The organism is Dactylosporangium sp. NPDC000244 (genome assembly GCF_040300725.1).
Classification (GTDB): domain Bacteria; phylum Actinomycetota; class Actinomycetes; order Mycobacteriales; family Micromonosporaceae; genus Dactylosporangium.
This window is the reverse complement of record NZ_JBEPEH010000029.1, coordinates 1-45254: the sequence shown is the minus strand read 5'-3', so window position 1 is coordinate 45254 and position 45254 is coordinate 1. Positions and strand designations below refer to the sequence as shown.

At 69.7% G+C, this 45254-nt stretch carries 45 protein-coding genes; 24 read left to right on the top strand and 21 right to left on the bottom strand.

The features are described 5' to 3' along the window. Positions 1-130: 130 nt before the first annotated feature. Positions 131-745 carry a TetR/AcrR family transcriptional regulator C-terminal domain-containing protein gene (locus ABT369_RS35910; RefSeq protein ID WP_350618908.1) on the bottom strand — a complete coding sequence of 205 codons (615 nt, stop codon included), beginning with the start codon at positions 743-745 and terminating at the stop codon, positions 131-133. Between the two features lie 89 nt (positions 746-834). Between ABT369_RS35910 and ABT369_RS35905 the strand changes: the two genes are divergently transcribed. Further along, positions 835-1257, top strand: a complete 423-nt coding sequence (locus ABT369_RS35905) for an ester cyclase (protein WP_350618906.1) — start codon at positions 835-837, stop codon at positions 1255-1257. A 3-nt stretch (positions 1258-1260) separates the two neighbouring features. Here the strand turns inward: ABT369_RS35905 and ABT369_RS35900 are convergent, their stop codons facing one another. The 5 genes from ABT369_RS35900 to ABT369_RS35880 form a co-directional block, all read right to left on the bottom strand. Continuing rightward, entirely contained in the window at positions 1261-1587 is a 327-nt protein-coding gene (locus ABT369_RS35900; RefSeq protein ID WP_350618904.1) for a DUF5808 domain-containing protein, read from the bottom strand. Positions 1588-1634: 47 nt separating this feature from the next. Continuing rightward, on the bottom strand, positions 1635-2849 hold the full coding sequence (locus ABT369_RS35895; protein WP_350618902.1) for an RNA polymerase sigma factor: 1215 nt from the start codon (positions 2847-2849) through the stop codon (positions 1635-1637). Next, positions 2843-3187 (bottom strand): YciI family protein, encoded by a 345-nt coding sequence (locus ABT369_RS35890; protein ID WP_350618900.1) that lies wholly within the window; start codon positions 3185-3187, stop codon positions 2843-2845. The genes ABT369_RS35895 and ABT369_RS35890 overlap by 7 nt, the downstream gene beginning before the upstream one ends. A 67-nt stretch (positions 3188-3254) precedes the next feature. Further along, positions 3255-4286, bottom strand: a complete 1032-nt coding sequence (gene mgrA, locus ABT369_RS35885) for an L-glyceraldehyde 3-phosphate reductase (RefSeq protein ID WP_350618898.1) — start codon at positions 4284-4286, stop codon at positions 3255-3257. 15 nt (positions 4287-4301) lie between these two features. Next, the gene (locus ABT369_RS35880; protein WP_350618896.1) at positions 4302-5345 is read right to left on the bottom strand and encodes a suppressor of fused domain protein; all 1044 of its coding nucleotides are present in this window, start codon (positions 5343-5345) and stop codon (positions 4302-4304) included. A 117-nt stretch (positions 5346-5462) separates the two neighbouring features. Here ABT369_RS35880 and ABT369_RS35875 point away from each other — a divergent pair, with 117 nt between their 5' ends. Next, positions 5463-7034 carry a methyl-accepting chemotaxis protein gene (locus ABT369_RS35875; RefSeq protein ID WP_350618894.1) on the top strand — a complete coding sequence of 524 codons (1572 nt, stop codon included), beginning with the start codon at positions 5463-5465 and terminating at the stop codon, positions 7032-7034. Between the two features lie 222 nt (positions 7035-7256). Here ABT369_RS35875 and ABT369_RS35870 read toward each other — a convergent pair whose 3' ends face one another. The 3 genes from ABT369_RS35870 to argS form a co-directional block, all read right to left on the bottom strand. Further along, entirely contained in the window at positions 7257-9890 is a 2634-nt protein-coding gene (locus tag ABT369_RS35870) for a tetratricopeptide repeat protein (protein ID WP_350618892.1), read from the bottom strand. Positions 9891-9987: 97 nt separating this feature from the next. Next, positions 9988-10494, bottom strand: a complete 507-nt coding sequence (locus ABT369_RS35865) for a hypothetical protein (protein WP_350618890.1) — start codon at positions 10492-10494, stop codon at positions 9988-9990. Between the two features lie 118 nt (positions 10495-10612). Next, positions 10613-12217, bottom strand: coding sequence for an arginine--tRNA ligase (argS, locus tag ABT369_RS35860; protein WP_350618888.1), 1605 nt, complete (start codon positions 12215-12217; stop codon positions 10613-10615). A 19-nt stretch (positions 12218-12236) separates the two neighbouring features. Here argS and ABT369_RS35855 point away from each other — a divergent pair, with 19 nt between their 5' ends. After that, positions 12237-12917 (top strand): class I SAM-dependent methyltransferase, encoded by a 681-nt coding sequence (locus tag ABT369_RS35855; protein ID WP_350618886.1) that lies wholly within the window; start codon positions 12237-12239, stop codon positions 12915-12917. Here the strand turns inward: ABT369_RS35855 and ABT369_RS35850 are convergent. Further along, positions 12837-13220, bottom strand: a complete 384-nt coding sequence (locus ABT369_RS35850) for a hypothetical protein (RefSeq protein WP_350618884.1) — start codon at positions 13218-13220, stop codon at positions 12837-12839. The genes ABT369_RS35855 and ABT369_RS35850 overlap by 81 nt on opposite strands. Positions 13221-13317: 97 nt before the next feature. Between ABT369_RS35850 and ABT369_RS35845 the strand changes: the two genes are divergently transcribed. Continuing rightward, the gene (locus tag ABT369_RS35845; protein WP_350618882.1) at positions 13318-14256 is read left to right on the top strand and encodes an STM4015 family protein; all 939 of its coding nucleotides are present in this window, start codon (positions 13318-13320) and stop codon (positions 14254-14256) included. A gap of 3 nt (positions 14257-14259) precedes the next feature. Here ABT369_RS35845 and ABT369_RS35840 read toward each other — a convergent pair whose 3' ends face one another. Next, positions 14260-14721 carry a carboxymuconolactone decarboxylase family protein gene (locus ABT369_RS35840; protein WP_350618880.1) on the bottom strand — a complete coding sequence of 154 codons (462 nt, stop codon included), beginning with the start codon at positions 14719-14721 and terminating at the stop codon, positions 14260-14262. A 102-nt stretch (positions 14722-14823) separates the two neighbouring features. Here ABT369_RS35840 and ABT369_RS35835 point away from each other — a divergent pair, with 102 nt between their 5' ends. From ABT369_RS35835 to ABT369_RS35825, 3 genes are read left to right on the top strand one after another with little or no spacing between them, the layout of a single operon-like run. Further along, positions 14824-15666: a sigma-70 family RNA polymerase sigma factor gene (locus ABT369_RS35835; protein WP_350618878.1), complete on the top strand. Its 843-nt coding sequence runs from the start codon at positions 14824-14826 to the stop codon at positions 15664-15666. 10 nt (positions 15667-15676) lie between these two features. Then, positions 15677-16150: a hypothetical protein gene (locus ABT369_RS35830; protein WP_350618876.1), complete on the top strand. Its 474-nt coding sequence runs from the start codon at positions 15677-15679 to the stop codon at positions 16148-16150. 56 nt (positions 16151-16206) lie between these two features. Next, positions 16207-18186: an AbfB domain-containing protein gene (locus tag ABT369_RS35825; protein WP_350618874.1), complete on the top strand. Its 1980-nt coding sequence runs from the start codon at positions 16207-16209 to the stop codon at positions 18184-18186. On the opposite strand, the gene ABT369_RS35820 is transcribed toward ABT369_RS35825, so the two are convergent. From ABT369_RS35820 to ABT369_RS35780, 9 genes are all read right to left on the bottom strand, one after another. After that, positions 18183-18962: a class I SAM-dependent methyltransferase gene (locus ABT369_RS35820; RefSeq protein ID WP_350618872.1), complete on the bottom strand. Its 780-nt coding sequence runs from the start codon at positions 18960-18962 to the stop codon at positions 18183-18185. The two genes, ABT369_RS35825 and ABT369_RS35820, sit on opposite strands and share 4 nt — an antisense overlap. A gap of 24 nt (positions 18963-18986) precedes the next feature. Then, entirely contained in the window at positions 18987-20528 is a 1542-nt protein-coding gene (locus ABT369_RS35815) for a methyl-accepting chemotaxis protein (protein WP_350619110.1), read from the bottom strand. A gap of 51 nt (positions 20529-20579) precedes the next feature. Next, entirely contained in the window at positions 20580-21341 is a 762-nt protein-coding gene (locus ABT369_RS35810; RefSeq protein WP_350618870.1) for an SDR family NAD(P)-dependent oxidoreductase, read from the bottom strand. 37 nt (positions 21342-21378) lie between these two features. Further along, complete coding sequence (locus ABT369_RS35805) at positions 21379-21507, bottom strand: hypothetical protein (protein ID WP_350618868.1); 129 nt, start codon at positions 21505-21507, stop codon at positions 21379-21381. Next, entirely contained in the window at positions 21504-21836 is a 333-nt protein-coding gene (locus ABT369_RS35800) for a hypothetical protein (RefSeq protein WP_350618866.1), read from the bottom strand. The genes ABT369_RS35805 and ABT369_RS35800 overlap by 4 nt, the downstream gene beginning before the upstream one ends. A 256-nt stretch (positions 21837-22092) precedes the next feature. Continuing rightward, positions 22093-23493 carry a GH1 family beta-glucosidase gene (locus ABT369_RS35795; protein WP_350619108.1) on the bottom strand — a complete coding sequence of 467 codons (1401 nt, stop codon included), beginning with the start codon at positions 23491-23493 and terminating at the stop codon, positions 22093-22095. Positions 23494-23530: 37 nt separating this feature from the next. After that, complete coding sequence (locus tag ABT369_RS35790) at positions 23531-24319, bottom strand: ABC transporter permease (RefSeq protein ID WP_350618864.1); 789 nt, start codon at positions 24317-24319, stop codon at positions 23531-23533. A gap of 3 nt (positions 24320-24322) precedes the next feature. Continuing rightward, complete coding sequence (locus ABT369_RS35785; protein ID WP_350618862.1) at positions 24323-25108, bottom strand: ABC transporter permease; 786 nt, start codon at positions 25106-25108, stop codon at positions 24323-24325. Further along, entirely contained in the window at positions 25105-26124 is a 1020-nt protein-coding gene (locus ABT369_RS35780) for an ABC transporter ATP-binding protein (RefSeq protein ID WP_350618860.1), read from the bottom strand. Before ABT369_RS35780 ends, ABT369_RS35785 begins: the two co-directional genes overlap by 4 nt. 830 nt (positions 26125-26954) lie before the next feature. Between ABT369_RS35780 and ABT369_RS35775 the strand changes: the two genes are divergently transcribed. The 16 genes from ABT369_RS35775 to ABT369_RS35700 all read left to right on the top strand — a co-directional run bounded on the left by ABT369_RS35775 (position 26955) and on the right by ABT369_RS35700 (position 41152). After that, entirely contained in the window at positions 26955-27695 is a 741-nt protein-coding gene (locus ABT369_RS35775) for a hypothetical protein (RefSeq protein ID WP_350618858.1), read from the top strand. Then, on the top strand, positions 27688-28431 hold the full coding sequence (locus tag ABT369_RS35770; RefSeq protein ID WP_350618856.1) for an alpha-1,2-fucosyltransferase: 744 nt from the start codon (positions 27688-27690) through the stop codon (positions 28429-28431). Before ABT369_RS35775 ends, ABT369_RS35770 begins: the two co-directional genes overlap by 8 nt. A 68-nt stretch (positions 28432-28499) precedes the next feature. Beyond that, positions 28500-29489, top strand: a complete 990-nt coding sequence (gene gmd / locus ABT369_RS35765; RefSeq protein ID WP_350618854.1) for a GDP-mannose 4,6-dehydratase — start codon at positions 28500-28502, stop codon at positions 29487-29489. A 52-nt stretch (positions 29490-29541) separates the two neighbouring features. Further along, entirely contained in the window at positions 29542-29793 is a 252-nt protein-coding gene (locus ABT369_RS35760) for a phosphopantetheine-binding protein (RefSeq protein ID WP_350618852.1), read from the top strand. A 37-nt stretch (positions 29794-29830) separates the two neighbouring features. Beyond that, positions 29831-30067 carry an acyl carrier protein gene (locus ABT369_RS35755; RefSeq protein WP_350618850.1) on the top strand — a complete coding sequence of 79 codons (237 nt, stop codon included), beginning with the start codon at positions 29831-29833 and terminating at the stop codon, positions 30065-30067. Beyond that, entirely contained in the window at positions 30064-30951 is an 888-nt protein-coding gene (locus ABT369_RS35750; RefSeq protein ID WP_350618848.1) for a class-II aminoacyl-tRNA synthetase family protein, read from the top strand. The genes ABT369_RS35755 and ABT369_RS35750 overlap by 4 nt, the downstream gene beginning before the upstream one ends. Before the next feature lie 31 nt (positions 30952-30982). Continuing rightward, a complete protein-coding gene (locus ABT369_RS35745; RefSeq protein WP_350618847.1) occupies positions 30983-31981 on the top strand; it encodes a hypothetical protein in 999 nt (332 codons plus the stop codon). Next, entirely contained in the window at positions 31978-32769 is a 792-nt protein-coding gene (locus tag ABT369_RS35740) for an LLM class flavin-dependent oxidoreductase (protein ID WP_350618846.1), read from the top strand. The genes ABT369_RS35745 and ABT369_RS35740 overlap by 4 nt, the downstream gene beginning before the upstream one ends. Before the next feature lie 76 nt (positions 32770-32845). Continuing rightward, positions 32846-33697 (top strand): transglutaminase-like domain-containing protein, encoded by an 852-nt coding sequence (locus ABT369_RS35735; RefSeq protein ID WP_350618845.1) that lies wholly within the window; start codon positions 32846-32848, stop codon positions 33695-33697. A 10-nt stretch (positions 33698-33707) separates the two neighbouring features. After that, on the top strand, positions 33708-34553 hold the full coding sequence (locus ABT369_RS35730) for a hypothetical protein (protein WP_350618844.1): 846 nt from the start codon (positions 33708-33710) through the stop codon (positions 34551-34553). Next, positions 34550-35740: a beta-ketoacyl synthase N-terminal-like domain-containing protein gene (locus ABT369_RS35725; protein ID WP_350618843.1), complete on the top strand. Its 1191-nt coding sequence runs from the start codon at positions 34550-34552 to the stop codon at positions 35738-35740. The genes ABT369_RS35730 and ABT369_RS35725 overlap by 4 nt, the downstream gene beginning before the upstream one ends. Then, the gene (locus tag ABT369_RS35720) at positions 35737-36579 is read left to right on the top strand and encodes an enoyl-CoA hydratase/isomerase family protein (protein ID WP_350618842.1); all 843 of its coding nucleotides are present in this window, start codon (positions 35737-35739) and stop codon (positions 36577-36579) included. Before ABT369_RS35725 ends, ABT369_RS35720 begins: the two co-directional genes overlap by 4 nt. A gap of 56 nt (positions 36580-36635) precedes the next feature. Further along, positions 36636-37598 carry an LLM class flavin-dependent oxidoreductase gene (locus ABT369_RS35715; protein WP_350618841.1) on the top strand — a complete coding sequence of 321 codons (963 nt, stop codon included), beginning with the start codon at positions 36636-36638 and terminating at the stop codon, positions 37596-37598. Further along, positions 37595-39016, top strand: coding sequence for a condensation domain-containing protein (locus tag ABT369_RS35710; protein WP_350618840.1), 1422 nt, complete (start codon positions 37595-37597; stop codon positions 39014-39016). Before ABT369_RS35715 ends, ABT369_RS35710 begins: the two co-directional genes overlap by 4 nt. Positions 39017-39027: 11 nt before the next feature. Then, positions 39028-40038, top strand: a complete 1011-nt coding sequence (locus ABT369_RS35705) for a GDP-L-fucose synthase family protein (protein ID WP_350618839.1) — start codon at positions 39028-39030, stop codon at positions 40036-40038. After that, complete coding sequence (locus ABT369_RS35700) at positions 40028-41152, top strand: DegT/DnrJ/EryC1/StrS family aminotransferase (RefSeq protein WP_350618837.1); 1125 nt, start codon at positions 40028-40030, stop codon at positions 41150-41152. Before ABT369_RS35705 ends, ABT369_RS35700 begins: the two co-directional genes overlap by 11 nt. A gap of 52 nt (positions 41153-41204) precedes the next feature. On the opposite strand, the gene ABT369_RS35695 is transcribed toward ABT369_RS35700, so the two are convergent. Further along, positions 41205-42035 carry a hypothetical protein gene (locus ABT369_RS35695; RefSeq protein ID WP_350618835.1) on the bottom strand — a complete coding sequence of 277 codons (831 nt, stop codon included), beginning with the start codon at positions 42033-42035 and terminating at the stop codon, positions 41205-41207. Between the two features lie 880 nt (positions 42036-42915). On the opposite strand from ABT369_RS35695, the gene ABT369_RS35690 reads away from it, so the two are divergent. Next, positions 42916-45045 (top strand): DUF8189 domain-containing protein, encoded by a 2130-nt coding sequence (locus tag ABT369_RS35690; RefSeq protein WP_350618833.1) that lies wholly within the window; start codon positions 42916-42918, stop codon positions 45043-45045. Positions 45046-45254 lie beyond the last annotated feature (209 nt).

Below are 45254 nucleotides of genomic sequence, written 5' to 3'. Positions count from 1 at the left end.
AGGGCGGCCAGGCTCCGATACTCCCGCCAGCGTGGGACCGGCCGTCCCGCGGCGTCCCGGCGGTCCTCCCCCGCCGGTGTTCGGCCCGCCGGTCCGTTCGGTGCTCGTGTTCTTGTCGGAGCGCGTCTTCTTATCGGAGCGCGTCGAACCCGGCCAGCAGCGCGTCCACCGCGAACGTGAACCGGGCGGCGTCGTCGATGCCGGCGCCGCTCTCGACGGCCTCGACCAGCAGCGGGTGACGCTCGGTGTCGACGGGCAGCGGGCCGTCGGGCCCGATCGCGACCTCGGCCGCGGTGTGCCCGAGCACGAACAGCGTCAGCGCGTTCAGCGCGTCCAGCGCGTCGCCGCCCGAGAAGCCGGCCCCGGTCAGCGTGCGCAGGCCCGCCTCGGCCGCGTCCAGGGCCGCCGGGGTGACCGCGGGCCGGTTCACCGCGGGCAGCACGCCCGGGTGGCGCAGGAGCGCGGCCCGCAGGTCGTGCGCGTAGCCGCGCAGGTGTGCCTGCCAGTCGTCGCCCGCCCCGGCCGGGTAGGCGGCGGTGAACAGGCGCTCGACCATGCCGTCGATCAGCGCTTCCTTGTTCGGGACGTAGTGGTAGAGGGTCATCGCCTCGACCCCCAGCTCGGCCCCGAGCGCGCGCATGGTGAGCCCGTTGAGCCCGACCCGGTCGACGAGCGCCAGGGCCGCGTCGAGCACCTGTTCGCGGGTCAGGCCCGCGCGTTCGCCGCGCTGACGCTTCGCTGCCACGGGCGGATCTCCTCGGGGTTGCGGATTCTTACGTCGTAAGTCTACACTCGGCCGCAGCAAACTTACGACGTAAGAATGGAGCTGGCGCGATGGACGCGAACAAGCAGGTGGTGGCGGACTTCTTTCAGGCCGTGAGCGAGCGGCGGGTCGCCGACTGGGGGCGATACATGGCGGCCGACGTCATCGACCACAACAAGGTCATCTTCGGCGAGGAGGACGCGCCCGGGGCCGCGTTCGAGGGGTTCCGACAGCAGCTGGACGCGTTCGGCGAGGGCGGGATGTATCCACAGCAGCTCGTCGCCGAGGGTGACACGGTGGTGGCCCGGCTGGTCGTGCGCGGCACACACACGGGATTTCACCCGCGGATGCCGGAGCCCACGGGGCGCTCGTGCGAAGTGGAACAGATCTGGATCATGACCATGCGGGATGGCCGGATCGCCGAGATTCGGGCGGTCAGCGACCGGCTGGGCATGTTCCTGCAGCTGGGGTGGGACTGGCCCACCGTGGACTGATCGTCAGCGGCCCTGGTGGCCGGCGACGGTGCCGATGACGATGCTCAGCGCAATGAAGGCGAGCAGCCCGAAGACAGCCTGCCAGGCGCGGCGGTGGCCGAAGTTGATCGTCCAGCCCAGGCCGAGCCGCTTGGGGACGACCAGGTTCGGGTCGTCGGGGTTGGCGTAGATGAAGCCATACCAGCCGCGCTCATCGTCGCGACGGCCCGGCCGGGTGCGGGCGCTGATGGGAGCGCCCCGGCGGTTGATCGGGATGACGACGACGGCCAGCGCACAGATCGCGACGATCAACGCGACCGCGAGCAACTGGGCGAGCACCGGATGGGTCATCTTTCGAGCATCCCACTCGCCGGCAAGATGGTCGAGCGCTGACGCGGTCAGCCGGTAGCAGAAGGGAGGCTCGAGCGTTGCGTCATCAGAAAATCACGCTCCGCGGTGTTGCCCGCCAGCTCGGCCGCCTTCTCGTAGGCACTCTGCGCCTCGGACGAACGACCGGCCCGCCGCAGCAGGTCGGCCCGCACCGCGTGGAACACGTGGTAGCCGGCCAGGTCGAGACCCTCGATCAGCCGCAGGCCGGCGTCGGGGCCCTCCACCTCGGCCACCGCGACGGCGCGGTTGAGCGCGACGACCGGCGACGGCGCGACCGCCAGGAGCTGGTCGTAGAGCTGGACGATCTGACCCCAGTCGGTCGCCTCGGCATCGGATGCGTCGGTGTGCACCGCGTTGATCGCCGCCTGGAGCTGATAGGGCCCCGGCCGATCGCGCCGCAGGCACTCCCGCACCAGGCGGTGCCCCTCGGCGATCGCCGCCCGGTCCCACCGCGAGCGATCCTGGCGTGGCAGCGGCACCAGGGCGCCGGCCTCGTCGACGCGCGCCGGGCGCCGGGCCGCGGCCAGGATCATGAGCGCCAGCAGCCCGGCGACCTCGGGCTCGTCCGGCATCAGGCGGCGCAGCATCCGCCCGAGCCGGATCGCCTCGGCGCACAGGTCGTCGCGGACGAGCCCGTCGCCCGAGCTGGCCGCATAGCCCTCGTTGAAGATCAGGTAGATCACCGCGAGGACCGCGGCCAGCCGGTCGGGCAGATCGGCCTCGCGCGGCACCCGATAGGGGATGCCGGCGTCGCGGATCTTGTTCTTGGCGCGCACGATGCGCTGGGCCAGGGTCGCCTCCGGCACCAGCAGCGCCCGGGCGATCTCGGGCGTGGTGAGGCCGCCGAGCAGCCGCAGCGTGAGCGCCACCTGCGCGTGCCGGGCCAGCGCCGGGTGGCAGCAGGTGAAGACGAGCCGGAGGCGGTCGTCGGGCTCGTCCGGCGGGAGGTTGTAGATCAAGTCGGCCTCGGCGTGCTTCTCGGCGCGTCGCGCCTCGCGGCGGAGCCGGTCGATCGCGTGGTTGCGCGCGGTCGTGATGATCCAGCCGGCCGGGCTCGGGGGCACCCCCGCCGACCAGCGCTGCACCGCCGCCGCGAAGGCCTCCTGGACCGCCTCCTCGGCGAGGTCGATGTCGCCGAAGCTGCGGACCAGCACCGACACGGCACGGCCGTATTCCTCCCGGAAGACCCGCTCGATGGTCGGCGGGGTTGCCCCGCTCACCATCGGAAGGGCCGCACCTCGATCGGGAGCGTGGTGGCCTCGGCGCAGCGGCGCCCCCACTCGAGGGCCGCGTCCAGGTCCTCGCACTGCACGATCGTGAAGCCGCCGAGGTGCTCCTTGCCCTCGACGAAGGGGCCGTCGGTGACGAGCACGTCGTCGCCCTTGGGCCGCAGCGTGGTCGCGCTCGACGGCGGGTGCAGACCACCGCTGAACACCCAGACCCCGGCCTCCTTGGCGCTGCGCTCGAACTCGGCGACCCGCTCCATGATCTTCTGCATCTCCGCAGGCGCCGGGGGCTCGCCGACGCTCGGCTCGATGACGGCCAGCAGGTACTGCTTCATGGTCTCCTCCAGACGGAACGAAGCGACTTCCACCGGCTGTACGAATCGGGCCGGCCCGGAATCGACATCAGTGGGCGCTGGATTTCGCCCAGAGGTTGATGCCCGACTCGGTGGCGTGCCGGTCGATCGCGGCGAGCTCCTCGGCGGAGAAGTCGAGGTTGGCCAGCGCCGCGACGTTGTCCTCCAGCTGGGCGATGCTGCTCACGCCGATGAGCGTCGAGGTGACCCGCGGATCACGCAGCGTCCAGGCGAGCGCCATCTGGGCCAGGCTCTGGCCGCGCGCCGCGGCGATGTCGTGCAGGGCCCGGACCTTGGCCAGGTTCTCCTCGGTGAGGAGGTCGGTCGACAGCGAGCTGTTCTCGCTCGCCCTGGAGCCCGCCGGCACGCCGTTGAGGTAGCGGTCGGTGAGCATGCCCTGGGCCAGCGGGGAGAAGGTGATGCAGCCCATGCCCTCGCGGTTGAGCACGTCGAGCAGGCCGTCCTCGATCCAGCGGTTGAGCATCGAGTAGGACGGCTGGTGGATGAGGGCCGGAGTGCCGAGCCCGCGCAGGATCTCCGCCGCCTGCGCCGTCTTCTCCGGGGAGTAGGAGGAGACGCCGACGTAGAGGGCCTTGCCGGCGCGCACCGCGGCGTCGAGCGCGCCCATGGTCTCTTCCAGCGGCGTCTCGGGGTCGAAGCGGTGGGAGTAGAAGATGTCGACGTAGTCCAGGCCCAGGCGCTTGAGGCTCTGGTCGAGGCTCGCGGTCAGATACTTGCGGGAGCCCCAGTCGCCGTAGGGGCCCGGCCACATGTCGTAGCCGGCCTTCGAGGAGATGACGAGCTCGTCGCGGTAGGGACGCAGGTCGGTGGCCATGATCCGGCCGAAGTTCTCCTCGGCCGAGCCGTAGGGCGGGCCGTAGTTGTTGGCCAGGTCGAAGTGGGTGATGCCGAGGTCGAAGGCGCGCCGGGCCAGCGCCCGGTGCCCGTCGAGCGGCCGGTCGTGGCCGAAGTTGTGCCAGAGCCCGAGCGAGACGGCCGGCAGCTTCAGCCCGCTGCGGCCGGTCCGGCGGTATTGCATCTGCTCGTAGCGCGAACCATCTGCGGTATACGTCACGACCATCACAGTAGGACGGGGCTAGCCGATCGTCCGGACGATGTTGCCCTCCGGGTCGCGAATCGCCGAGGGTACGATCTCGACGACCAGCGGCTCCGCGCCGGGGGCCGCGCGGACGCCGGCCACGGGCACCAGCGCCTGCAGCAGCCCGTCGAGCGCCTCGCCGGTGAGCACGACCTCGAGCTGGTCCTCGGTGCCGGGCGCGGTGCCGACGAAGAAGCTGCCGGAGGCGAACTCGGCGCTGCTCTCGGGCCCGTCCACGCGCAGCGTGCGGCCGAACGGGAGGCGGCCGAGCAGCGTCTCGGCGACCACCGGGGCCACGTGTGCGCCCAGGACCAGGCGGATCAGGTCACCGTCGGGGCGCCAGCCGAACTCGGCGAGCGCGAGGGTCGCGGTGGCGGAGCCGTCGAGGCGGCGGCCCTCCTCGACCGTCTCGGCCACCTCCGGGTCGGCGGCCACGGACCCTCGGGTGAGGTCGGTGATCAGCAACGGGATGCGCCGGGCGAGCAGCTCGAGGAAGTCGAGCACGCTCCAGGCCTGGGTCGCGGCGTATTCGTCGGCGGTGATCCCCACGACCTGCAGGAACTGCACGGCGCCGTTGGGCGAGTCGATCGCGCCCAGCTCCGGGTCCTCGGTGAACACGACGGCTCGGATGAGCGTCTCGCGGTCCAGCGCGATTGGGCCGTTGAGGTCCATGTGGTGGTTGGGCTCGAACCAGTTGCCGGTCCGGAAGACGTAACGGGCCAGGTTCTGCAGGAAGTTCGCGGCCCAGATCGGCGGCTCGGTCTCGTCCCGGTCGCGGGCGATGCGGAAGGTGAACTCGAAGCCCCAGCCGGACTCGTCGGGGTTGTCGGACTGCTTGCCGTAGAGCTCGCTCATCCCGTAGGAGACCGCGTGCCAGTGCGGCACCGGATCGAGCCGGGGATAGAAGCTGATGCCGTCGAGCGGATCCGGGCCGCCGAGCGCCCACTTGCGGACCGTGCCGAAGTGGCGGGGCTCGACGCCGGGGTAGATCCGCTCCAGCGCCGCGTTGATCGCGTCCCAGCCGGGCGTTTCGGAGGTCATGCGGTGATTAAACCCGTTCGATGGCCGTCCGGCATGCCCCGCGAAAATCCTTCACCTCCGCACCATCGGGTCGATCAGGATCGGGGGGAGGCTGATCCCGTCGGAAGGGCACCGTGGATGAGCTGGTTCGCCGATCGGCCGGTAGCCGTGAAGATCTTCATGATCAGCGGCCTGTTCACCGTAGCCGCGATCGTCGCCGGCTTCGTGGGCGTGGCCAGCCTCAGCGCGGTCTACACGCATGGTGAGGCGATCGAGCGCGAGAACCTGCAACGGTCGCTGCAGCTGGCCGAGCTGCGCGCGCAGGCGCTCACGGCCCGCATCGCGATCCGCGACGTGGCCCTGTCGCCGGACAAGTCGGCCGCGACGACGAAGTTGGCGGCGGCGGACGCGGCCGTCGACGACGGGATCGCCGCCTATGCCGCCGCGGCCGTCGATCAGGATGCGATCCAGGCGTTCCGGGCGGTCTGGACCGAGTACAAGCAGGTTCGCGACGGCGAGCAGCTGTCGGCCGCGCAGAGCGGTGACGTGGCGAAGTTCGAGCAGATCGCGACCGACAAGGCCAACCCGCTGATCAACAAGGCGATGGCGGCGCTGGATCAGGCCGCGAACAGCGAGGCGAGCCAGGCCAGGTATCGGGCCGCGGTCGCCCGCACGGACTACCACCGGGCCCGCATCCTGCTGATCGGGGTGCTGGGCGCGGGCGTGCTGCTCGGCGGCGCGGTGGCGCTCTACACCGTCCGGCGGATCGTCGGTCCGCTGCGGCGGGTCGGCACCGTGCTCGCCGGGATGGCCGAGGGCGACCTGACCGGAGTGGCGGGCTCGGACAGCCGCGACGAGATCGGGCGCATGTCGGCCGCGCTCGACTCGGCCACGGCCCGCACGCGGGAGACGGTCCGCGAAGTCGCCCACACCGCGACCGGGGTCGCCGGCGCGGCCGGGCGGCTCGCCTCGAACAGCGAGGAGATCGCCCGCACCGCGGAATCGGCGTCGACCCGCTCCGGATCGGTGGCGTCGGCGGCCACGCATGTCGCGGGCAACGTGCACAGCGTGGTGGCCGGGGCCGAGGAGATGTCGGTGTCGATCCGCGAGATCGCCCAGTCGGCGTCGCAGGCGGCCGGGGTGGCCGCGGCCGCGGTGCAGGCCGCCGAGGCCGCGTCCGGCACGGTCGCCAAGCTCGACACCTCCTCGACCGAGATCGGCAACGTCCTGAAGCTCATCACCTCGATCGCCGAGCAGACGAACCTCCTCGCGCTCAACGCCACCATCGAGGCGGCCCGCGCGGGTGAGGCGGGCAAGGGCTTCGCGGTCGTCGCCAGCGAGGTCAAGGATCTCGCCCAGGAGACGGCGAAGGCGACCGAGGACATCGCGGGACGCGTGGGCGCGATCCAGAGCGACGCCCGGGCCGCGGCGGCCTCGATCGGGGAGATCAGCTCGGTGATCTCGGAGATCAGCCAGTATCAGACCACGATCGCCGCGGCGGTGGAGGAGCAGACGGCGACGACGGGCGAGATCAGCCGCAACGTGACGCAGGCGGCGGCCGGGACCGACGAGATCGCGTCGACCATCTCGGGGGTGGCGGACGCCTCGCGCGCGACGAGCGCGGGCATGGGCGAGTCACGCACGGCCTCGGCGGAGCTGGCGACGATGGCGGACCGCTTGCAGCAGCTCGTGGGGCGCTTCCGCTACTGAACCGGGCCGCTTCGCCGCTGAGCGTGAGCACCGCACGGACCGCTAGGGCTCGTCGGCGGCACGGACCGCTAGCGCACGTCGGCCGCACGGGCCGCTAGGGCACCTCCGCCTCGCGCACCGCCAACGCATTGTGGCGGGCCGTTGCGCATCTCGCGCGGGGGTCGGTGTCGCACCGTGCGTCCTGCCGATGGGCCGTCAGGCGTCCTGGCAGAGCGCAGCGGGCTAGATGCCCAGGCGGGCGGCCACCGTCTCGGCGGACGGGTGGCCCAGGCGCTCGTAGATGGCGTGGGCCCGTCGCCACAGGCCGATTGCCGGGGCGCCGTCCAAGGCGTCGCCCAGGCGGGTCGCGGTGTCGGCCTCGTCCAGGCGGTCGCCCAGCTCGGTGTAGCGGTCCAAGGCCGCTCGCAGGTGTTCCAGGGAGCGGTCGCGTTCGCCCAGGGCTGCGTGTACCCGGCCCAGGTGGGCCAGGGCCGCCGCCACCTCGTGCGGGTCGTCCAGGTCGGCGCGCAGCGACAGGGCCGCCTCGCCGTGGGCCACCGCCTCGGTGGCGCGGCCGGCCTGGGCGTAGTGCCAGGCCGCGGCGGCGTGGGCGGCGGCCTGGCCGTGGCGGTCGGCGGCTCGGCGGAAGAGAGCCAGCGCCAGTTCGTCGTGGACGATCGCCTCGGCGAAGCGGGCCATCGACTCCAGGAGTGCCGCGAGGTCCTGGCGGCAGCGGGCGGCCGCGGCCGGTTCGCCCTGGGCCAGGAAGCAGTCGGCGGCCTCGCGCAGGCGGCGGAGGGCGGACTCGTGCTGGCCGGTGTGCAGGTACGCGGCGGACTGGGCGCGCTGGGCCCTCGCCAGCAGGGCCAGGTCGCCCAGGCGCTCAGCCGCGCGGATGGCGATCTCCTGGGCGGCGATCCGGTCGTCCCAGCGGCCCGCGGCGTCCAGGTCGGCGTCGACGGCGTCGGCGATGCGCCAGGCATCCCGGTACCGGCCGCGGCGCATGGCCAGGCTCAGCACCGCGAACTCGGCGCCGTGCTCGACGAGCCGGTCCTGCATCGCGCCGCGCTCGGCGTCGGAGGTGCGGGCGGCCGCGTGCTCACGGAGCAGGGCGTGCATCGCGTATCGGCCGGGGCGCGCCTCGGTGATGAGCTGCGCCCGCGCCAACTCGGCGAGCGCATCCGCCGCGAGCCGTCCACTGAGGACACTCGCGGAAGACGTGGACGACGTGGACGCGGAGGACGTGGAAACGGCGGAGACGGGGGCGGACGAGGCGGCCGCGCCTGAGGCGGAAGCGGGAGAGGCGGACGCGGAAGAGGCGGACGCGCCTGAGGCGGACGCGGAAGAGGCGGACGCGGGAGAGGCGGACGCGGCGGAGATGGGGGCGGGAGAGGTGGACGCGGCGGGAGCGGGAGACGTGGATGCGGCGGAGGCGGGAGCGGTCGCGATCAGGACGGCGGCGTCGGCTGGTGCGAGGTCCGGGCCCGGGTGGGCGCCGAAGCCGCGGAAGAGGCGGCGGGCATCCGGGGTCAACCGGTCGTAGGCCCACGAGAACGCCGTCGCCTCGGCCAGGGCGTCGGCCACTGCGGTCAGCCGAAGCTCCGGGTGCAGCGCCACGCGTGCCGAGACCACCGACAGGGCCATGGGCAGCCGGCCGCACGACGTGATGATGAGGTCCACCGCGTCCGGCTCCGCCGCTACCCGGTCGGCGCCGATGCGCGCCGCCAGCACGGCCCGCGCCTCGGTGCGGTCGATGGCGTCCAGCACCACCGTGGCCACACCGTCCATTTTGGACAGCTTCGCCAGGCCGACGCCGGCGCTGCCGACGACATCGTCCTCGCCCGCGGCGGGGCGCCCGGGCCACGCCTGAACCGCGCTCGCGATGGGGCTTCCGGGCCGCACCGGAGTCGCGCTCGCGAAGGAGCTTCCGGGCCGCGCCGGAGTCGCGTCGGCATCGTCCTCGCCCGCGGCGGGGCGCCCGGGCCACGCCTGAACCGCGCTCGCGAAGGAGCTTCCGGGCCGCGCCGGAGTCGCGTCGACATCGTCCTCGCCCGCGGCGGGGCGCCCGGGCCGTGTCGGAGTCGCGGCGAGACCGAACAGGCCGCTGCGGCCGGTGATGATGGCGACGCTGTCGCCCGCGGCGGGAAGGAGCGGGCGCACCTGGGCCGCGTCGGCGGCGTCGTCGAGCACGAAGAGCACGCCGCGGCGGGCGGTCAGGCTGCGGAACAGGCCCGTGCGGGCGGCCACCCCGAGCGGCAGGTCGGCCGGGGCCACGCCGAGCGCGTCGAGCAGGATGCGCAGCGCCTCGGCCGGCGGGAGGGGCGGGCCGGACGGGTCGGAGCCGCGCAGGTCCAGGAACACGGCGCCGGCCGGGAAGCGGTCGGCGATTCGGTGTCCATAGTGGATGGCCAGGGCGGTCTTGCCGACGCCGGCCGCGCCGCCGATGACCACGGCTCGCGCGCCGGGCAGGAGGCGGTCCAGGCGCGCGACGACCCCGGCTCGGCCGGCGAAACCGGGCGGCGCCGGCGGGAGTGCCCGCGAACCGGTGCCGGGGGCCGAGCCCCCGAGCGTCGACGAGCCTCCGGCGGCCGGGAAACCGGGCCGGACCGTCTCGATGCGGGAGCGAGCGGACGCGAAGGCGAAGCACTCGGCCGGCGAGGCGCCGAGCAGGCGGAGCAGCGCTTCCAGGCGCTCGGCGGGCGGCAGGGCGCGGCCGTCGAAGTACGTGCCGATGACGGCGTGCGGCCAGCCCGTGCGGGCGGCCATCTCGCCGAAGGTCAACGGGGACGACCGGACCCGCCGCGCCTGCCTTCGCCGCAGGTCACGCAGGAGCCCGGAGAGCTCGTCCAGGGTGGAGACACCCGACGGATCTACCACGTCGGGAAGCCTGCCACAGCGGTACAACTTCGGCTTGAGAAAAACGGCGATGCCCCGCCCCGTGATGACACAGAGCGGGGCACCACCACACGCAGCGTCAGGCGCAGATCGCCTCGAGGTCCTTGCCGGCGGCGTCGATGTCGCTCGTCAGCTTGTCCATGTCACCGAGCGAGTTGATCTTCGCCAGGTACTCGGGCGAACCGAACAGCTTGAGGCCGTCGGCGCCCTTGTCCAGCGCCGCCTGCAGCTTCGGGTCCAGGGCCTCGGTCTTGAGGGCGCGCAGCTTCTCGGCCAGCGCGTCGGCGAGCTCCTTGGCCTTGGCCGCCGCGGCGGTCTCGGCCTGCTTGTTCTTCGAGCCCTTCGCCGCGATCATGATGCCGATCTGCTCACCGATGGGCTTGATGTTGTCCTCGGTGATGAGGGCCTCGGCCTTGGTGCAGACCTGCTTCGTGTTCGCCTTCACGTCGGGCGTGGGACTCGACGTGGCGGCGGCGGTGGCCCCGGTGGAGGACGAGGCCGAGGTGCCGCTTTCGGAGGTGTCACCGCAAGCGGCGGCGGTGCCGACGAGCGCGGTGAGGATGGCTACGGTCAAAAGCCGTCGCACGTGGGAGTCTCCTCAATCTGTGGGTTGCGTCACGCCTTGGCGTAGCTCCGGGCATTCCGGGGCCCTGGGGAGCAGGCGGACGCCGGAGCGTAGCAGCCGGGGATGGCGTCGCGCTGTCTCACATCTTGCTCGGCGCCGCCATGCCGAGCAGGTCGAGCCCGGCGCGGAGGGTGCGCGCGGTCAACGCGCACAGGGCCAGCCGGCTCGCGCGCACCGGCTCCGGCGCCTCCAGCACGCGACACTGCTCGAAGAACGCGCTGAAGCTCACGGCGACCGCGTGCAGGTGCGTGGTGAGCTTGTGGAACTCGAGCGTCTCGCCGACCCGGGCCACGACGCCGGGGAACTCGAGCAGCTCCAGCGCGAGCGCGCGTTCGGCCGGATGCGTGATCGCGAAGTCGTTGCCGACCGCGTCGACGTCACCCCGGCGGAAGATCGAACACACCCGGACGTGGGCGTACTGCAGATAAGGCCCGGTGTCCCCGGTGGTCGCGAGCATCCGATCGAAGTCGAACGTGTAGTCCTTGACCCGGTCGCTGGACAGGTCCGCGTACTTCAACGCGTCGATCCCGATCGCCCCGGCGCGCGTGTCCGCCTCGTCGAGCAGCTCCGTGAGCTTGATCGCGGCGCCCAGCCGGCTGCGCAGCATCTTGCCGTCAGTGCCGAGGACGGAACCGAACGCGATGTGCTCGGCGCGAACCGAGGCGGGGAGCCAGCCCGCGGCCCGGGCGAGCGCGAAGACCATCTCGAGGTGCTGCCGCTGCGGCGCGCCGACGACATACAGCAGGCGCGTCGCCTTCAGGACGTCGACGCGGTACCGCACCGCGGCGAGATCGGTCGCGGCGTACCCGTAGCCGCCGTCCCGCTTGCGAACGATCAGCGGGGCGTTGAAGCCGTCCAGAAACGCGCACAGCGCACCGTCGCTCTCGCGCAGCAGGCCCTTCGCCAGCAGGTCGTCGACCACACCGTCGAGTGCCGCGTTGTACCGGCTCTCCCCGGCGAAGTCACTCTCCCGCAGGCGTACGCCGAGGCGGTCGTAGACGCTCAGGAGGTACACCTGCGATGTCGAAACGATCGTGCGCCACTGCGCGATCGTGTCCGGGTCACCGGCCTGCAGCCGCACGACCCGCCGGCGCGAGCGCTCCTGAAAGTCCGGGTCCGCCTCGAACCGGCGCCGGGCGGCGGCGTAGAACGCGCTCATGTCGGCGGGGTCGAGCTCGGCCCCGCCGGCCTGGTGCTCGACCAGCATCCCGAAGTTGGTGCCCCAGTCGCCGAGGTGGTTCTGCCTGATCACGGCGTGCCCGAGGTGCTCGAGCACCCGCACCGCCGCGTCCCCGATGACCGTCGAGCGCAGGTGCCCGACGTGCATCTCCTTGGCGGCGTTCGGCCCCGAGTAGTCCACCACGACGGTCTCGGGCTCCACAGTGGACACTCCGAGGCGCGGGTCGGCCGCGGCCGCGGCGAGCCGGTCGGCCAGTGCGCGTTCGGACAGCGTGAGGTTGACGAATCCGGGCCCGGCGACGCTCACGTCGGAACACAGATCGTCGAGCTCGACCGTCGCGACGACCGCAGCCGCGACCGCCCGCCCGTCGGGCCGGCCCACGGCCCCGTCGGCCTGAAAATCACCGAACCGGGATCGGCGCAGGGCGGGGTCGACGGTCGATCCGGTCACGGTCTCGAACGCGGCCGCGAGTCTGTCCCGCAGCACCTTGCCGATGTCAGCCATGCTCCTGAAGGCTAACGAGGTGCCCGAAACTACGCGCCTGGATTTTGAGCCGGCGACCGCCCGCTCCTACGACGCGCTCTCCGCCAACCATCTCGACATCATCAGCTCGGACCCGTCCGATCGCGCGCACTTGGAGCTGTTCGCGGCGGCGGTACTGCACGAGCCCGGCCCGGTCGCCGACATCGGCTGCGGCGCGGGCCGCCTCACCGGGGTCCTCGCGGAGCTGGGGCTGGACGCGTTCGGCGTGGACCTGTCCCCCGCCCTGATCGCGATCGCCCGCGCGGCCCATCCGCACCTGCGCTTCGAGGTCGGCTCGATGCTCGACCTGGACATCCCCGACGGCTCCCTCGCGGGCCTGCTCGCCTGCTACTCGATCATCCACGTGCCGTGGGAGCTGCGCCCGGCCGTGTTCGCGGAGTTCCATCGCGTCCTGCGCCCCGGTGGCGTGCTGATGCTGGCGTACCAGGTCGGCTCCGACGCCAAGCACCGCGACTCCCACGACGGGCTCGAGCTCGACGTGACCTGGTACCGCCAGCAGCCCGGCGAGCTCGCCGGGCTGCTGCGGGAAGCCGGATTCGAGGTGTCCCACGAGGCCGTGCGCCCCGCGCGGGAGGGCGAGCTAACGCCCCAGGGCCACCTGCTCGCGACGGCCGGCGGGCGCCCACAGGAACACGATCGCGGCGACCTCGCAGACGAGTGACAGCGCCTGGAGCGTGACGATCGGCACCGCGTAGCCGGGCATCTGCGCGAGCACGCTCGGCAGCGCGGCGTGGGCGAGCATCTGGATGCCGAGCACGAGCGTGAGCACGCGGCGCGTCTTGGGCCGCCCGCCGCGCAGCTTGTACGCGCGCAGCGGCAGCAGCACGGCGAGCACGAGGTGCGGCACGACGGCCCCGATCCCGGCTGACCCGAGCGCCACGAGCGTCACCCCGATCGCGAGCACGTGCAGCGCGGCGATGGCGAGAACGGCGGCGAGGGTGCGGTTCATGTTCTTCTCGGTCATGTCTACGACGGTATGAGCGAGCGGGCCGCCGCACTCCTGCCCGTCGTCATCGCCGCACCATGACCGATGTCATGGGGCCGCCTGTTAGGTTCGGGCCGTGACGTTTCACGCGAGTACCGAGACGTTTGCCGGGCGTCCCGTGGTGGACGTGGAGCCGGGCGAGCCGCTGCCCGATGTCGACGGGCCGGTCGCCTGGCGGTTCGGGTTCTTCGAGGAAGACATCGACGACATGGAGGGGCCGAACCCGGCCTACAACGCGGCGTTCGACGAACTGCTCGACGGGATCGACACCGAGGCGGTGCACGCGCTGGTGCTCGGCTCGTGGGGATACGCCGCGTTCGCCGACGCGCCCATCGACAAGCTCGTCCAGGCCGCGCACCGGCTGCCGCATCTCGAGGCGCTCTTCCTCGGCGACATCACCGGCGACGAGTGCGAGGTGTCGTGGATTCGGCAGGGGGACCTCGACCCGCTGCTGGCGGCGTACCCGAAGCTGCGCGTCCTGCGCGTGCGCGGCTCCGAGAACCTCCGGCTGTCCCCGCTGCACCACCCGCACCTCGAGGAGCTCGTGTTCGAGTCCGGCGGGCTGCCCTCCGAGGTCGTCACCGCCGTGCTCGACAGCGAGCTGCCGGCGCTCGAGCACCTCGAGTTCTGGCTCGGGGTGCGCAACTACGGCGGCAGCGTCGCCGTGCGGCACCTCGAGCCGCTGCTCGGCGGCGGGCGGTTCCCGGCGCTGCGCCGCCTGGGGCTGCGCAACGCCGAGATCGCCGACCGGATCACGGCCGCGCTCGCCGGGGCCCCGGTCGTCGGGCGCCTCGAGGAGCTGGACCTCTCGATGGGGGTGCTCGACGACGCGGGGGCCGAGGCGCTGCTGGCCGGGCAGCCGCTCACCCACCTGCGCCGGCTCGACCTGCACCGCAACTTCCTGTCGCCCGAGTTCGCCGCGCGGATCGTGGCGGAGCTGCCGGGCGTGGACGTCGACGTGACCGATCAGCAGGTCGAGGGGCGCCGGGGGCGGTACACCGCGGTCTCCGAGTGAGACTCAGCCCCACATCTGCGGTGCCTGGGTGCGGGTCGCCGCGTTGATGCGGTTGAAGAAGTTCGTGGTCGCGATCCACAGCACGATCGCGCCCAGCTCCTCGTCCTTGAAGTGCTCCGCGGCCGCGTTCCACACCGGGTCGGGCACCGCGTCGCCCTTGTCGGCGAGGCGGGTGGCGTGCTCGGCCAGGTCCAGGGCGGCGCGCTCGGCGTCGGTGAAGTACGGCGTCTCGCGCCAGGCCGCGATCGAGAACAGCCGCTCGTCGGTCTCGCCGGCCTTGCGCATGGACCGCGCCCCCGAGTCCACGCACGGGCTGCAGCCGTTGATCTGGCTCGCCCGCAGGTGCACGAGCTCCAGCGTGCTCTGCGGCACGCCGGCCGAGTGCGCGGCCTTGTACAGCAGGTTGATGGCCTTGACCACGTCCGGGCTGGCCGTGGTGGTCGTGTCGATTCGAGCCTTCGACATCGTCGTCTCCTGTCACATCGCGGCGGTTTGCTTCGTCGCCCGGTTGACGACCGCACTCGGGATAACGTGACAAATGTGGCGCAGGCCACAAAAGGGGTGGACATGACCGGCGACGAGGGCCTGGCCCGGCAGTTCGAGGAGCTCCGGCCGCGGCTGCGGGCGGTGGCGCAGCGCATGCTCGGCTCGGCGAGCGAGGCCGACGACGCGGTGCAGGAGGCCTGGCTGCGGCTGGCCCGCGACGACCAGGACAAGCACAACCTGGCCGCCTGGCTGACCACCGTGGTGGGCCGCATCTGCCTCGACATGCTGCGGGCCCGCACCAACCGCCGCGAGGACCCGCTGCCGGTGGCCGAGCGGCTCGAGGCCGCGGACGTGGACCCCGAGCAGGAGGCGGTGCTCGCCGACTCGGTGGGGCTGGCGCTGCTCGTGGTGCTGGAGACGCTCAGCCCGACCGAGCGGCTGGCGTTCGTCCTGCACGACATGTTCGCGGTGTCGTTCGACGACATCGCCGTCGTGGTCGGCAAGAGCCCGGCCGCCGCCCGCCAGCTCGCGAGCCGGGCGCGGCGCCGCGTCCAGGCCGGCCCGGCCGACCCCGGCGAGAGCGACCGGAAACAGGAGGTCGTGGCCGCGTTCCTGGCCGCGTCCCGGGGCGGCGACCTCGGCACCCTCCTGACGCTGCTCGACCCCGACGTGGTCATGCGCGCCGACGAGACCGCGGCGCGGATGGGCGGCCACGGCGAGACACGCGGCGCGGAGGTCGTCGCGGCCTTCTTCAACGGCCGCGCGACGGGCGCCCGCCTGGCCGACATCGAGGGCCTGCCGGGTGCGTTCGTCGCCGCCGTGAACCTGGCCCTGGCATTCACGGTCATCAACGGAAGGATCACCGCCATCGAGGCCGTCGCCAACCCCGAAGACCTGGACGAAATGGCCATCCAACTCATCTAGACTCGCGCGAATGGAAGACGTCAACGAGATCTTCAACGACTTCGCCGCGCTGTTCACCGGGCACCTGCGGGACCCGGACGGCGAGGACGTCGTGCACGCGGACCGGCTCGACCGGGCCGCGCTGGACGGCACGCTGGAGAGCCTGAAGGTCGTGGACGCCTACCTGGAGCACCTCCACCAGCACCGCCCCGAGCGCATGGGCCCGGACTGGGCCCGCACCGTCCTGCGCGCGGGCGCCTACACCGGCGAGATCATCCGGCACACCGCCGCCCGCCGCTACGACTGGATCGACTACGACGTCTTCACCGCGGAGTACCCCGGCATCCGGCGGCTGCTCGGCGACCGCGGGCTCCCGGTGGCGTCGGTGCTGTCGACCGGCGACGGCGGGTTCACGCTGCCGCTGAACAAGGTGGTCAAGTATCTGGCGAACGGCTCCGAGGACAGCGTGTGGTACTACGCGTCCGTCGAGATCCGGAGCTCATGAAAGCTTCATTTCGAAAGCGATGGATTTGATTACGTGAGTGTCACAGCCTCGCGGCTGTGAGAAAAAAGCTAGCCGTGGCACTCGCCGCCGCCCTGGTCCTGCTGCCCCAGTTCGCGGCCGAGGCGGCCACCGGCCGCAACGTGTCCGCCGACGCGGCGATGTATCCGCGTGCGATCCGCCTCGCGCACTCCGGCTCGGCCAACGGGCGCGTGATCGCGACGATGACGCAGTTCCCCGCGGGCGGGCCGGCGGGCGGGATCTACGAGAGCGTCAGCGACGGGGGCGGCTTCCAGCGCGTCGGTACCGTCGCCGACCCGGACGCCCGCCAGGGCCTCTGCTGCACCTCGCTGTTCGAGCTGCCGCAGGCGGTCGGCGGGCTCGGCGCGGGCACGCTGCTGTGGGCCGGCGCGGTCGGGCAGGACGGCGGCGACGGCCGGCGGATGAGCATCAAGCTCTGGGCCAGCACCGATGTGGGGCGAAGCTGGCGGTCCCTCGCGACCGTCGCACGGTCCGGCAACTCGGGCGGGTTGTGGGAGCCGGAGTTGTACGTCGACAGCGCCGGACGCCTCGTCACGCTCTTCGCGGACGAGAGCCAGCCGGGGCGCAGCCAGGTGCTGGTGCAGTCGACCTCGGCCGACGGCGTGAACTGGTCGGCCCGCACGCCGATCGTCACCGGCCCGCAGTCCGGCAACCGGCCCGGCATGCCCGCGGTGGAGCGGCTCGCCGACGGGCGCTGGCTGCTCGCCTACGAGGTGTGCGGCTTCGGCGGGCAGTACGACTGCGCCGTTCGCTCCCGCACCTCGACCGACGGCACGAGCTGGGGCGACCCGGCGCGCCTCGACCCTGTGGTCACCGCGGGCGACGGGCGCTACCTCACCGCCACCCCGACCCTGGCCACCACCGCGACCGGGCGCGTGCTCCTGATCGGCCAGCGGGTGCGCAACGCCGACGGCACCGACTCGGCGGTCAACGAACGGGCCATGCTCGCCTCCGCGGACAACGGGCGCTCCTGGACCGTTACGGCGACCCCGGTCGCGGTGCCGGGCGCGCGCTCGGCGGTGTGCCCGAACTACAGCCCGGTCGTGGTGCCCACGGCGGACGGCACCGGCGTGCTCCAGGTGACCACGGACGACACGGGCTCGGGCTGCCACGCGGTCTACGCCGAGGGGCTCCTGGCGCCGGCCGCCGCGGTCGCCGGCCGGTTCACCACGGGCGGCGGGGCCTGCGTCGACGTCGCGGCCGGCGGCGGGGCCAACGGTGCCGCCGTGCAGACCTGGCAGTGCAACGACGCGCCGGTACAACGGTGGACGCTGCGCCCCGACGGCTCCGTCGCGGCCCAGAACCGGTGCCTGGACGTGCCCGGGGCGGCCACCGCCGCGGGGACCCCGCTGCAGATCTGGGACTGCAACGGCGGCCCGGCCCAGCAGTGGCTGCGGCGCGTCGACGGGGCCCTGCTCAACCCGAACTCGGGCCGGTGCGTGGACGCGCCGAACGGGCAGACCGCCAACGGCACCCGGCTGCGGCTGTGGGACTGCAACGGGGCGGCCGCGCAGCGCTTCCCCTTCACCACCAGCACCGGGCTTTCCGTCGGGAGCACCGTGACGCTGCGGGTGACGACCGCGGGCTTCACCGATCGGTACCTCCGCCGCCAGAACGACCTCGCGGTCACCTCGGTGCTCACGTCGGCGAGCGCGGAGCCGGATCGCCAGGACGCCGCGTTCGTGGTGCGGGCCGGCCTGGCGAACGCGAGTTGCCTGTCGCTGCAGTCCGTGGCGACGAACGGATTCCTGCGGCACCGGAACTACGCGCTGCGACTGGACGCCGCGGACGGGTCGGCACTGTTCAATGCCGATGCGACCTTCTGCCCGGAGACGGTCGCGAACGGGGTCAAGCTGCGGTCGTACAACTTTCCGGACCGGTACGTGCGGCACTACAACGCGACCGGGTACATCGCCTCGCCCTCGGGGCCGAACGCCTTCGACGCGCCCGGGAACTTCGACGCGGACGTGACCTGGCGGGTGGAGGGGGCGCTCTAGGGCTTCGTGCCCCACGCGGAGATCATCGGGGACGTCGACACGTCCAGCTCACCGGCGTCGAGGTTGGCGAGGTGCTCGTCGATCTCGGCGGCGGTGGCCAGGCCCGCGTCCAGCAGCCGGCCGCGGATCTGCTCCACCGTGGCCCGCTCCAGCCGGGCGCACGCGGGGCCGGTGACCGGGAAGTACGCGTCCGCGGCGACCTCGGTCAGGCCGGCCTCGCGCAGGAGCCGGGGCAGGGTGCGCCCGTAGGCGAGGTCGACCGCCCGGCCGGCCATCAGGGTGCGGAAGTCGCGCTTGAGCTTGTTGGCCAGCGCCTGGGCCGGCCCGGACTCGTCGAGACAGGCCAGCGGCTGCAGCGCCGGGTCGGCCTCCTCCAGCAGCAGCCGCCCGCCCGGGCGCAGGGCCGCGACCATGGCCCCCAGCGCCTCGGTGCGGTTGGGCACATGCACCAGGAGCAGCCGCGCGTGTACGACATCAAAGCCCTCGCCGGGCGGAGGCTCCGCGCCCACGTCGTGCCGGCGCACCTCGAACCCGGCCCCGGCCGGCAGCCAGGAGACGTCGAGGTCGGTGGCGAGCACCTGCCCGTCCGGCCCGACGCGCGCGGCGAGCCACGCCGGCACCGTCGGCCCGCCCGCGCCCACCTCCCAGACCCGCTGCCCCGGCCCGATCCCGAGCGCGTCGAGGTGCCGGAAGGTGGAGGCGTCGAACAGCTCCGCGAGCGCCCCGAAGCGGGCGCCGGCCTCGGGCTGGGCATTGTCGAGCAGGTACTGACCCATGCCCGTCACCGTATCGCCGAGCGGTCAGACCTGGTACGCGGCGACGGTCGAGCGCAGCTCGGCGGCCATCCGGGCCAGCTCGGCCGCGGTCGCCTGGGTCTCGGTGGCGCTGCTGGAGACCGTGGCCGCGCTACTCGCCACGTGGGTGATCGTGCCCGCGATGCCCGACGAGCCGTCCGCGGCCTGGGCCACGCGGCGAGCGATCTCGGCGGTGACCGCGGTCTGCTCCTCGACCGCGGACGCGATGGTCGCCGCGTAGTCGTTGATGGTGCCGATCACGCTCCCGACCTCGCCGATGGCCGCGATCGTCCCGCTCGTCTCCTGCTGCATCGAGCCGACCTGGGCCGCGATCTGCTCGGTCGCCTCCGCGGTCTGCCGGGCCAGGTCCTTGACCTCGCCGGCGACGATCGCGAAGCCCTTGCCGGCCTCGCCCGCGCGGGCGGCCTCGATGGTGGCGTTGAGCGCGAGCAGGTTGGTCTGCTCGGCGATCGCGGTGATGAGCGCGATGACGGTGGTGATCTGCGCCGACGCGTCGCCGAGGCGACCCACGCTCGAGCTCGTCTGGGCGGCGGTGCGGGCCGCGGACTGGGCGACGCCCGCGGCCTCGGCGGCGTTGCCCGCGATCTCGCGGATCGCCTGGGTCATCTCGTCGGTGGCCGCGGCGACCGCCTGCACGTGGTGGGAGACGTCGTCGGCGCCGGTGGAGACGTCGCCGACCTGGGCCGTGGTGCCCTCCGCGGCCCGGGCGAGCTGGTCGGAGACGGCCGAGAGCTCGCCCGAGGCCATGGCGACCTGGTCGGAGGCCTGGCCGATGCGGCGCACCATGGCCGCGACCGATTCGGCCGTGGTGTTCAGGGCCGTCGCCACCTGGCCGATCTCGTCGCGGTGCTGCGGCGGGACGCGCGCGGTGAGGTCGCCGGCGCCGATGCGGTCCAGGGCCCCGACGCACGCCCGCAGCGGCCGCGTGATCATCCGGCTGATGACGAGCGCGATCGCCACGCCCAGCACGAAGCTGACCGCGAGCATGATGGCGACGGTCCGGCGCGTGTTGTGGAACAGACGCTCGGCGGTGTCGTCCTCGCGGGTCGAACGCGCGACGGTCGCGGTCTCCAGCGCGCCGAGCGCGGCTCGCACGTCGGGCACCGCGGCCTCGCGCGCCTGGCTGTCGCCGATGCTGCCGAGGTACCGCTGCCAGGTCTTCTGGAACGCGTCGAGCGCGCTGCTCTGATCGCCGTCCAGCCCGAGCGCCCGGCAGGCCTCGACGGCCGCGGTGACCTGGCGTTCGAGGCCGTCGAGGGCCTGCGTGGCGGAGGCGCGCCCGGGCGCGTCGGTCGCGAGCGCGTAGTCGTCCGCGGCGACGATGGCCTGCCCGGCGAGATCGCGGAGGGTGCCCGTGACCTGGAGCTGGCGGTTGTACCCCGCCATGGAGCCGACCTGGTCGTTGATCGAGCCGAGACTCTCCAGCCCGACGATGCCGTCACCGATGCTGAACAGCGCCACGACGAGCACCGCGAGCAGGATCTTCGTGCCGACCGACCGGTCCGCGACGACGCCGGAAACACGCATCAGCACCGGCCTTCCGCAAACTGCACATATGGGGCTGATACGACAGTACGACTAGTTCTGTTGCTGTGTGGGCCGGACCAGCATCTCGTTCACGGCCACGTGCCGCGGCCGGGTGACGATATAGGCGATGGTGTCCGCGATGTCCGGGGCCTGGAGCCGCTCGACGCCCTCGAACCGCTGCTCGATCGTCTCGCGGATCGCCGGCCGGTTGTGCCCGGCCAGCTCGGTGGCGACGGCGCCGGGCTCGACCAGCGAGATGCGCACGAACCGCCCGGTGACCTCCTGGCGCAGGGCCTCGCTGAACGCCCCGACCGCGTGCTTGGTGGCGTTGTAGACGCCGCTGCCGTTGCGCGCGACGCGTCCGGCGACCGAGCTGACGTTGACCATGTCGGCCACCCGGCGCGGCTCCTGCCCGGCGCTGTCGAGCAGGTGGGGCAGGGCGGCGCGGGCGCAGTACAGCAGCCCCATCACGTTGATGGAGACCATCCGCTCCCACTCCTCGACCGGCGCATCGACCACGGGCCCGAGCAGCATCACGCCGGCGTTGTTGACGAGCGTGTCGAGCCGCCCGAGCCCGTCGACGGCGCGCCGCACGGCCGCCTCGGCCTGCTCCCGCTCGGTGATGTCGGCCTCGATGACCAGCGCCCGCCCGCCGTTGCCCTCGATCTGCGCGGCGAGCGCGGCGAGCCGATCCCCCCGCCGCGCCGCGAGCGCCACCGCGGCTCCCCGCTCAGCCAGCGCCAGCGCGGCGGCCTCACCGATGCCGCTGGAGGCCCCGGTGACGAGCGCGACAGTTCCGTCCAAAGTTCCCATGCCCGGGAAGCTACCCCCGGGCATGGGAACCGAAGCGTCAGCCCTGCACGATCTGGAACTTCGCCGTAGTGATGGTCCGCTTGTCCGGGAAGGTGGCGCCCTTGTCGTCCTGCGCGCCGACCCAGATGTCGCCCTGGGACTGGTTCGACTCGATCGGCGCGATCACCTTGACGGTGTAGACCTTGCTGCCGCCCGCCGGGATGCTGCCGCCAAGGCAGGGCACCGGCGCCATGTCGCCTGGACCGCCCAGATCGTCTCGATGTCGGCACCCTGCTTGCCCTCGCTGCCGGCGCTGCCGACCACCTGCCCCAGGGTGACGATCTTGCCGGTGGCGTCGCGGTCGAAGGCGAGCACCTTGTAGTCCGACCCCTGCGGGCTGCAGGACAGGAGCATGATCGTCTCCTGCGCCCCGTCGTGGTCGACGTCGACGTACGCCGGGTCGCCCTCCAGCTTCAAGGGCGGGTGGGCGCCGCCGTTGCCGCCGCTGAACTTCACCGCGCCCTTGCCGCAGCCCTCGTCGAAGCCCTTGGGCCAGGCGGGAATGGTGAGGGTCGCGTTGCCGAGGTCGGTCTTGCTGATCCGCCCGTCCGGCGCGGTGGCGGTGACGCTCGGCTCCTCCCCATCGACGACCGGCTCTCCGGTCTCACGGCGACAACACGCCGCAGTGGGAAAAGTGGTTGCAGTCGATCCTCCGTCATCCAGGCGACAGATAACGGGAGGCGGTCACACGTCTGCTACCTGCGGGACCTCTTCACCGCTCACGGATCCGGCGAATGGTGTCGCGGAACCACAGTGCGCTCATCTTCGGTGTCCGCGCCTGGGTGTCGTAGTCGACCCGGACGATGCCGAAGCGCTGGGTGTAGCCGTATCCCCACTCGAAGTTGTCCATCAGGGACCAGGCGAAGAACCCGCGGATGTCGGCGCCCTGTTGCCGGGCGAGCGCCACGGCGCCGATGTGGTCGACCAGGTACTCGGTGCGCCCCTCGTCGCGGACGAACCCGGCGCTGTCCGCGGTGTCGTCGAATGCCGCACCGTTCTCGGTGATGACGATCGGCAGATCCGGATAGTCCTGGCTGAGTCGCAGCAGCAGCTCGGTGAAGCGGTCCGGGGTGATCGGCCAGCCCATCGCGGTGTGCGGCACGTCCTGCGGCACGTCGCGAACCACCGGCATGCCGTCCGGCCCTGTGGTGTTGCCGGCCTCATCGGTACCGGAGAAGAGCTGTCCGAAGTAGAAGTTCACGCCGAGCACGTCGATCGGGGCGGAAATGGTTTCCAGGTCGCCGTCGTGCACCGGGATGGTGACGTCGCGATCGGCGAGATCGGCGAGCACGTCGTCCGGATAGCGGCCGTAGCGCAACGCGTCGAGATAGATCCGTACGCTGAAACCGTCCGCCCGCCGCGCCGCCGCCCGATCGAGGTCGGTGTCGGTGACCGGGCGTGCCGCGGCCAGGTTCAGAGCGATACCGAACTGCAGGTCACGGGCGGCGGCCGCGCGCATCCGCCGGGTGGCGAGCCCATGCCCGAGCAACAGGTGGTGCTTCGCGGCCATGCCCGCCGCGAAGTCCTTGCGGCCCGGCGCGTGGTCGCCCGACACATAGCCCAGCCAGGCAGAGCACCACGGCTCGTTGAGCGTGAACCAGGTGTCCACCCGATCGCTCAGCGCGTCGAACACCATCATCGAGTAGTCGGCGAACCGGTAGGCGGTGTCGCGCACCGGCCAGCCGCCGGCGTCCTCCAGTTCCTGCGGGAGGTCCCAGTGGTACAGCGTCACCCATGGGTCGATGCCGGAGGCGAGCAGTTCGTCGACGAGCCTGTCGTAGAACGCCATGCCGCGGGGGTTCACCGGGCCGCGACCGTGTGGCTGCACCCGCGGCCACGCCACCGAGAACCGGTAGGTGTCCACTCCGAGGTCCTTGATGAGCGCCACATCCTGCGGCATCCGGTGGTAGTGATCGCAGGCCACGTCCGCGTGGTCGCCGTCCGCCACCGCGCCGGGCACCCGGCAGAAGGTGTCCCAGATGGACGGCGTGCGCCCGTCCTCGGCGACCGCGCCCTCGATCTGGTACGCCGAGGTGGCGACTCCCCAGCGGAAGGTGGGCGGCAGGCTGAGGATCGGGCCGGACAGCCCGGGCACGGCGGCGGTGGGATGCATCATTCTCCTGACTGGGACTGGGGAGCAGGTGCTCGATCTAGTTGCCCGCGCTCTCGTACCGCAGCAGCCCCCGCTTGAAGATGACCGTCGCCGCCGCGGCGCAGTACGCGGCCACGAGCGGCGTCAGCAGCCCGATCCAGGGCACCGCCCCGGTCCCGCGCAGGAACGCGATCGGGAAGAAGGTCACGAAGGCGAAAGGCACCAGGACGCCCAGCGCCGCCTTGATCACGAACGGGTAGATCGACAGGGGGAAGCGGGCCAGGTCGCCGATCTGGTGCACGGAGAGGGCGAGCAGCGGTGTGGGGCTGGACAGCCAGAACGACGCCGCGTTGGTGGCCAGGTTGATGGACACCTTGATGACAACGGCGCTGAGCAGCATCACGACGGCGAGCGGCACCGTCCACGCTGACCACGGGATGTCGACGTGGGCGACGGCGGTGCCGATCATGATGCCGCCGACGACCATGTTGCTCAGGCCGTTGATGCCGACTTGCGCGCTGCTCGACTGCAGCGCCACCGGATAGGGGCGGACCAGGAAGTAGTCGAGTTCGCCCATGTTGATCTGCTCGGCCAGCCGCCACATGCCCTCGAAGAAGAACGAGCCGACGCCCTCGGCGAGGGCCACCACGCCGAACATCAGCATCATGTCCCAGAAGGTCCAGCCGTTGAGCGCGGGCACCTTCGCGAACAGCGCGGTCAGGAAGACGATGTTGACGACCTGCGTGAGCACCGTCGCCACCGCCATGATCCAGAAGTCGGCCTCGTGCTCCAGCAGCGCGCGCAGGTGCGCGCCCAGCAGCCGGACATAGAGCCTCGTCGTCCGCACGGCTCAGCCTCCGTTCACGGTCAGCTGACGGATGGCGGCACGCCAGATCAGCCGGGCGCCGAACCACAGCACGATCACCCACGCCAGTTGCACGGCGACCAGCACGAGCCCGCGTCCGGGGTCGACCCGCCCGATGAAGATCAGCGCGGGGGTGGAGGTCAGCCCGGCGAACGGCGACCACTGCGCGAAGGTGGCCAGCCAGCCCGGCAGGAAGGCCAGCGGGATCAGCGCACCGGACAGCAGGTTGATGATGACGAACCGGGCCATCTGCACACCGACGTAGCTCTGCGTCCAGAAGCAGGCGAGCGCGCTCACGTAGACGATCAGGAACTTGAGCGGAATGACCAGCAGCATGCTGCACAGGAACAGGCCGAGCATGGCCGGGGACGGAGTGGCCACGCCGCCGGTGAGGGTGAGCGTGGCGCCGCCGACCACGGCCACCACCAGCACCTCGATCCACGCGCCGCCGAGGATCTCGGCGAAGCGGGCACGCTGGTAGTCCAGCGGCTTGACCAGGTCCAGGGCCACCAGCCCCATCTGGATCCGGAACGCCATCCGGAAGTCACTCATCATCGACACCAGGGTTCCGGTGGCGAACGCGACCAGCAGGTACCCCTGCATCTGCGGCCATGTGAACCCCTGCACCGCCGACTGCGCCAGGAGCACCCGCCACACGGCCAGCAGCGCTACCAGCTGGAACAGTACGGCGCCGAGACCGAGCAGAAAGTTGGTCCGGTAGGTCACGGCGCTCAGCGCCACCGCCCGGCCGAGCGCGTAGTAGGCCCTCATGCGGACGACCCCGCCTGGTCCAGCACCAGGTCACCGGAGTACACCCGGCGGATGACGTCCTCGATGCCCGGCTCATCGACGCGGAGGTCGACCAGGTTGACCAGTCCGGACAGGCTGGCGACGACGTGCCCGGCGGTCATGTCGAAGCGGTCGAAGCGCACGGAGAACTGCACGGGCGTCTCCCCGGCGGCGACCTCGGCACCGGCCAGCGCGGCCCGCACGGCGTCGAGCGGCACGGCCCGCTCGGTCTCGACGTGCAGGATCCGTTCCCGGGCGAACTGGTCCTTCACCGCCTGCAGATCGCCGTCGAAGACGATCCGGCCCTCGTCGATGATGACCAGCCGGCGGCAGAAGCCCTCGATGTCGGCCAGGTCGTGGCTGGTGAGCATGACCGTCGTGCCCGCGTCCCGCAGCGTCCGGAAGAGCTCGCGGACCCGGTCCTTGACCGCCAGGTCGAGCCCGATCGTCGGTTCGTCGAGGTAGACGATCTCGGGCCCGTGCAGAATGGCGGCGGCGAGGTCGGCACGCATCCGCTGGCCCAGCGACAGGCGACGCCCGAGCATCGGCAGGATCTCACCGAGCTCGAGGACGTCGTCGAACTGTTGCAGCCGGCGGCGGTACGTCGCTGGGTCGATCCCGTAGATGTCGCGCAGCACCGCGAACGACTCGGCCACCGGCAGGTCCCACCAGAGCTGCGTGCGCTGGCCGAACAGCACGCCGATGCGGTGGGCGATCGCGATGCGGTCCCGCTGGGGGTGCAGGCCGTCGATGCGGACGCTGCCGGACGTGGGCACGAGGATGCCGGTGAGCAGCTTCACCGTGGTGGACTTGCCGGCTCCGTTCGGCCCGACGTAGGCGACCGCCTCACCCGCCTCGATGGCCAGGTCGACGTGGTCGACGGCGACCTTGTCGGTGTACCGCCGCGTGAACAGGTGCTTCACCGCTCCGGCGAGGCCCGGGTCCTTGTCCGGCCTGCGGAACACCTTCGTCAGGCCCCGTGCTTCGACAATCGGCATCCGCCGGTCACCCCATCCCTCGTCATGCTGGTTTCTCGGTGCGGGCCTGGCCGGCCTGCGAGAAGCCTTCTCTCGCGGGCCGCGTCGTGCCGCAGGTTGCCGAGGATGAATGACCCGCCGAGCCCGGCGGCCAACGTGACGAATTCCCGCACATATGCCGACGGCATCAGCAGTGCATCGTCCTGCACGACAAGGTGGCGGGTAGCGGCGGAATCGACGGCCGGCCAGGCGTTCAGGGCAGCGGCAAGGAGATCCGAGGTCGGCGTCCACCACCACGCGCATTCCCTCGAATTCGACCGCCAATTGGCGTGTCACATAACTCGCGCGCGGTATTACCCACTATTGCGACGGACAGAACCGTCGGACGTGTCGCTGACACAATACGTCGCCCCCGTGGCTGACAGCATCGACGAGCGCTGATACTGACACGACACGGCTGCCGAGTCAAGGGCTGAGCCGGTGTGAGACTCGCACTTTATCTAAGTCGCTAACTAAGCGTAGTCGATTCCACTGTGCGTAGTCGTCGCTCGTGGGTTGCCACGAAACGCGGCGATGCAGGGGCGATGAGCAGCCCAAAGCCGACGGACGAGCCGCGCGAGTACGATCACCGAAAGTCACGGACGCTCCCACGCCGGAGCCGGCCCACCTTCAAAGAATCAACCACCTACATAGTCAGGTTCCACGCCGTCGGGCGCGCCGGATGACTCCAGTCGCCCTTGACAAGCCGACTCACAGGCGTCGATTATTCACGCCACGGGGTTCGCAGGCTGCCTCGCGCCGGGCCATGACTGGGTCGAAGCGACACATGAGACACTGCGAAGGAAGGTAATATGTGGGTCAATTTGCTGCAGGAACAAATAGAATCGGTCCAGGCGGCCGTTCTGAATGCAGTGGACAGCGCGGATCACATCGAAGCGACCCAGAAGGTTTCCGATTTTCTGATGCGCGCCGGTCCACCCGGCGGACCGCAGAACAGAGCCGGCCGGACGCGCTGGCATCTCGGATCCTCGGCGGTGCATGACGACACCGGATCCGCTGTCGGCTACACCACGTGCCTTGCCTGGACGACGGCCGGCGTCGTGACCAGTGCCGCGGTGTACGTCTCGACAACCGGGTCGGTTCACAGCACGACGCTCGGGGAACGATCCGTGCCGCGGCATGAGGTGACGGGCTCGGACACCCCGCAGGACGCATCGGTGCTGAGCGTGGGTTGGTCGGTGCCTGCCGAGGACCGATTGGACGCCTTCGAGAAAGCGCTCTCCGAATCCGGCTACCACACAGTCCCGGTCGGATCGCAAACGCTGGCCCTGCTCGACGTGGCCGAGGGCCGCGCGGCGTGTTTCGTGGGTCGGGTGGCCGATCCGGCGACGAGGCTTGCGACCTCGCTGCTGATCTCCGAAGCGCACGGCCAGGTCAGCGACTGGTCAGGCGGATATCCGGGGCTGGACGACGATTCGGTCATCGCCGGATCCCACTTCACGCACTATCAGCGTCTCACCCGACTTCTGGGCGCCACACATCGGGCCGCGGAATCAGCGATCGATCCGCAGGAGGTGTCGCACAGTGCGTGAGCGCGCAGTCACGTTCTCCACCCTCGGGCTCGAGGGTCGGCTCGGTAACCAGCTGTGGCAGATCGCCGCGGTGATCGGCCGCTCGCTGGAGCTCGGCCTGCCGATCCGGCTGCCGGCCTGGAACTACGCCGACGCATTCAATCTGCCGCGCTCATGGTTCGCACTTCCCGACGAGAACGACATTCAAGTGTCGGATCTGGTGGACTACCTCACGCCGGTGGACAGGTTCGTGCTCCAGGACATCCGGCTGTGGTGGCCTTATGAGCAGCAGGTCAGGGAGTACCTGACACCGGCAAGGCACGTCCTCGACGAAGTCGACGCGCTCTACGGCGACGTGCTCGAGCGCGGCGATGTGACCGGCGTCCACGTTCGACGTGGCGACTACCTGCTCTACCCGGACAAATATCCGCTGCCGACGGTGGACTACTACCGCAGGGCAATCGAACGCTTCTCGGCGAAAAATATCATTGTCTTCACCGACGATCCGCAATGGGTCACGGACAACATGCCGTTCCTCGACGGTGCTCGGATGACGTGCCAGCCGTTCGGTTTCCTCGACCTCGCATGCATGTCGCGATGCAGCCGGCTCGTCATTGCCAATTCGTCGTTCTCCTGGTGGGGGGCCTTCCTCTCCGGTTCGGCCGAGATCGTCCACCCGCGTCATTGGTACACGGCGGAGCATCGCGACGTCGTGTCGGAGTGGATAACTCCCCCGCATTGGACAGCGGGCGACTGAGGACGTCATCTTCCCCCGCCGCCGCCGACTGCCGCTGGAATTCTATTTAACGGGGAATAGCAAAGGATATGACCAAAAAGGCATTCATCACCGGTCTGACCGGCCAGGACGGCTCATATCTGGCGGAACTGCTGCTGGACAAGGGATACGAGGTTCACGGGGTCGTCCGACGAGCGTCCACACCCAACGTCGAGCGCCTGGCGCACCTGAGCACCGCGCTGCATCCCGCGGGGTCCGGGCTGCACCTGCACTACGGGGATCTCACCGAGAGCTCGCGTTTGATGGCCCTCCTCCAGCAGATCCGGCCCGACGAGGTATATCACCTCGCCGCCCAGACCGACGTGCGGGCCAGCTTCGACCAGCCCGAGTTCACCGGTGACATCACCGGCATGGGGACGACCCGGATCCTGGAAGCGATCAGGCTGATCGATCTCGAATGCCGCTTCTACCAGGCGTCCAGTTCCGAGATGTTCGGCGCCTCGCCGCCACCGCAGAACGAGGACACCGCATTCTGGCCGCGGAGTCCCTACGGCGCGGCCAAGACCTACGCGTATTGGGTGGCCCGGAACTACCGCGAGGCACACGGCATGTTCGTCGCGAACGGCATCATGTTCAACCACGAGTCGCCGCGACGGGGCAAGGCGTTCGTCACGCGCAAGATCACGCATGCGGTCGCGCGGATCAAAGCCGGCTACGACACGGAGCTCTACCTGGGCAACCTGGAGGCCGTGCGGGACTGGGGATACGCCAAGGAGTACGTCGAGGCGATGTGGCTCATGCTGCAGGCCGACGAACCGAGCGATTACGTCATCGCCACCGGGACCGCACACACCGTCAGGGATTTTGCGGAGCAGGCGTTCGGTCACGTTGGGCTGGACTGGCAACGGTACGTCCGGTTCGACGAGCGTTATCTGCGCCCGACTGAGGTGGACTCGCTGATCGGCGACGCCTCGAAGGCCGCCGTCGAACTCGGCTGGAAACCGAAGACGCTGGTGCCGGAGCTCGCTTCGTTGATGGTCGAAGAAGACCTCAAATCGGTGCTCGCGCAACGTTCGTAATGAACGATTCGCCACCGCCTGATTCTCGACTCCCCGATGGGCGAGGTACATCATGAGTACGGAAACGATAGACGCGCAACTGGAAGAAATTGTCCGTGAGTATTGCCCGGATCTCGAACCACGCGCCTCTCTCGGCACGGATGACAATCTGACGGACTTCGGCCTGAACTCGGTGGGCACGATCGGAATCGTCGTGGCCGTGGAGCAGGTTTTCAACGTCACGCTGTCCGACGAGGATCTGTCCTTCGAGACCTTCAAGAGCATTCGCAGCCTACGGCTCACCGTGCTGAAGTACCTTGCGTAGTCCCACACCATCTGGAGGAAAAGAGGATAGAGCGGCAATGTTGGATGTTCGGTTTGAAGCCATATTGCGGTCCGTCGCGGAGCTTCCGGACGATCTGCCGATCACCGGTGAGCAGAACCTGCGGAGTGAGCTGGGCATCGACTCGCTGGTGCTCCTGGATCTCATCGTGAACCTGGAGGCCGAATACGGCGTCGAGTTGCGCGACGAGCTTTCGGCGGACGTGGGAACCGTCGAAGACCTCTGGCTCGAGGTCAGCCGGGCGGTGACGCCATGAACGACCTGCAGGGACTCTCCCCGGTGCGCGGCAGCGTGATGCTCGACGAGTTGCGGGCCAACCGGTCGCTCTCGTCGGTGGCGAACGCGACCGGGCTCATCGGCTACCGCTTCCACGGCCGGCTCTTCGACGCCTTCGAGGCGCTGGACCGCGCGCTGGTCCGCTTCTTCGAGCAGCGTTTCCCGCTCACCTCCCATTCCTGCACGACACTGGTGCAGCGGGACGTGCTCGAGACGATCGACTTCTTCGACAAGCTCCCCTGCATTCCCATGAGCGCGGTGCCCCACGAGGCCGCTTCGGCCGACATCTCGAGGCACGACGAGTGGGTGCTCAGTCCCTCCACCTGCTACCACACCTTCGCCCACCTGGCGGATATCGACGAGCGATGGGACCTGCGTTGGTACACGGCGCGTGGGACCTGCCATCGCTTCGAGCCGTCGGCCGAGGTCTTCCGGCTGGCGAGTTTCACGATGCGCGAGTTCGTCCTCATCGGCGATGAGGACTCGGTGGTGAGCCAGGGCGAGTCGGCGTTCAATGCGGCCGTCGACCTGGTCAGAAACCTCCACGGTGAGGTTTCCGTCAAGACCGCGAATGACGTCTTCTACGGCGACCGCGCGGAGGTGACGCGCCGGGTGCAGTTGGCGCGTGGCGTCAAGCGGGAGATATCCGTTCCCTGGGACGACGGGAGCGAGGTCGCCATCGGCTCTCGCAACCTGCACCGAGATCTGTTCACCACGTCTTTCCGGATCGGCGTGGAGGTGGAAGGCCCGGCCATGCATTCGATGTGCATCGCCTTCGGCATCGAGCGGATGTTGCTGGCACTGCTGGCGCGCACCGAGAACCACGACCCGGAACGTCTCATCGCCGCGCTCGACGAGCTGTAAGCGCCAGTCCGTGGGATCTCACACAGACCACGTGAAGGCGGGCCAGGTCCAGCAGTTCCCCGTGGCGGCACACAACTGCTTCTCGGGGAGCTTCCAGCAGCTGGCGGTCCTCCTTGGTCAGGAGGTCGAGGAGCCAGCAATCATGGAAGCGGGAGACGGCTACCTTCTGCGGGCCGGACTGGACGAACGGTCGTGCCCGGAGCTCGTGTTCGGAGTCGAGGCCGTCGTTCTGTCCGGCTTGACCGCGCTGGGGTTCGAGGCCCGAGCCGTGGCAATCAGGCCGGACGGGTGGCGCGAGCAACTCCGTGACCTGCTGGCCGAGCATGCCGGTGTCGTCGTCTGGGTCAACTCCGCGCACCTGGACTATTCCGTTGTCTACTCGTCCCATCCCGGCTTCATGCACGCCGTCCTGATCCTGGAGCTGTCCGCGGATCTGCGGCGGATCAAGGTTTTCGACTCGCTCGTCGACGACCGCAACCGCTATTCCTGTGTTGTCTGGATGACGGACAGTGCGCTGGAAGGCGCGGTCCTCGACCGCTTACGTTCGAAGTCCCTCGATCACATGGGACGCTTTCACACGTTGGTCGCGGCCCACGCGCATCCGGCCGACAGCACGCACATCGCGGCGGCGGGCCTGCTGCGACAGGCGAAGGCGTTCCGCGGAAACTCCTGCTACCGCAATGCCGTCCACGAATACCGGCTGTTGTGCGGAGAAGCCCTGGCCGGCCCAGCGGACACCGCCAAGCTCGCGGCACGGCGTCTCTTCGACCATGTGAACGTTCTGTACGTTCTTCCGAGTCTGAGACTGCTTGAACGGTCACTGCGCCGGGCCGAAGTGCCGGACTACGTCGCTGATCTGTGCCGGTCGCTCATGGATGAGTGGCGCGTACTCGGCCTGCAGTCGCTCAAGTTCGCAGCGACGTCCTCCAGTTCGATCGCGAGCCGCATCGATGAACGGTTCGAACGATTGAGCACGGCCACCACGCACCTGTGGGACGTCCTGCTCATGGAGACGGAGAGTGGGAAATGACGATTTCGCGGCTCCGCGGGCTGTCGGTGGTCATCGGCTCAGGTAAGGGTTGGGAGAGCGAGGGATGGCGTGCGGCGGTGGAAACCGCGCGTATTGCGGAGTCCTGTGGCTTCCACTCGATATGGCTGACCGACGGCGGACGCGACGTCGACGAGGTCCGGCACAATCCTGCTCTCGTGGCCGCAGCCGTGGCTGTCAACACCCGGCGCATCCGGGTGCGGGTCGAGGTGGCGGATCCGCCGGCGTCCGATCCTCTGCGAGTGGCGGAGGAATGGTCAGTTGTGGACAACCTCTCGGACGCACGCGTCGAACTGCTCTCAAGGCTCAGGGGAGACCGCGCCGGTGCGCAGATCCTCTCCGTCCGTGAACTCTGGAGTGGCAAGCCCGTGCTCCGGGCCGGGCCGGGCGAGGAGGAGTACAGCGTCCGCACGTACCCCGCTCCGCGGCGGCCGGAGCCGACGTGCTGGTTCGCAGACCTCGGCGCCGGGCCCGCATCCGGGATTCCCCCCGAGCTGAACGCCGGGGTCTTCATCGCCGGCGAACTCGCCGTCGACCGGATCGCGCAGCGAGCCGGGCTGCTGCGAGACCAGTTCCAGGCGATGCGTGGAAGGCCGGCGCGGCTGGCCGTCGCGGCCGGCACGACCCTGCGGCCGGAGGAGGTCCAGGAAATCTATGCGCTGGGCGTCGAGGAGCTCGTATATACGCTCGACATCGAAGCAACGCGCGACCATCTTGCCGAGGCCGTGACAGAACTGGCGCGCGCCAAGGGCCTGACCGACATTGCGTAAACAGGTTGATCCGCAGGAGCTCGAGCAGGCCTTGGGTCGTGCGCTGGTGAAGCCCGAGTGGTCCAGGTCTTACACCGTGTCGCGCACGCAGGCACTTGCGGTCTACGGCGTCGACAGCGAATTCGTCGACGTCCTTGTCGACATGGGCTTCCCCTGCGAGATCCGGCGCGATCACGTCGCGTTCGATCCGCTGGACCTGGAAAATCTGGGCCTGGATCTGAGGCTTCCATCGGCGAGCCGTGCCGCCATGGCGCTCTGGACCAGATCGTTCAAGGACCCCACCCGCCTGGCCACGGCTCGCTGCACCGTACAGATTTCATGGTCCTGCCCGGTCCCGGGACATGCCGGGGGGTGTGACCATGATGGTGACTTCACCGTGAGCTCGCAGATCGAGGGCCGGTCGGTGGGCCCGGTGGTCCATGACCGCACCGGCTGGAAAACCGAGCTGGACGTGCGGCTGCTGCATGACGACCACGTTTTCCGGAACGGTTTCTCGGCTCTCGTCCAGGAGGCTGGAAAGCTCCACTTCCACCGGCTCATTCCCGAGCTGGCCCAGGATATGGAGTTTCTTCGCCGGCATCGCATCGCCGACTGCAGGTCGGCGAACATCTACCTCGCCGGGGTGGCCGCCGCGGCGGACCTGGTGGTTCGCCAGGCATCGGGATACTTCGTGGGTTCCCCCTTCCTCGTGCCCCACATGTGGCTCGAGGTCGACGTGGACGGGCGCTGGGTCGCCGCGGATCCGTTCTTTCTGAACACTCTCGCGCGCTGGGGCGTCGTCAACGCGGCCGACTGGCCGCCCACGAGATCTCCCCGCAACGTTCTCTGGCGGATTCGCGGCGACCACGAGGAAGAGCCGCTGATAAAGCACGGTGCGGTGGGCGTACCCGTGAAGCTCGTAGCCCGCATGAGTTACGAAGGCCGCTGAAGGTGAATTCGTGTTCCAGTTCAGTTTTGGCGAGGTTGACCTCGTTGTGCTCGACATACCAGAGGACTCCTCCGAACCTTCGGCTCCACCCGGAGATCTCTACGACGTCATCGGCTCCGAGGGTGACCGCTATCGCGACTGGTTCACCCGCGGCTGCCTCTATGTAGTGGGAAAGTCACTCGACCCGTCCGAATCGACTGCGAACCAGATCGTCGTCATCGGCACCGAGTACGGGAACACTCCAGCGCTGCTGGGGCTGCAACGTGCGGCGCAGTCGCAGGGGCGGCGGCTGTCCCCGCAGTACTTCCCGGGTGCGACCTCGAGTTCCGCTGCGGCGTTTCTCAGCATGCGCATCGGAGCGACCGGCGGTAACTACACGATCAACGCCGGCATCCTCACGCCGATCATGGCGTTCTGGCAGGCGCTGTGTGGCCTGGGCTACCCGCAGAGCGCCGGGAGCAGGCTGCTGGTGGGCGACGTCTATTGCGTGGAAGCCCGTGAGGACGCCGCGAAGGAAGCGCCGGAACTCGCGTGTGAATCCGGGCTCGTGCACACCTGCCTCACGGCGGGGTCCGAGTTCGAGGCACGCTTCGAGTTCGCCGAGACACCCGAAGAAGACGAGGCCGGTGGGTCGAGGCCGCCCCGGACATCGCTGCGTGGGCCGGTCGCGGCTCCGCGCGACGGCTACGGCCGCAACGGTGCCTTCGCCCTGGCGGATCTGCTCCGGACCGCCCGCCGGACGGAAGTTGGCGAGGTCGTCAGCATGGAATGTCTCGGCTTCGGAGGGCCTCGCGGGAAGGTGACGATCACCCGCTTGTCAGCGCCTGGTGTAGCCGCGGAACGGAGCGCCCGATGACGACCGCCGCGCCAAGGGTGTTTGTGACGGGTCTGGGCATCATCTCGCCGGCGGGAGCCGACAGGCACGCCTACTGGGACGGCCTCTGCTCAACCGCACCCCTCTTCGGCGACCTGCCGCCCCTCTACGAGGGAATGAAGCCCGGCGCGATCGGGGCGTGGGTACCTGAGTCGGCTCGCAAGGCCGCCCTGGCCGCGAGCAGGATCTCGGCGGGGACGACGAGACCACGGATGGCGGAGGTCTACGCCGCGTACGCCGCGACGGAGGCCATTGCAGACGCCGGCCTGTGCGCCGCGGACACCTCCCTGTCGCGAGCCGTGGTCTGCGTCGGCACCAGTGACGGCCAGGCCGACGTGCTCGAGGCGGTCTGCGCCGGCGTCGATGACGGGTCCGGACGCTTCTCGAGTGCCGGCATCGGGTCCTCGGTCGCTCGGGTCGTGGGCAGTGCGGGGCCGGCCTTCGTGGTGCAGGCGACCTGCGCGTCGACGAATGCCGCACTCTCCTGTGCGCGGGATGCGCTCAGGTCGGGTCTTGCCGAGACCGCGGTGGTGGTGGGCTGCGATGCGTACTCGCAGAAGAACATCATCGGCTTCAGCAGCCTGCAGGCCATCGGCCCGGCGGCGTGCCGGCCGTTCTCGCGATCTCGACGCTTCGTGACGCCCGCCGAGGGCGCAGGGGCGTTGGTCCTCCAGACCGAACGCGCGCTGCGTCCGGACCAGGTGCCCTATGCGGAGCTGGTCGCGGCGTCGATCAGCAACGACGCCAGCCACCCGACGGCCCCTGATCCCGCGGGAGTCAGGGCGTGCCATCGCCGTGCGCTCGAAGAAGCCGGCCTGGAGGCGTCCGCCATCGATGTGATCTATGCCCACGGCACCGGCAGCCGGATCAACGATGCGATCGAGGGCAGCATCTTCGTCGAAGACTTTCCGCACGCCGCGGTGACGGCCGTCAAGGGCACCATCGGCCACATGATGGGCGCCGCGGGCGCGGCCGGCGCCGTTGCGGCCTGCCTGACGCTGAGGCATCGCCTGGTGCCGCCGACCGCGATCGACGCAAGCGAGATCGAGCTCGGCATGGATCTCGTCACGGGAGCGGCCCGCCCGGTCCCGGACGTCCGTTACGTGCAGAACAACGCATTCGGGTTCGGCGGGAACAATGCCATCAGCATCTTCCGGCGGACATCGTGAGCGACTCGGTCCCCGGCTCTGATGAGGGCGGCGCCGCGACGCGCCCGGTCCCGCACGATCTCAACGGTCGGCTGCGGCTGTCGATCGACGGCCCGCTTGCGGTGGTCACCGTGAACAATCCGCCGCACAACCTCTTCGACGAGGACATGTGGCAGGCGTGGTTCGCAGCCGTCGACTGGTTGGAAAACAATGCGCCGCGGGCTCTGCTGATCAGGGCGGCGGGGCGTGTCGTCAGCGCGGGGGTCGACGTCCGAATCTTCCGCGACACCCCCGCCGACCAGGTCGAGCGGTACTGGCGCCGCAATCTGCGCATCGTCCAGGCGCTGGAGCGGCTGCCGTGCCCCACGGTGTTCGCGGCCCACGCGCTCACGCTCACCGCCGCCTTCGAGATCGCGCTCGCCTGCGACTTCATCGTCGCCGTGGGCAGTGCACGGTTCGGACTGGTCGAGCGCAGAGTCGCGTTCACACCGGCGATGGGCGGGACGCAACGCCTGGCGGAGCGGGCAGGCGTTTCACGAGCGCGGGAGCTTGTGATGACGGGCAGCCTGTACCGGGCGTCGACGCTTGCGGACTGGGGGGTCGTCAACGCCCTGTTCGAGCCCGCGACGTTTGCCGATGCGGCACGCGAGCTCGCGCTGGGCCTCGCCAACGGGCCCACCCGGGCGCATGCGGGGACGAAGCAGGTCATCAGGGAGTACTGCCGCGGCGGTGTGGTTGCGGCCGATGCCGTCCTGCCGGCCGTGGCGCACCGCGTCTCGGGTACCGCGGATCACCACCGGGCGGTGGCGGGCTTCTTGGCGCACGGGCCCGATCACAGCACCGAATACCTCGGCCGGTAGCCGGTCCGGGGAACCTGCCTCAGGAGTCGGCCGTGCCGGAGAAAGGAAGTCCGATCGTGGATCTCAGCCTGTTCTACTTCGCGGATGATTCGACCCGGCAAGCCGCACGACGTTACGACCTTCTGCTGCACGGCGCGCGGTTCGCCGACACTCACGGCTTTGCCGCCGTGTGGACGCCCGAGCGCCACTTCCATCGCTTCGGCGGAAACTACCCGAACCCCGCGGTCACCGGAGCGGCCGTTGCGGCTGTGACGGAGAGGGTCGCGGTACGCGCCGGAAGCGTCGTCGCGCCGCTTCACGACCCTGAGCAGATCGTGCGGGATTGGCGGCTGATCAACACGTCCTCGAACGGGCGGGCCGGCGTGTCGCTCGCCTCGGGATGGAATCGCGGCGATTTCGTCCTGAACTCGACCGGCTTCGAGGACCGCGTTCGGTTGACCACCGAGGCCGTGCATGCCCTGCGGGGGACGGGAATTCCGCTCTGGCTCACGTCGGGAGGCAGCCCCGAGACATTCGTCGCGGCCGGACGCCTGGGGGTCGGTGTGCTGACCCACCTGGCCTCACAGACTCCCGCGGTGCTGGCTCAACGCATCCAGGAATATCGCGCGGCTTTTCGCGACGGTGGACACCCCGGCTCGGGTCATGTCGCGCTCATGCTTCACGCCTACGTGGGGCAAACGGAACGCGAGGTCGAACAGGAGGTTCGCGGCCCACTGGAGGACTACCTCATGAGCGCGATGAACCTGATGCGGCCCGGGGACGACTCCCGCTCGGATGCCCAGAGCAGGCTGAGGCTCGCTCGCCTCGCCGTTCAGCCGGCGTATGAGAAATACATGCACGGCGGCAGCCTCATCGGCACGGTCGATCAGGCCCTTCCCGTCGCCGAGGAGTTCGGCCGGATGGGCGTCGACGAAATCGCCTGCCTCGTTGACTTCGGCCTTCCGACGGAGGTCGTCCTGGGCGGTTTGGAGAATCTGGACACCTTGCTGCAGACGATACGTGGAAGGGCCCTGTCGTGAAGATTCTGAAGCAGCACAGCATGCGCTACTCGGGCTGCGATGCGGGCGTCTACGAACTCGGCTGGGCGCAGGGCGAGATGCTCGGCTACATACGTTCGCGCGGCCCCGGGAATCTCGTGTATGTCACCAAATTCGGCTCGCTGGACGGCGGCTCCGTCAGCCTCGAAGGAGTGCTCGAGGCGATTCGCATGACCTGCGAGGCACATGAGGCTCTTCGGACGCGCTACCTCGAGAGGGACGGCCGATGGCTTCAAGAGATCCTGGGCGCCGGCGAAATTTCCGTAACCGAGCTGTCCGCCACGTCGGCCCGGCTCGACGCGGCGGAAGTTGTCGCGCTGCTCGGCCCACTGTCGCCCGAGCCCGACGAAGTTCCCGTGAGAGTCGCGGTGGTCACCTTCGAGGGCAGGCCGGTCCACGTCTATCTGGCCATTCATCATGCCTCCGCGGACAACATGGGCGCGGAGATCGCGTGTCAGGAGATCTGCCGGCGGAGTCTCGGCCTGACCGTCCTGACGTCTTCCGCATGGCAGCCGCATCAGATAGTCGAGTTCGAAGCGAGCCCGGCCGGGCGGGCATTGGCGGAAAGGTCCGCCCGACACCACTGCGCCATATTCCGCGACCTGGCCGACGTTGACGAACCTCTGACGGACCGTTCCGTGACACCCCTGCGGGAGTATCAGCTCACGTCGCCGGCCGTGGTGGTCGCGGCACAGCAGATCGCCCGACGACTGAACGTGAGCGCCTTGAATGTCGCCTTGGCGGCGTACTGCGCCGCGCTCTCCGCCAAAGTGTCGAAGGACAGATTTCCCCTGGCGTTGACGAGCGGGAACAGGTTCAACCCGAACCTTCAGATGGCAGTCGCGAAACTTGCCCAGTCCACGGGCCTCTCCGTCGACGTCGGGGTATCGACGTTCGAGGAATTCTGCCGCCAGACAGGCAATTCGACACTCCTGGCCTATCGCTACGGGATCTACGATCCGGAGCTCATGAAGAAATCCTACGACGAGATGAAGGCGGAGCACGGGAAAGAGGTGTTCTTCCCGTATCTGGTCAACTGGAACTTGACGACGCCCATCCAGGGCCCGGGCCCGGAACTGCGCGGCGACGAGTTGCGTCGGATCGAGGCACAGCTCGGCATTCCGCGCGAGGAGCTGAGGCAACTGCTGGATCGCGGGGTCTGCGCTGCCAAAAACCCCGAGGACGGGGTGCGCTTCACCGACCTCGCGCTGGACATCTACGAATTCTCCGACCGGGCGGACATGAGACTGCGCAGCGACCTGAGGTTCTTCCCGGACGCCGATCTCCGGTGCCTGCTGCGCTCGACCGAACGTCTCCTGGTCGACATCGCCTGCGGCACCGAGGAGATCGACATGCGGCACCTTCTCGACACCTTGTGCCACGACAGTCACAGCAGCTGAAAGGGGACCTGATGCTTGCCGAACCAGGTGTTCAAGCCGCTCCCGTGAGCGAGGTGATATTTCCGCTCGCCGGCCGCCGTGTGTGGGTCGCCGGGCACAAGGGGATGGTGGGGTCGGCACTCGTCAGGCGGCTTGCGGAGAGCGATGTCGAGCTTGTCACCGTCGGCCGTGACGAACTCGACCTGCGCGACAGTGACGCGACGTTGCGGTGGGTCAGGGACGTCGCGCCTGAGATGATCTTCATTGCGGCCGGCCGGGTCGGCGGGATAGCCGCGAATGCCAGCTTCCCGGCGGACTTCATCGCCGACAACCTGGCGATCAACATGTCGGTCATCTCCGCCGCGGTCCGTACCGACGTGCCGAAGCTGATGGTGCTCGGCTCCTCCTGCATCTATCCGAAGCACGCGGAGCAGCCGATGCGCGAGAGCTCGCTGCTCACCGGGGCGATCGAGCCGACGAACGTGTGGTACGCGATCGCGAAGATCTCGGCTCTGAAGCTGGCCGAGGCATATCGCATCCAGTACGGCCACGACTTCATCTCCGCCATGCCGACGAGCCTGTTCGGGCCGAACGACAACTTCGACGAGGGTCGCGGACACGTCATCCCGGCGCTGATGTCGAAGGCACGCCACGCCGTGGAGACGAAGGCCGGCGTGCTCGAGGTCTGGGGTTCGGGCGCCCCCAAGCGCGAGTTCCTTCACGTGAGCGACTGCGCCGATGCGCTGGTCTATCTCGCGGAACGCCACTCGGCCCCCGAGACGGTGAACGTCGGGAGCGGATCCGAGGTCTCGATCCGGGAGATCGCCGAGAAGATCTGCGCGATCGCCGGATTCGACGGCGAGCTCAGCTTCGACCCTTCGCGTCCGGACGGCGCGCCGCGGAAGTGGGTCGAGTCCAGCCGGATCAGGGAAATGGGCTGGGCGCCCCGCATCTCGTTCGACGACGGGCTCCGCGACACCTACGAGTGGTACCTCGCCGCACGCGCGAAGGCGCTGAAGGGATCGGTCGATCATGTCGGGTGACGGCTGGATTCGACAGGTGTCGCCGTACATCGGCCAAGAGGAGGCTGATGCGGTACGCCGGGTTGTGGAGTCGGGCTGGATCACCGAGGGCCCGGAGTCCGCGGCATTCGTCGAGGAGTTGAAGGAGTACGTCGGCGCCCGGTACGCCGTCCTCGCGCCGAACGGAACCCTGGCACTGGCGCTGGGCCTTCTGGCGCTCGGCATCGGCTCGGGCGACGAAGTGCTCGTCCCGGACACGACCTTCGTCGGCTCCGCGTCGGCGGTCCTGCTGACCGGAGCCAGGCCGGTGTTCGTCGACGTCGAGCCGACCACGTTTCAAATCGACCTGGCGGATGCCGAACGGCGGACGACGTCGGCCACGAGGGCTGTCATGCCCGTGCACCTCTACGGGACGGCGTGTGACATGGCCGCCGTGTCGGCGTTCGCCGACCGAAAGGGCATACAGGTCATCGAGGACGCCGCCCAGGGCATGGGGGTGCGTTTCGGGGACCAGCACGTCGGCACCTTCGGCGACGTGGGCTGCTTCTCCTTCTTCGCCGACAAGACGATCACGACCGGCGAAGGCGGATTCGTCACCTGTCGGGACGAGAAGACCTACGAGCGGCTGCGCCTGCTTCGGAATCAGGGACGCATGAACAGCGGAACGTTCATCCATCCCAGCGTGGGATTCAATCTCCGCATCACCGACATGCAGGCCGCTCTGGGACGCGTGCAACTGCGCAAGCTGAGCACGATTGTCGAGAGGAAGCAGGAACTCCACGCCGCATATCGCAAGGCGCTGAGCGGAATTCACGGCGTCAGGATCCTGGGCGCTGCCGAAGGCGCCAACCTGGTCCCGTTCCGCTGCGTGATTCTCGTGGATGACGCAGCGGCGCTCATGAAGCACCTTACGTCGTGCCAGATCGAGCCGAGATCATTCTTCTACCCGCTCCATCTCCAGCCCGCGTTCGCGTCGTTGCGCGATCCGGACGGCTCCGATCGCGACTTTGCAAATGCCGTGGCCGGATACGAGCGGGGTATCTGCCTTCCCATCCACAATTCGCTGACGTTCGACGACGTGTCGCGGATCGCGGGAGTCATTCGCGATCACCAGGAGCTGAGCCAAGGCGCGTAGACCGACGCCCCGCTCAGCGCTTGCTGGCGGGGCGTCAACGCAGGCATTGGGCCTACGCAGGGTGATCGGGCAGGCAGAGGACCGCGGTGGCGTCATCGCTGGCCTTGTAGCGCGGCCAGCGCTTTCCGTCGGGATCCGAGCCTTCGGCTTCGCGAATCTGCTGGATCAGGTGGCTGGGGCCGCGGGTGTCGAGGACGTCGAGCAGTCCGGCCCAGTCGGAAAGGTGGTAGTCCTCGACGAGGCACGAGGCGCCGTCACTGAGCAGAGCGGCGCGACCGAGGTGGGCACGGTCGATGGTGCCGGTCAGGGCGTGATAGGCGACATCGGGGCTGGAGCCGGCGACCCAGTAGCCGCCGGGCGTGTTGCGGTGCGGTCGCTGGGCGGACACCAGACGACTGACGGCCTGCCCGTGCTCAGGGGTGCCGATCTGATAGCGCAGGGTCTCTTTGTGCTCCGTCTGGGCGTAGTCGTCGGCACGCCGGTCGGAGATCTTCCTGATGCCGTCAGGGCCGTCGAGGAGGATAACGGAGTCGGCCAGCGAGAAATATTCGAACGTGGTCTCGTTTTCGCGCAGCATGGCAATGGAACTGCTGGGCGTGCCGGTGTGAGCCAGATCGCAGCTGTCGGCGTGGGATTCGGCGACGCGAGCAAGGGCAGCGGCCGCGCATTCGGTCAATGGCGTGTCGGGGCAGCGGGTGCTTTGCTCGATCAGGGCCGCCGAGAGGCGGGCGACGAACCAGCTTGTGCCGTGAATGCAGCCGGTGCCCAGATCGGCCGGGGAGGTGAGCCCATCGAGGACGAGGGCGACATGCGGCGTGGCGCCGACGATGTCTTCATTGGATTTGAGTGGGGATCCAGGAACTGAGGCGAAGTTGACGCGCACAGGTGATTGCCCCCCATGAGACGGAGTGGACAGCGCATTTGCGGCGCCGATGCAGCGGTCGCCATTGACGATGCCATCGGACGGCGCGATGTCGATAGCGACAGACCTCAATTAGTATAGGCGGCGCGGGATTCTTCAGCGACCCCGTGATGCGCTCTCAAAGGCGCGACATTCGAAATGGGTGGGGTGCAGGATCGCGGCGACTACCGTGCGACGCCGGCGGCACCGATCCTTCGAGGACCTGATCCTGCACCGGCCCGCCCCGCGGCGCCCTTGGCCCCGGGCCGGCGCCTGGCCGATGCGGGTGAGTGATCCGCCCCCGCCGGCCACGCCCACGCCGAAGGTGTCGCCATGTCGGCCGGGCCGCTCGAGACGGGCCAGCACCGGCCCGGCGCCCGGCGAACTGGACCGTATTGATGGATAGCGTTGACGTACCTGCGGAGGGCCGGGTCGACGACAAATGTGGTGGGGATGTTGGCGGCCGCAACGGAGAACGCCGGACAGCAGTACTAGGCCGGCAGCCACGAACGTCGTCGTAAGGCCGGCCACGATTCGAATGCGCACCGGCGCGCACTACCGTATGCGCGGCGCGCAGGGCTCATCGCAGCTCCGTGAACTCCTCCCAGGGCCGGTGAACGCCCGCTCCACGCGTGAGCGGCTCACTGCTCGATGTTCAGCCGGCCGTCGGGTTCAACGCCCAAACCGAACCGTGACGAGAACTCTTGCGTGTCGCCGACGCGCGGCTCACCACAGCCGGCCCGCGCTACTCCCGCCGGGATCCGGCCGGGCGTCGGGGCAGGCGTTTCGGGTGCGAATCCGGCGGAGGATCACAAAAGATATTCACGTTTGATCTACGTTCAGGGAGAACGAGCGACACCAGGTGCCGCTCCAACACCTGTACGGGGGGAAAGTGTTCGCAACGACGAACATCCGCAGGGGACCGGCATCCCGCGGACGAACCTGGGCCGGCACGGCGCTGGCCCTCGCCCTCACCGCGGCGACTGTCGCGGTGGCTACGCCGGCATACGCAGTACCAGTACCGACGGTAACGGATGTGTCACCAGCAGCGGGCCCGTTGGCCGGCGGTACCGAGGTGACCATCACCGGCACCGACCTGACCGGTGCCACCGCGGTCACCTTCGACGGCACGCCCGGGACCGGCCTGACGGCGGTCACCGCCACCAGCCTCAAGGTGACCACTCCGGCGAACAGCGCTGGCAACGCCGCGATCGAGGTGACAACGCCGGGCGGCACGTCCGACGGCACAGTGGAGTACACCTATGTGGCCGCGCCGACGGTGACGGGCGTGTCACCGCCGACCGGCCCGGCGGCCGGCGGTACCGAGGTGACCATCACCGGCACCTACCTGACCGGTGCCACCAAGGTCACCTTCGACGGCACGGCCGGCACCGGCCTGACGCCGATCGGCGCCACCAGCCTCAAGGTGACCACCCCGGCGCACGCCGCCGGCGACGCCGCGATCGTGGTCACCGCACCGGGTGGCATGTCCAACAACAACACCGTGTTCTCCTACACGGCGGCGCCGGCGGTGACAACGCAGCCGCTCGCGCAGTCGCGCAGCGCGGGCGGCACGGCCACGTTCACGGCGGCGGCCTCGGGCAACCCGACCCCGACGGTCAAGTGGCAGGAGAAGCTCCCGAACGGCAGCTGGACCGACATGAGCAGCCAGACGAATACGACGCTGACGTTCACCACGAATGAACAGCAGAACGGCGCGCAGTACCGTGCGGTGTTCCAGAACTCGCTCGGCAGCGCGACCACCGGCGCGGCGACGCTGACGGTGACCCCCGCGCCGGGGAACGCCCCGGACGCACCGGCGGCACCGACGGCGACGGCCGGCGTGTCGTCGATCGAGGTTACGTGGACGGCACCGACCGAGAACGGCTCGCCGGTCACCGGGTACACGGTGACGGCGAACCCGGGCCCGGCCACCTGCTCCACAAAGTCCAAGACCGAGACCAGTTGTGTCCTCGGCGCGAACGCGGGCATGTCCTACACCGTCACGGTGGTGGCCCAATCGGCCGCCGGCAACTCGGCGGCGAGCGCGGCGTCCAACTCCGTCACGCCGACGGCACCGACGACGCCGTCAACGGCACCGACGGCGGACTCGTCGCTCACCACCGACGTCGGCCCGATCAACGCCGCAGAGCCGGGACAGCAGATCACGATCAAGGGGTCCGGCTACGCGCCGTACTCCACGGTGATCATCGCGATGTACTCGAACCCGGTCCAACTGGGCAGCGTCATCACCGATGCCAGCGGTGACTTCACCCAGACGATCGCCATCCCGAGCGACCTCGACGCGACAAGCCACGCGCTGGTCGCAGCGGGTGTGGACCCGGACGGCGCCGCCCGGAACCTGCGCCTCGACCTCTACGTGGCGCCGGGCGCGACGATGAAGATCTCGGGTCCGATCGTGCGCAACAGCGACGGCCGTCCGCAGATGTTCGCGCGCGGCTCGAACAACAACCTGTACACCAGCGTCCAGGCCGTCGACGGCACCTGGGGCGCCTGGACGAACCTGGGCGGACTCATCTACAGCGAGCCGGTCGCCGTGCTGGACAACAACGGCCGGCTGCAGGTGTTCGCCGTCGGCGGTGACCACTCGATCTGGCACCGCCTGCAGAACAGCGACGGCTCGTTCGCCTGGTGGGTCCCGGTGGGCTCGCCGAAGTACCTGCACTCGCTGGCGCTGACCCAGAACGACGACGGCACGGTCGTCATCATGGGCCGCGGCCAGGACGACAACCTGTGGTCGATCAAGCAGGCCTCGACATCCGACCCGGGCTCGTGGACCGCGTGGGAGAACCTGAGCGGTCTCATCTACGGCAACCCGACGCTCTTCAAGCGCGAGGACGGTCTGATCGAGGTCTTTGCCATCGGTGGCGACGGCCAGATCTGGCACCGAGTCCAGACCACCAAGAACACGAACAACTTCGCATGGTGGTCCCGTGTCGCGATGTCGATGAGCAACCACGTCGGCCTGTGACCGTACCGGCTTGAACACCACAGCACGCAGCGGGCGCCCCGGCAACCTTCCCGGGGCGCCCGCCTTCATCAGCCCGACCTGGTCGAGGCAACGAACCTGAGGTTCCCCCCGGTAGCTGTCACGGGTTGGTCAGAAGCGTCGGGGGCACGGATACGCATTGCGTGATCCTGTGCAACGCGGCGCGGCAACCTTTTGAGGGACGTCGCGGG

Excerpts from the sequence above, each read along its gene's own strand:
- ABT369_RS35875 (WP_350618894.1), top strand. The coding sequence starts at position 5,463 with ATGAGCTGGTTCGCCGATCGGCCGGTAGCCGTGAAGATCTTCATGATC.
- ABT369_RS35815 (WP_350619110.1), bottom strand. The coding sequence starts at position 20,528 with ATGCGTGTTTCCGGCGTCGTCGCGGACCGGTCGGTCGGCACGAAGATC.
- gmd (WP_350618854.1), top strand. The coding sequence starts at position 28,500 with ATGACCAAAAAGGCATTCATCACCGGTCTGACCGGCCAGGACGGCTCA.
- mgrA (WP_350618898.1), bottom strand. The coding sequence starts at position 4,286 with ATGGTCGTGACGTATACCGCAGATGGTTCGCGCTACGAGCAGATGCAA.
- ABT369_RS35880 (WP_350618896.1), bottom strand. The coding sequence starts at position 5,345 with ATGACCTCCGAAACGCCCGGCTGGGACGCGATCAACGCGGCGCTGGAG.
- ABT369_RS35725 (WP_350618843.1), top strand. The coding sequence starts at position 34,550 with ATGACGACCGCCGCGCCAAGGGTGTTTGTGACGGGTCTGGGCATCATC.
- ABT369_RS35810 (WP_350618870.1), bottom strand. The coding sequence starts at position 21,341 with ATGGGAACTTTGGACGGAACTGTCGCGCTCGTCACCGGGGCCTCCAGC.
- ABT369_RS35895 (WP_350618902.1), bottom strand. The coding sequence starts at position 2,849 with ATGGTGAGCGGGGCAACCCCGCCGACCATCGAGCGGGTCTTCCGGGAG.
- ABT369_RS35755 (WP_350618850.1), top strand. The coding sequence starts at position 29,831 with ATGTTGGATGTTCGGTTTGAAGCCATATTGCGGTCCGTCGCGGAGCTT.
- ABT369_RS35840 (WP_350618880.1), bottom strand. The coding sequence starts at position 14,721 with ATGTCGAAGGCTCGAATCGACACGACCACCACGGCCAGCCCGGACGTG.
- ABT369_RS35750 (WP_350618848.1), top strand. The coding sequence starts at position 30,064 with ATGAACGACCTGCAGGGACTCTCCCCGGTGCGCGGCAGCGTGATGCTC.
- ABT369_RS35835 (WP_350618878.1), top strand. The coding sequence starts at position 14,824 with ATGACCGGCGACGAGGGCCTGGCCCGGCAGTTCGAGGAGCTCCGGCCG.
- ABT369_RS35785 (WP_350618862.1), bottom strand. The coding sequence starts at position 25,108 with ATGAGGGCCTACTACGCGCTCGGCCGGGCGGTGGCGCTGAGCGCCGTG.
- ABT369_RS35850 (WP_350618884.1), bottom strand. The coding sequence starts at position 13,220 with ATGACCGAGAAGAACATGAACCGCACCCTCGCCGCCGTTCTCGCCATC.
- ABT369_RS35780 (WP_350618860.1), bottom strand. The coding sequence starts at position 26,124 with ATGCCGATTGTCGAAGCACGGGGCCTGACGAAGGTGTTCCGCAGGCCG.
- ABT369_RS35795 (WP_350619108.1), bottom strand. The coding sequence starts at position 23,493 with ATGCATCCCACCGCCGCCGTGCCCGGGCTGTCCGGCCCGATCCTCAGC.
- ABT369_RS35830 (WP_350618876.1), top strand. The coding sequence starts at position 15,677 with ATGGAAGACGTCAACGAGATCTTCAACGACTTCGCCGCGCTGTTCACC.
- ABT369_RS35905 (WP_350618906.1), top strand. The coding sequence starts at position 835 with ATGGACGCGAACAAGCAGGTGGTGGCGGACTTCTTTCAGGCCGTGAGC.
- ABT369_RS35740 (WP_350618846.1), top strand. The coding sequence starts at position 31,978 with ATGACGATTTCGCGGCTCCGCGGGCTGTCGGTGGTCATCGGCTCAGGT.
- ABT369_RS35705 (WP_350618839.1), top strand. The coding sequence starts at position 39,028 with ATGCTTGCCGAACCAGGTGTTCAAGCCGCTCCCGTGAGCGAGGTGATA.
- ABT369_RS35775 (WP_350618858.1), top strand. The coding sequence starts at position 26,955 with ATGTGGGTCAATTTGCTGCAGGAACAAATAGAATCGGTCCAGGCGGCC.
- ABT369_RS35820 (WP_350618872.1), bottom strand. The coding sequence starts at position 18,962 with ATGGGTCAGTACCTGCTCGACAATGCCCAGCCCGAGGCCGGCGCCCGC.
- ABT369_RS35890 (WP_350618900.1), bottom strand. The coding sequence starts at position 3,187 with ATGAAGCAGTACCTGCTGGCCGTCATCGAGCCGAGCGTCGGCGAGCCC.
- argS (WP_350618888.1), bottom strand. The coding sequence starts at position 12,217 with ATGGCTGACATCGGCAAGGTGCTGCGGGACAGACTCGCGGCCGCGTTC.
- ABT369_RS35760 (WP_350618852.1), top strand. The coding sequence starts at position 29,542 with ATGAGTACGGAAACGATAGACGCGCAACTGGAAGAAATTGTCCGTGAG.
- ABT369_RS35900 (WP_350618904.1), bottom strand. The coding sequence starts at position 1,587 with ATGACCCATCCGGTGCTCGCCCAGTTGCTCGCGGTCGCGTTGATCGTC.
- ABT369_RS35700 (WP_350618837.1), top strand. The coding sequence starts at position 40,028 with ATGTCGGGTGACGGCTGGATTCGACAGGTGTCGCCGTACATCGGCCAA.